Source organism: Cupriavidus sp. CuC1 (genome assembly GCF_044627735.1).
GTDB classification, from domain to species: domain Bacteria; phylum Pseudomonadota; class Gammaproteobacteria; order Burkholderiales; family Burkholderiaceae; genus Cupriavidus; species Cupriavidus ulmosensis.
This window is the reverse complement of sequence record NZ_JBIUHC010000089.1, coordinates 1-41,927: the sequence shown is the minus strand read 5'-3', so window position 1 is coordinate 41,927 and position 41,927 is coordinate 1. Positions and strand designations below refer to the sequence as shown.

Sequence of the window (41,927 nt, the reverse complement as noted above, 5' to 3'; positions counted from 1 at the left end):
GTAAGCGTAGCGAACAAATCGGACAGGGGCATGAGAGCCAAGCGAGGATCGAAAAATGATCCTCTATTGGCCGCCGCCCTGCTTGCGCAAAAAACTGCGCAAGCAGGGCGGCGGCCGCTCAATTCTCCTCACGTGTCAAGACCTTGCGTTGATCAATCGCGGCCTTCTTTGCGCTGCTTAACTTGGGTGGATTGATACGTCCCCGGGGGGACGTCTTCAAAATCGCAGCGCGCCCGATTATTCTGAATTCTGATTGACATGATATTCCTTGCTGAATGCAGATAGTCTTTCGGGAACCCGATCGGCGATTCAAAAAGAGTGCAGGCAACCATTCCATTGCTGTTTCTAATGTTAAGAATCGTAACGTGAATGCCGGGATGTGTTGATTGAGAAAAGGTGACATCCGAATAGCTAAAAATTACCGTTATGACCAGCAACGCCGTAAAGGCGACAGTGAGGAATTTACCCGGAGCATGGGCTGCCGATGGATACGCCCCAGTCCAATCAGTTTGAGCGTTCATGATCTTCTCTTGGTTGCCTCGTTCGTGTAGCGGGTTCCCCCAATTCAATCCAAGCTCATCTCCAGGCGTTCGAAATTTTTCAGATGACTGGGTTATAAGAAATCGCATCATCTTCTTGTGAACGGATACTGAGCTAACTCTAGTTTCAGCGCCAGCTTGGCGTCAACGAACAAAGCATAGGGCGCGGATCTATGGCCTGCTGTCCAAGCAGGATCAGCCAGTTCGTCGCGAGCCCCACCATCCGTTCGCTGAGGACTATTTCATAGCCGCCACAGGCATCGAATCCCGGACGCTTTGCAGCTATCATTGCGCCAGATCAAGGTCATCCCCTGGAATCTGCTAAAACTCTATGTCCAGCGCAGATGTGGCAAGAAGTCGCCGTGCTCGTCAATGCCGACACCGCCCAGCTCGTATAGCAGCGTCTTGATCGTTTCCTTCTCGGAGGATTTGCATCCGACGATCATGATGATTTCGTCCTGCGACAAGAGTGCAGCTGCCCGCGCCAGCCGCTGTCGCGGCAACATTGAGCCGAACAACGCACCAAGGAGCCAGCCACAGACGCCGAAGGCCACGAAGCCAAGGCCATAGGTGGTAAGGCCGCTCAGCGGGGCGGAATGGTCGCCGTAATACGCTGCCAGCGCTAGGCCAAGTATTGCAAAGATGGCATAGCCGGCGATCGAGCCTTCATGCCGGAAGGTGGTGTGCGTGGCGTCCGCGCCCGGAAAGCTTTCGACCGGCCGCAGGCTCCGGCCCACGAACCAGGGGCCGGTCACATGGGCGGGCGCGCGCACGAGGGGCAGCAGTTTTGCCCAGCCGTTCCGCGCGGAATCGGCATTCTTGAAGCGAAGACAGAGCAGGGTACGCATGATGGTGTCTCGAGTGCCCGGGCGTTCAGGTGCCCCGGAGGGTGGATCCGCGCCGTCGTCAGCGTGTAGCGTCTCCGGAAGGATGCCCCCCCCCCCGGCCCCCACTCAGCGCAGGTGTCCGCCAAACAGTCCGAGCAGGCCGATGACAATGAGGTAAATGGCGACGATATAGTTAAGCAGCCGCGGAATGACAAGAATCAGGATGCCGGCAAGCAACGAGATTAGAGGGCCGGCGCTGGTGATGAAGTTCATGATGGTCCTGTGTGATTGGCGTTGATCTGGCGGCGGCGCTCCTGTCGGCGGCTGTCGGTGGTTACATGGCAGCCAGCTTGGTGACCTTGGTGCCTTCGAGGCTGATGCCTGCCATCAGTCCGTTGTTGGTGAGCACGAAGGCCTCGACCGGTGCGCTGGCGGTGTTGGTGTCGATGTTGCCGTTGGCGCCGACTTTAAGCACGGCTACCGTGGCATCGCCGCCAACGGCCCAGCCTTCGCTGTTGCGGAAGCGGTCGAGCGCATCGCGGGTCATGAACAGGAAGATGATGGCTTTGGACTGCGCACCGAATTGAAACCCGATGGAGCCGGTGGTGGTGCTGTAGTAGCCCACGGTTGAACCCCGCACGCGCAGGGAGCCTTTGCCATATTCGCCGCCAAGCCAGAAACCTGCCGCGATGACTGAAGGGAAGACTAGAACTCCCTGGGCCTTGCCGACCAGCTCATGCGAGCCATGGGCGGAGGAGTAGAGGCGGCCGAGCGTTGAATCCACCTCGGCGTCGATGGTGCGCCGGTCATCGGCCCGGCTGCCGGCGTTGTCGGAGGGGCCGGTGGTTGTGCAGGCGGGGAGAGTGGCGCCAGCGGCCACAATGGATCCGGCTGAGATCAATATGAATCGTCGACGTTGCATGATTCTCTCCAATGCTCGAGGTATGAATTCAGCCTACGGCAAGCCGGGTATGGTTGTTCCATAGGTCCCGAGCTTTCGGCTGCAAAGGTCTGGTCGCCTGCCTATGTCGAAACAATGTTCTCCCTATGGACGCAAGAAGTCGGTCCGCTGGCGTACGCGGGCGCAAAGGTGGCGGAGAGAAGTAAATCTCAGCTGAACACGAGCGATCTCAGGTCGTCCTCGATATGGACGGTCCATTGCGCAGTCTGGTTTCCGTCGTACTGGCAGATTTCCCTGCCGAAGCATACTGAGACGCTGCGTCCGCCCGCCGGCACGGCGCTTTCAACTGCTGTCACGGTAAATCCGTCGGGTGCTACTCCGTTACGCAGACAGGTCTCGCGGAAAGCTTCCTGCTCCAGGGGAGGAACTGATTCAGCATCGTGTCCAGCATGGGTGTCTCCTGACGCCGGCATGTAACGAGGGAAGGCCGAAGCGGACAACGGCGGCCAGTCGGCTGGCCACCGTTGCCATCCCGCCGGCGATGCATTGGCTCGGGTGCTCGCCCTCTCCATCTTCTGTTACTCCGCCTTCTTGATATCCGCCTTGACGTCGCCGTACGCCGCCTGTGTCTTTCCAATATCCTTCTTCAGGGCTCCCGCAACTTGCGTTTGCTGGTTTCCAGTCATCTTGCCGAAGGCTTCCTTGGCTTTCCCGGCGGCCTCTATGACGCGGCCCTTCACTTGGTCCTTGTTCATGATGTATCCCTCTTCATTGGTGTTGCGAGCCGGATGCTGATGCAACCCGGCCGCGGGATGATAGGTGGCAACCGAGTTGTCACCGAGCGCGTGCCCCGTTACGCGCGTTCCTCAGATTGGATCTCGGCGATTCAGGAAGTCTGCCATGAGCTTGCCTTGCAATGGCGGCAGGCGTCCGGGACGTTCCCGACGCTCGCCTCAGCTCTGCCTAGCAACAACACGACAGGGACCACAACCAAAAAGCACCCCGAGTGTGCCTGAAGGCTCGAGAGAGCCCCCCGTTGCTGCAGCGCCGCATTGTCACTCGGAATGCCGCTTGGTCGGCGACGCGCCGCGCGAGTTCTTCATCCAAAAGCGGCGAGCAATCCGTACTGGTGCGAAACTGGTGTCATTGGATGACGCTACTTGCTCGCACGTTCCGGGCGCGCAGAAGCTACTGACCGGAAGGGCTGTGGCATGGCCCGCTGGTTGCAACAGTTACTGTTTGTGACGAATTGAGGTCAACTGCGCGGCCGGCTATGCCGTTCTAGGAATATGCGGGTCACGGTGAACCGTGCAGCAGTGATTGTTCTTTCCAGGAGTTATCGCCATGAAAATGTTATTTGTTGCACTTGCCTCTGCTGCATTCATGACTACCGCTTTTGCGCAAATGGCCTCGCCAGCTCTGCGACAAATCCGCAAACCGAAGCCATGAAGAACCAGGCGAAGGCCAACAAGGAAAAGAGCGTTGCACGGGCGAAAGCCGACAAGAAAAAGACTGAAGCGCAGAATGATGCGGCCAAGGCTCAAGCGAGCGCCAACAAGGAAAAGGTAGAGGCACAGGGTGACGCCAACAGGGCTGCCGCTGACGCTCAGGTAGACAAGGCGAAGGCGATGTCTACCAATGGCACCAACGATAAGTCGACCAAGGCGCAAGTCCAAGCCAACAAGGACAAGCAAGTCGCGCAGGCTAAGGCTAACAAAAAGAATGTAGAGGCCAAGAACGAAGCTGCTAAGGCGCAGGCCACGGCGGACAAGACGAAGGTGGAAGCACAATCTGAGGCGGACAAGGCTGCTGCGGGTGCCAACGTCGATAAGGCTAAGAAGCAGTAATCCCGGGCTCGCCGTGGGTCATGGAGGATGACTCACGGAAAGTAAGGGGCTTCGCAATGGAACTCGGCACGAGTGAGTTCGATCGGGAGACCCGTTGCCGCAAATGGCAGCGATAACGCGAGTGAGCGACTGTGGATGTCCTCCAGTTGTGCCACCTAGTCTTGTGCGTATATCTTGAGGCACATGAGCATAGTAATCTCCGGCTAGCAAGAGAAGGATTCTAATGTGGCTTCGGTCGGCCGCTGCTTAGCCTACGCGCGGAAAGTCATGCGCCACACTCAGTCACTCATCGCACGGCAACGCTGCGACGTGCTTCGCGACGGCACCGTCTATCGCGGCGTCCTTGTAGCGAATGCTAGACGAGACACATAGAGGCACCTCCAATTCAGAAGTCAAGGAATCCTCCCGCGTTCGTTTAGTTTAGGTTTACGCCCGGTTGAAGTTGCCATGGCGGGTTTCTGTTGCTGGTGTTCTGGCCGTGACAAGCCCGGGCACTATTTCTTGACCCACTGCCCGTCAGGGGTTTTCACATAAGCCCCCGGCGCCGCCTTATCTATGGCTTTCTGCCCAGCCAGGACGGCTACTTGATCTATAGTGGCGCCATTCTTCTTGGCAATGGCCTCGTAGGCGGCGCGACGTTTGGCATTGATATCGGCGGCAAGCTGTACGGCGTCCGGGGTTGGGTTGACCACGCCTAGAAAGCCATTGGGCTGTTCGCCGACCAGCCCTTGTGACTTGGCGCTGTCCAGGTCAAGCGCCAAGGCCAGCGTACTGCAGGCCAGCAAGAACACCGCCATCAGTCGTGTTGTGGTCTTCATCAGCCGCTCCTAAAACAATTTGCTGTCTTCGGTAAGTTTATCAACATCCTTTTCCACCTTGAGGCGAATCTCATGATCGATCTTCACATTGAGATTGATGGTGATCGGATCTTTGGGTGCCTCAAGTGCGATCCGCGGCGTACAGGCTGCCACTGGCAGTAAAGCCCAAAGCCAAAAGATTTTCATGATGAGTCCTTCCATGATGTCAGCGAGAGCCTTCCGCCGGTTTGCGCTCCAATACCCGCCGGGATATTTCATCACCAATACGCAAACTGCGTAATAGTTCCAGCACATTTTCCTGGTGCGTGTAGTTTAGTACTACCGGCTGATTATCTTGCATTGGGTTCTGGCCCTTGATGGTCACGGCAGCATTCAACCAGCCATCCGGTTTCATATCTACGTTCGCCTGAAAATCATGGATTGCCAAGTTACTTAGCGTATCCAGCGCCAACTGGGCCGCGCGGCTGGATTGGCCCATGGCCCTGACGCCCGCGGATGGCGAAACCTTGAGCGATAAGGGGCCTTCATTGCGCATGATCCCCCCTTGCAAGGCCAGGGAATCCTTCATCAATTTCAGTGGCAAATCCCCGCCCACGCGGCCCACGAGTTGAACGGTCGGGTTCGGGTCGTTCTGCAGGGCGGCTACCTCGGCCAGGTCGATGCGGCTGACCGTCACGGTCTGAAACTGCGGGGAGGGCCATTGCAGGGCAGGGGCGCGCAGGTTGCCGCCCAGCACATCGGCGTACACGTCCGTCAGGCTCCAGGTGGCCAGGTCGGATTGCATCGTCATGCGCACATTGCGTACCAGGGTGCCCACATCTAACTCGGCCAGCATGACCGGCCCAATGCTTGCGAGAGTCAGCCCGTCTTGGCGCCAATCGATATGTACGGTCCCATCGCCGCCTGCCGCCAGAATGCCGCCCCAGTCCAACGCCAGCCCGGACGCGGTCATATCGCCTTGCAGCTGCCAGTGATCCTGCCACTGCCAGCTGCCTTGGCCTTTGAGTTGCCCTTTCTGGAAGGTGACGCCAAGGCTGCGGCTCATGGGAGTAGAGAGGGGTGTCGTTATCCGCACCGTGCCTTGCGCGCCTGTTTTCTTTCCATAGCTAGTCAGCAATGCGGTCAGAGCCAACTCGGATTGCCAGGCGGGCACCTGCAGCTTGGCGTTGCCCTGCCGGCCTTCGACAGCCAACTGTCCGTCGATGGCCGGCAATGTGCCGCGCGTTGTCACCGCTCCACCTGCCTTGATTTGCAATTCACCGAAAATCCCCTGCGGGCTAAGGCGTAATGGGGTCGTAGTGACAATCGCTATCGGCTTGATCAACGTGGTTCCAATCAGCCCCTCGGTTATCATGGCGCGGCTGCCAGTGCCTAGAAACCACTGGTTGTCTTTGCCATACCAAGGTGCAGTCAGCGTCAGGGCTCCGCCCTTCGCATATAACGGAGGCCGAGAGCTGCACTCGACCGCGCCGTTCCAGTTTCCCAGTGTATAGCTGGCGCTGAGCGTTCCCGTGATGGGTTGGTTGCCATAGTGGCCATTTAACTTCGCCTGCGTAGCCCAGTGCGGCGCGTGAAAGTCGGCTACTGGAAAGTGCAGCGCCACCAGCAGGCTTGGTCCCTTGACGGTTAGGCTGGCCGGTTCGCCGGTGAGGCCTGCGGCATCGATACGCCCCTGCCAAAACCCAGTCAGGTCATGCCCGGCCGCTTTGCCCGCCAGATCAAGCCGCCCCTGCCAGCCCCACTGGGCTTGTTGCCAGGACAACAAGCTGTCGACGGTTTTTACGCTGAGATCTCGATACCGAAGTTCGGCAGAGACGGTACTCTTGCCGACCAGTGCCAGCGGCAGCACCAGCGGGCGAGGCCAGCTCAGGCGCAGTTCCTCTGGGAGCCGTATTGCGGCAGGCAACAACGCCAGTTCCTGCCGATTCCAGCGTAGTGGCACCGTGCCGGCCAACTTAGGTCCGTCCAGCGTCAACATGCCCTGACCGCGCGCCACGCCGGCGCCCTCGGTATTCACCTTTAGCTGCACGGTGCCTTGCGGGCCTGTCGCCCGCAGATCCAGGCGCAAGGCATTCACCCCGCCCAGGTCCCCACTGGCCTGTAGCGCTTGCCGGGCGTCCAGGCTCCAGCCGCCCCCGAACGCAACCGGTGCCCCCAGCACGGCGTTCAACTGCCATTGTTTGGCAGCGAGGCTGGCCTCAAGCGTCGTATCGGTCCGCTGCGACTGCCCCCTATAACCCAGTTGTCGCCCGTGCGCCTGCAAGGTGCCGTCCAGTCGATGTGGCTGCCACAATCCCTTGCCCGTGAAGGTCAGCCCGCCCAGGAACTCGGGGGCAATGTCGGCCGCCTGAATTTGCCCTTGCGCGGTCCAACGCCCGGAAGGGCGGTCGTAGACAGCGATCGCTGTGCTGCGCTGATACCTTGCCTGCGCTTGCCAGCGCTGCTCGCGCTGGCGGATGACCACCGCGAGGGGTGGCAACCCAGGAATGGAGAGGGCGTCGATTGAGAGATCGAAGGGAGGCGTCCAGGGGGGCGGCGTCAGCTCTTCCGCGCCTGTTTTGCATTTGGGCAGGTTCATGCTGGTCATGGTGATCGTCACCGGGCGCCAGCCGGTAACCCGCAATCGTTCGCCAAGGGCGCTGACGCAGCGGTTTTGTAGTCTTTGCCACTGCGCCAGTTCCAGTCCGCCCTGCCAGTTGAGGCCCTGGACACGCATACCGTACGCATAAGCTACGACCACTATCGCGAGTAGTACCCCTAGTGGCAGCAGTGCAAGCAGGATCAGCCAACGATAGTAGCGACGCACAGATGCAGGACGAGAGCTCATGCTCATTTACCGCTCATCAGATTTATGGTTCGCAAGGGGGGCTAGCCTCCAGTCGGGAGTATGCCGCATCCCGCTTGTCATCCGATTTCGGCCCGGTACTTGAGGATATACGTGTGCCAGGAGTTTGCTGTGCGATGTTGAATCGCCTTAGGCATCCTAGGATGCCTCGGAAAGCAGACGCTCGCATAACTGTACATGTCGCCGTCTTTCCCGCACTTCGCGACCGTCCGCAACGGCCAGCCGTTGCGGACAATTCGTATCGTCCAAAGGCAGGCGCTCACTGATGAGACCCGGCTGAAATTCGGTGCGTGTCCGCTGCCATGCCGGCCCGCACTCACGAGCGACTTGTAGGACGAATCCGGCATGAAATCAGTGCGCGCCAGATGGCATTTGCCTGTGGGGCAAACGATACTGAAGAGAGCCTTTGGTCGGACAAACTGATGCTGCCCTTCGTTCTGGTTACCTCGCGGCAATCGCGGTGATCGGCATTGCGATTTACCTGATGAACTAGTGGCTACGCTCCGATCCAGCAGCGGGTAGGTGAGCATCGCACCCACGGCCGGCGTTGCCGGTCCACCTACTACAGCGGGGAACACATTCGCCCTCCGTTCGCTGCCGGTGATCGTTGCGGGCTCGCCAAAGCGGAGCCGAGCCCGCAACGAGGTAATCTGTCCAGCCATTCGTTAAGAAGCGAAGCGGTTCTGGCGAAGCGCGCAGCCGCAGGCAATCTAGGAGATCCTATGGCTTTCAAATACACCTTCATTGATGTATCCAACGCCACGCCGACCGGCGCCCCTGTTCTCGTGGCTGACCTGACCGCAGATGCGCCCATCCCTCACCTCGCTGTAGGTGTGGTCATTCGCCTGCCGGACGCCGCTGGCAAGCCTTGGCTGGTAAAGGAGCTTAGCCTGAGTCCGACGATCCAGACCAACGTGGTCGGCGCGGACCTAGTGGTCTTGGTCTACGTGACCGGCAAGTAACCCGAACGGTCTTGGGCTTTTGGGCCTCCACAAAGGGAGTTGCGTGGCTGTCACGCGGCTCCGAGCGTGCGCCGCTGAGCGCTCAAGCTACCGCCGGTGCTGCACAAGATATTCCGCCGGCGCAGGTGCTCGGTGGGCAAGAGCAGGGAGCAGGTGGCTTTTGGAGCATGTATGAGAGGCGTCTCGAGCTTTGACGCCGCATTGCACAATTTTTGGTAACACATAAACGTGCTTTCTGCGGAAGCTTTTTCGCTGCAGTGGTATTAGGTGGAGGGCCACGCGCAGAGGTTGTTTTATGCAGATCGGGCCGACGCCGGCGACATCGACTTCGACCAAAGAAATATCTCGTTCCTATCGGTAAAGGGTGGGAGCTAATATCTACGCCGGGAGCGTAAACGCGCTATTAAGCCCTGGCGCACCGGGCAAACTGGAGCGCCTGAAACCACCAGAACCAGAATCCCCTCGTGAACAGCTACTGCTGTCGCGTCGAGCCTTTCCGTTTCGAGTTGCGATCGCGGAGCGCTCATTCTCAAGATCGGCGGTGCGCCGTGCGCCGATTGATAAGGACTATAGCCTACGTGTCCCGGCCAGCCTGGCTCGTGATGGTGCAGCATCCGCTATCGACGCGTACTCGAACGCTGCGCGGCGACGGCAGGTCATGTTAAGAAGGGCATTGAAAAGCTCTACAATCTGCTATTCTGGAAAATCAGTGTCAGGTGCATCGTGCTGCGGGGCTCGGTTTGCGTCTGAATGACGGGTAGATGCCGCTAATTGAGTCAACCTGTCCGCAATCCATTTCTCACATGAGGAGACGATCATGCTCATTTCACGTTTTCTGTATGGCTGTCTTCTCATTGCCTTGATGGGACTAGGCGGTTGCGCTATGCCGGACAGGTCGACACCGGCCACGCCTTCCGATATGTCGAAGCCGGCCAAGCCTTCTTTGTATGAACGGCTCGGAGGCAAGCCGGCGATTACAGCGGTGGTCGACGATTTCGTTGGGAATGTTGCAGCGGATGCGCGCATCAATGCGAAGTTCGCCAATGCCAATATTCCGCGTCTGAAGATGCGGCTGGTTGACCAGATCTGCGCCGGTACGGGTGGACAGTGCATTTACACTGGTCGTGACATGAGGACAACGCATGCCGGCATGGGCATAACCAACTCCGAGTTCGATGCGCTGGTGGAAGACCTGGTGAAGTCGCTCAATAAGTTCAAGGTGCCGCAGCAGGAACAGAACGAGCTGCTTGGCATTCTGGGGCCGATGAGGAAAGATATCGTCACGCGATGACCGTGCATACCCTGGATGAATTTTTCGATACCGCATCCTGTCGAGTCCGTAACGATTCCTCTGTTCTCCGGAGGCCAATATGGCTGGCGACGCTCCCCAGGTGCTTCAACTGGAGTGCAATGGGCAGGCAGCGGGAAAGACGCGTGATATCTGCCTTGCATTCATGCGATGGGGAGAGGAGCGAATATGAGCATCGGAACCTCCGCTGATCATTTTGATTTTGGTGCTGCTCGGTGCATTGCCAACATGGCCCCATAGTCGCAGTTGGGGTTACTACCCTAGTGGACTGCTGGGAGTGGTAGTGGTGGTGGTGCTGATTTTGTTATTGATGGGCCGGCTTTAAACCGCCACGACCTCAATGAGAACGGTGCTTCCCGCTAGGCGACGCATCGTTCTGAATCCCTTGGGAGAGGCACCACGCCGGCTACGGTGGTGAAAGTTGTCCGCGTCGTAAATGGTGGTTGGAAGTACGTCAAGCGCGTTACGCACGTCAAATAATTGACGAACAAGACAGGTGCCACGCAAGGTCGACCGGCGCCCCGGTACCAAACTGGGTTCACTTGGTCCGCTCTTTCCCCATGTGCTTTGTTTTTGCCTTTTCTCCCGACGGTTTCTGCCCCATTCATGGATGACTTCCGGCGCTGACCGCGCCTCGCGAAAGCCCCTTTTGGAAGCAAGCGCATGTTGTCGGACTGAGTTCCGGCGAACAGGTGTGCCGGATTTATGCAGGTGGGGTTGTCGCAGCGATGGAGTACCTTCATGCCGGGCGGCAGCACACCTACGCCGAGCATAAATGCCAAGCGATGCGCGTAGACCATCCGGCCGGCAACGAGGAGCTAGCCGTAGCCGTCGTCGTTGGTGGTCCGCTGCCACTCCCAACATTGACCGTCAGTGGCATGGTCCAGCCCGTTGGCCAAGCGCTTTGCCGGGTGCTCGAGTGCGTCCGGAGCTACGCCCTGCGGTGCGTAAAGCTTGCTACGCTGGGCCCTGCCGGCCAGCAGGGCTCGCATCATGGCGCCGCTGACGAGGATGGGGCGTTCTTGGGTCATGTTAGGATTCCTCGGGATATGAGGAGCTTTCATGGAAAATGCTGATAACTACATAAAGACCTTTGAGTTCGATTACAACGGCCATTGGATTGAGGTGACCGTCCGTCATCCGGACGGATCGCCTGATCTCTTCATCGCTGACATCAGGATCAGTGGGCAAAGTCCACAGGCCCCGGCGCGACATTGGGCCAGCTTTGATGGGGGAGACAAACCGGCGTTTGCTGACCCGGAAACCGCGTCGGAAGATGCTTCGAACGCTGCTAAAGCCTACGTTGACAGGTCCGTCGGCAAGGCCGAATAGTTGGGCGCCGCGCGGCCAGAAGGGAGAACCAGCCAGCAAAGTCGAAGTCATGCCGCGCTCTCCGGATAGCCGTCGTGCTGCACGCCGTCGAGCAGGCGGCCGGCGGCTGTCTTTCCGACGCGGTCCCATCGTCGCAATGGGGTAGGGCCGGGTCGCGCTGTAGTGGACGAAGGTGTAGCCGCGCTCGGCCGCCTCGATCTCTGGCATCGTGCGGTTGCCGAGATGCGCCGAACGCTCAACGGCCTGACGCCCGGCGCAATGCAGGTACTCCACCGCCTTGGGGATGTTGCCGCTGTGACTGTAGTGATGGGCCAGTTCGCTGCAGTGGTCTTTCAACTGCTGATGGAAGAGGGCCTCGATGGCCCGCCCCGTGCGTTCATGCAATGCGCCGCGCTGTTCCGAGAGCATGGAGTTGCCCGCGACCTCCTGAGTCAGCGCGTGCCTGAACGCATACTCTACCTCCGGAAAGGCGGGTTGCCCGTAGGCATCGGCTCCAGGGGGAATTGCTTCTCCATCGCCCGGGCGGGTCCGCCGACCCCGAAGCGGCCGAAGCGTGTTTTCATCGGGCCATCGCGATCGCCCGGCAGCAAGGCGGGAAGTCGCTTGAGCTGCGCACGGCGCTGAGCCTCGCCCGGCTATGGGAAAACCAGGACAAGGCGGAAGCCGCGCTGCAGACGCTGGGCTGGCTTCACGCGTCCTTCACCGAGGGGTTCGACACCGCCGACTGGCAGCAGGCCAAGGCGCTGTTGGATGCCGCGCGACCCTCCGGCCAGCAAGATTGAGGAGCACACTGGCTTAGGTCGTCAAAAGAGGGATGCCCCCTTGTCGAAGTTGCCGGCCAGCAGACCGCCGAATCCTGTCGGTCGATCGGTCACGCCGAGCGTGCGCAAGCAGTGCCAGAGCAGCGCCTGGTTGCTGGTGATGACGGGCTTGCCCCCACGCTCGATGTCTTCGATGATGCGGCTCACCTGTATGCCGCCCGGTTCCACCCGCTCAGGACGCGTGCCCGAAATTGTCTCTGACAAACCGCAGGTCCACCTGCTGATCGGTCATGTGGGACCCCGCGGTATGGCGCAGCCAGTGCGCCGAAGCGCTAGCCAGCACCGCGGCCCGGCTTGCCCATTCGGGCCCGCGCGCGCAACCGCTGGGCGGCTAGCGCAAAAAGCACCAGGCGCAGCGCGCCGAGCGACAAGGGGTTTTTCCTTGCCAATGATCGGCAGCGCAATCGGGCGATCCTCACCTGGCGCCGGCTTCGCCGTCGAGGGTCGGGGTGGTCAGGTGCTTCATGTTACGATCTCCCGTCCCAACCGGAGGTCGTCATGACAATCGAGAGCTACCAGGGCTATACCGTCCGCGGCTTTGCGAAGCAGCTTGGCGATGGATCCTTCGAGGCATCCGGTGCAGTTGAAATGGGTGGTCGCCTCGTGGAAGGCTCGGACCCATTGGGGTACTACCCCTCGTTTGATCGTGCTGCGGCAGCTGGGATCGCTTGGGCGAAAACGTGGGTTGATGATCACGGCTGAACCCTCCGAAACTCCAACACCCATACCCACGGATTGGTCTGCCATGCGCCCGCGCCGTTGATCGCATCCCAGAGGTGCTGATATCGCTTCACGTGCGTGTCGCACTCGCTGCAGTCAGTGTCGGGCATCGCCCCGCCTTTGCCGCCGAACGCGGTGTAGAGGCCGGTCCCGCCGCAGCGAGGGCAAACGCTCCAATCCGGATCGTCCCGCTCGGCATCCAGGGGTTCGACGCCTTCGGCCACTGCGTCCGACTCGGTGCATTCGTTCAGCCGCTCGACGCGCACACCAGTCACCTCCAGCAGGATCCGCGACAGCGAGTGCGGCATGTGGATGCTGGGCCTCCAGGTGATGCCCTTGGCCGGGGGCAGGTTCTCGTACTTGCCAAGCACATTGTCCGGATAGTCGGCGCGGTAGAACGTCGAGCCCGGTTCAAGCGTGGTCGGCTGCGCCCAGGTCTCGCGCACCATGGCGCCGCTAAAGAGGGTGGGACGTTCTTTGGTCATGCTAGGACCAATTCCTTTCTTGGGAGACGGCCATGGCGAAGTGCAATGCTTGCAGTTCTATCGTCATGGATAGGCGAGGGGAACGAAGGCACGATGCCCTTGTGGAAACCGGAAGTGAGAAATTCAGTCCCATCGGGAAGGCGGCCGTCACCAAGACGTCGTTCATTTGCTCGACCTGCGGGACGAAATGGACGTACGAGAACGATAAGAACAACAGCTTCGCCGGCTGGCATGAGGCTTAGAACTGATTTCATGCCGCGCTCTCTAGCACCAGGTACGGCGGGCTGGTGACGATGCACTGCACGCGCACGCCGGCGGCGATCAGGTCGCGCATCACGGTGCGGCAGTCGCCTTGGTAGCTGGGTCGAGCGTCATGCTAGGATCCTTATCAGCCTCCGGGAATAGCCATGAATCGCATTACCGAATACCGTGGATTCGAAATCCATGTTTACTTGGTGACCACTTCGGAAGACATGTTCGATGTCTGGTTCCAGATCGAAGACCCGATAAAGCCTCCAGGCGTTGCCGCAATCGGCAAGCGAATCAAAATCCACGGCGGTCCGTTCTCGCGCCGCTGGGCACATCTCGTCGCCGAAGTAGCAGGCAGGGCCGCGGTGGACGTAATTCTGGGCGTCTAGGAATAGGTACATACCGCGATCCACATCCGGCTTTCTACTCACCCGGTCCCCATCATTCGCTAGAATTCTGCGAAACCAACTAGGGAGACGGCCTTGGGCGAACGCACGGCATGGGTATCCGAGGAATATCGTGGGATGTACATCCATGTCATGACCTTCTGGATTGTTGGCATCCCAGGCGCCAGGCCGCCGCCTGGCCAGAAATGGGGGTATGTAGTCGAAATCCGATACACAGCCGAGCCCGATGACGACGCCATCTACGGCCCTGCGTCGGACCATAGCGATTACTTCACTGAGGCAGCTGCCGAGCAGGCCGCATTGCACTATGGCGAGCGAGCGATCGACGTGCTTCTTGCGCTTGGTTGATCTCACCCCGCTATCCCCATCCGTCTCGCTTCCTTCGCGTGCTGCGATCCTTCGGAACGACAGGGGGCAAGCCATGGCGAACTTCGAAACCGATGCCGAAATTCTCGAGTGGATTGCTAAACACAGCGAGGACGAATTCCGGCAGCACGTAGAGCACCACACGTTCGGCGACAGGCGCTTAGAGAACGCTCGTGCCTATCTCGATAGGATCGACAGCCAGCGAGCGGAGATACGCGAGGAACGAGCGCTTCTGGCTACGGAGCAGGCAGCGGGGGCGGCGCAGAACCAAGCCGAAACTGCGCGACAAGCGCTTCGCATTTCGAAATGGGCTCTCGGTATAGCTATCGTTTCCGCATTTGTGGCCGTGGCCGGTTTGGTCGGGAAATAGGCCACTACAACACCTCCGCAGGCTGCTCCACCGATACTACGGCCACCGGCCGCACCCACACCGGAGTGGCCGACAGCATGAACGTCTCGCCGGATTCGGCCAGCAGCAGGGTGGTGCCCATTACCTCGGCGATCGCGCACGCGGCGTCCGGCGGCACGGCGTTGCTCATTCGTTCACGCCAGGCCTGATCGCTCAGGCGGTCCAACTCCAGGTATTCCTCCGGCTCAACGAGGGACTGCAGGCAGGCTAGTTCAAACGTGGTGAAAGGGCGGTGCCAGGTGCCGTCGAGCGCGCGGATGATCGCGATCAGCTTGTCGTTCGTTGTGGGCAGGCGCGGGTCGGCGACCGACCAGCGGCCGTTGTCATGGCCCGCAGCTGCCGATACTGCGCCGCTCGGTTGGTCCCAACCAATAACACCATAGTGGCAGCCGGTCAGATAGTTGCCTCCGCGCGCGCGCCGCATGCCCTGGGCGCGGGTCGGCCACAGCATAGGCGCCTTGACCGGTGTCGCTGCGCGCGATGACGGTACCGGCCGGCTCGTCGAAGCCGGGAAGGCGGTACTTGCCCGCGCCCTCGAAGCCGGTCGATGCGCGCGGGTCCTGCACGCACTGGCCTGTGCCGTGGGCGCTGGTGACCGCGCCGGCGGCCTGGTCCCACGGCACGATGTGGAACTCGTTGTTATGCTTGGCCGGCCCCGGGTGGCGCGGGTCGGCCACGCTGAAGGTGCCCTGGCCGGGCGACTTGACGCCGATGATGGCGCCGGACGTCTCGCCCCAACGCAGCACGCCATACTGTTGGTACTGGGCAGCGTTGGCCGGGCCGCGCGGTCGCGATCGAGAACGTGCCATTGCTGGGCAGCGACTCGCCCGCGACCGTGCCGGCATGCTCGTTCCAGTCCAGCACGCCCAGCGTGCCGTTGCGCCGCTCCGGCATGATCAGGTAGTCCCGCAGGTGCCCGTTCTCCACTGCCAGCTTGTTCAGGCTGCGCCAGTCACTGCCGGCCTCGACGAACGCCAGGCGCACCCAAGTCTTCCACTGCAACGACGGCACACGGTGCATCGGGCCGCCGGCGGGATCGCCCTGCCGCGGCATGCGGCCCAGCACGGTGCCGACGCCCTGCAGACGGTGAATCTTGGGCTCGCACAGGAAGGCCGGGACCTGCTCCATGTGCCGAGCCACCATGAGGAAGCGCTTGCGGCTCTGCGCCAGCTTGCCGATCTGGCCGCAATCGTGCGTGGTCTCGTTCACGGCATAGCCGTAGTGGCGCAGGATCTGGTTGATCTGGTCCAGCAGGTGCGGCCCGCGCGTGGCCAGACGCGGCACGTTCTCGAAGACGATCAGCTTGACGGGCTTGTCCTTCCAGGCCTTGCATATCAGCCACACGCAGCGCAGGGTCAGCTCGTTGAGCGCCTGGTACTTCGGCGTGCGGCTCAGAGCCTCGGACAGCAGCCCGGACGCGCCCTTGCATGGCGACGAGATGAACACGCAATCGGGCGTCTCGTTGCCGGCGGCGCGCCGGATGTCGACGGCCGTGGCCTCGCACCAGCCCGCCGGCGGCTCTTTGCCCCAGAAGGCCTAGTACATCTCGCGGGTGAACAGTTCCATGACCGTGCACGTCACGCCCACGAGCTGCTCGAAGTCGCGAGCGGCGGCCGGGGCGACGTCGATGCCGCCGATGCAGCGCCAGGTCGCGATCGTGTTGCCCACCTGGGACGCGGCCTTCTTGAAGCCCTTGGCGCCGCCGCCCAGGCCAAAGCAGAAGCCGAACGTCTTGTATTCGCGGCGGATCATAGCGTCACCCCTTGAGAAGCGCCCATCACACGGCCACAGAGCCCAGCGTCCGGTGTCCTAGACTCCAAGCAGTGGCTCCGGCGGTCGGAGCGTTCGACGAGGAGGGTGCCGTGAAACGGACTCGGAATGTGCTTCTGGTCTTGGTCATAGCTGCCTTGGGCGGCTGCGTATGGGTGCCCGATGGCGGCCGGGAAGGCGGTCGGTACGGGGAGGGCGGCTACAGGGGCGACGAGCGTCGCGAGCACCATCGGGATCGTGAAGAGCGTCGCGAGCGAGGAGATGAGGAAGGGCGCGGGGGCTACTACCCGCGCGGCTACTGAGTGATGCATCGTCCAGTCAGCGGCTAGGCGCGCGTTGGCATGCTGGTGCTTGGTCACGCGGCGGGTGGTCATGCGCGCTCATTGCCGGCCAGGGGCGATGCCACGCCGGCGCACGGCGCCGAGTCGAAATTCAGGGCTGCCCGGTTGGCGCGCATGGCGACGCACGTCGACGATGAATCAGATATCTGCGAACGATCGGGCGCTTCGCCGGTACGAGAGGTCGTATTGACTCCGCCGCTGATCGATCCTGGCCGAATCCTGCTTGCCGTGCCACGATCAACCGAGGTCAAAAGCGGGGTCACCGATACTGATTTCTACGAAATCGATATGAACTGCTCGTGCAGGAATCGAATTAACTTTTCCTTTCCGTGTTTGTAATTATTAGCCCGACAGTGAAATGGGTCGGAAGGACGTGGCACATATTAAATTAAAATTGTTTCATCCAATTTCTTGTATTTTTAATATGTTATTTCAGATATGGTCAATGCCGCAGGTTAGCAATCCAACTTGGAGGCTGGCTGCACTGAGGTGGTAAAAGTCGCCGCGTTGAAGTACGCGAGAGAGTGGCTCTGGGGGCGGGCTCTTGGGGCACGGCTTGCCGCCACCAGCAGGCCGCCCCTCATAGCGTTTTCGCTCATCAGGACCAGGGGGAGGGTCACGAGTTGGCAACAGACGGTTGGCTCAGGCTTAACGACGCCAGGCTAGCGCATCCATGACGCGCTCAGCACCGATTGTTACAGCGCAGCCGCGCTTGTAGATCATCCATTTCTTCCTGTAGGTTGGCCACCAGAGCGGCCAGTTCCGGTATGGCGTCAAAGTCATGCTCCAACTGACGCAGCTCCGCGCCCGTAACAGGCTGGCGCTGGAAAACCGGCAGCCGCCAGCGACACTTACGGCATGGGGGAACAAGCCCTCATCTACATGCCGCATGAGCCACTCTGGTTCCACCATGCAGGCTGCCGCCACTTGCTCCAGAGTCAGCCAAGCATCTTCCATCAGGCAGCCGATCAGAACGTCGTCATCAGGCATGGGTCAGGCTCTCCTGTCCGGGCGCGGGTTAAAGGCCAATTCCCGTGCCATGGTTTCATACAGCCCCCGTGCTATAGGGGTGTTTGCCGGCGGCAACACCACCTGGATGTCCAGCAGCAGATCGCCTGGTGGATTCGCGGGGATGCCCTTGCCGCGCACGCGTAGCTCGCTGCCGCTCTGGGCGCCGGGGGGAATGCGCACCTTCAGTTCGCCCCCAGGTAAATGGATGGGCACTACCGCCCCCAGCGCCGCCTCCCATGGCGCCACCGGCAGGGTGAGGTGTAGATTGCGTCCCTTCACTTTCAGTTGGTCGTGCGGTTTGACATGCACTTCCAGAAAAAGATCCCCCGCCGGCGCACCGCCGGTCCCCGGCGCACCCTGCCCACCCAGACGGATGAGCTGACCTTCGCGCACGCCTTTGGGAATTTTCACGCTGAGGGTCCGGCTCCTGAGCTGTACCCCGCCGCGGGCGTCCATGCTTGGTACCTGCAGCGAAAGCTGACGGGTGGCGCCGGTAAAGGTGTCGTCCAGGTCCAGCAGCACCTTGGCGTGGTGATCCACACCGCGTGACTGAAAGTTGCCACCGTGTGTATGGAAACCGCGGTTTCCGCCCCCTACGTGGCCAAACAGCTCGGCGAAGAAGTCGCTGAAATCGGCCTCTTTCCGGGGCGAGTAGCCCCGATTGGAGAACTCGAAGCCGGTGTTCCAGTCCGGCGGCGGACGGAACTCCTGGCCGGGCTGATGGCCTCGTCCCAATTGGTCGTACGCGGCGCGCTTTTCCGGGTCGGAGAGTACGGCATAGGCCTCGTTGAGCTCCTTCATGCGCAGTTCGGCATCCGACTGCTTGGAAACATCGGGATGGAACTTGCGCGCGAGCTTGCGGAACGCCTTCTTGATGTCCTCCGCGGCGGCATCGCGCGTCACTCCCAGCGTTCTGTAGTAGTCCTGGAATTCCATGCGTGTTCCTCTTTTCAGGTCTCTAGCGCTGCCCTTCCCCTCGGAAGCATGATGGCGAATATCAGTCAAATCAAGAACTTGATATCCTCGGGGGAAGCCTTACCATTGCAACCGGGGACGCCAGAATATGGCGCCCGCGCCAGAGTGAATGGAGGCAAACATGATGTATCGGTCCCTGTTTCCCCGTGACGTATTCTCAGAACTGGACCGCCTGCAGCGCGAGATGCAACAGGCATTCGAGCTGTCTCCCAGCATTCGCGGTCGGGTCAGTTTTCCGGCCATCAATGTCGGCGGCACACCTCACTCGGTGGAAATCTACGCTTTCGCCCCCGGCATCGATCCGGCCAGCATCGACGTGCAACTGGTGAAGGGTGTACTGACCATTGTCGGCGAGCGCAAGCCCGATCTCTCTGACAAGGACGAGCAAACCTCCCTGCATATCAATGAACGCTTTGCCGGCCGCTTCCGCCGTGTAGTGAGCCTACCGGACGACGTAAATCCCAATGCGGTGGAAGCCAAGTACCGCGACGGCGTGCTGCACATCAGCATCCAGCGCCTCGAAGCCGCGCAGCGGCGCCAAATCAGCATCCAGTGATGCGAGGGGGATCTGGCCATGAGCGAAAATACTGCTGTCACCAAACAAGCCGAAACTGGCAGCACTGAAGCGGCCCTGATGCCGCCAGTGAATGTGTACGAGGACGCCGCAGGCATCACCCTGTACGCCGATCTGCCGGGTGTGCCCAAGGACAAGCTGGTCGTGCTGGTGGAAGGCGATATCCTTACCATCAAGGGCGAAGTCGTCCTGGCTCAGCCGGACGACATGGAAGCCAGTTACACGGAGGTTTCCCTGCCGCGTTACCAGCGCGTGTTCACGCTCTCCAAGGAACTAGATGCTGAGAAGGTCGTCGCCGAGCTCAACCACGGCGTGCTCAAGCTGCGCATTCCGAAAGCCGAACACGCACAACCAAGCCGCATTGAGGTCAAGGTGGCGTGATGTAAGCCGAGCGGGCCGTGGGCATCGCCCATGGCTGCCCACACGTAGGCGGGCTGACATGAAACTGGAATCGTTGAAAGAGAGTTTCGGTTTTCGCCCCGTTGAACAGGTGAGGGACCGACGATGCGACTGATCGCTATCGACACAAGTTGCAAGGGAGTACCCCATCGGCTATGAAACCGATTGGGTTCAGCATTTCAGGAAAGATCTCGAAGCCGGCATCTTCGATAAGTCGGAATGAGATCCTGCATGCTATTGGGGCGACGGGTGAAAGATGACCAACTGCCCAATTGGATACTCGCCTGGAAGCAGGCATATCCAGACCATGCGCATGTACCTGGAAGAACAGCGTCTCCTGCCACATTGCCTCCAGTTTTCCGAACTGGATGAAAAACGGGACTTTCTTGCGGCCTTGCGGCGTAATGGTCTGGCAGAAGGTGATTTCGAACTCCTGGAAACGGATACAACTGACCCAAAAGGCGACGAGAACTTCGGTTTACAGGGCTACGTCACGGTAACCAGACTCCTTTGGCCGAAATCCCTGCGGTGGGGTTCAAACGGGTGCTGCCAGTGCCGTTCAGATGCCTTCTTTGTTGCGGTGAAGGACGGCGTAGCTGGGATAAGATTCACCCTTCTGTGTCACTCTGTTGCAAAGCGGCGGAAGAACCATTGTTTCATTCCCTCCACCGCCAACAGATAGAAGAGCAGCATGGCAGCGAGGATGAGGAAGAAGAATGCCGGCGGCGCGACGAAACCGAGATGCACGCCAGCAGGGGTGAACGGCAGCAGCACGGCCACTGCCACCACCGCCAAAGAACAGGCGATGAGCCACGGATTCGGGTAGCTCCGGAAAGGATTCCTGCGGGTGCGGATGATGAAGATAACCAGCACCTGCGTGGCCATGGACTCAATGAACCAGCCAGTATGGAAGAGCGTCTCGCCGGCATGAAAGACCGTCAGCATGATGTAGAAGGTGAGGAAGTCGAAGATCGAGCTGACTGGGCCGATAATCAACATGAAATTGCGAATGAAATTCATGTCCCAGTGGCGGGGATGGGTCAAGTAATCATCATCTACCCGGTCCAGCGGAATGGGAAGTTCGGATACGTCGTAGAGGAGATTGTTGAGCAGGATCTGCACTGGCAGCATGGGGAGGAAGGGGAGAACAAGCGAGGCGCCGGCCATGCTGAACATGTTGCCGAAATTGGAGCTGGTTCCCATCATGATGTATTTCATGATATTGCCGAAGGTGCGCCGTCCTTCCTGGACGCCGGCATGGAGGACTAACAGGTCATGTTCCAGCAGGATCATGTCTGCCGCCGCTTTCGCCACGTCCACGGCGCTGTCCACGGAAATGCCCACATCGGCGGAATGAAGCGAAGGCGCGTCATTGATCCCGTCGCCGAGATACCCGACCACATGACCGCGCCGCTTCAGCGCCAGGATGACCCGGTTTTTCTGGGCAGGCGCCACGCGGCAGAAGAGGTTCACTTGCTCCGCCCGCGCTGCGAGTGCCGGGTCATCCATTTGCTGGATCTGCGCGCCGGTAAGTACCCCCACTACCGGGAGCCCGAGTTGGGCGAAGACATGCTGTGTGACCAGTTCATTATCACCGGTGATGATCTTGACAGCGACCCCATCGGCGGCAAGCGCTGCCAGGGCCACCTTGGCGCTCTCCTTGGGGGGATCGAGGAAGGCCGCGAAGCCAGCAAAGACCAGTTCCGCTTCATCGCCCACCACGGCATGGGCGTGGTCCATCCCCACCTGCCGAGAGGCGATTCCCAGTACCCGGAAGCCCTCGTCACTGAGACTCTCAAATTGCCCGTTGATCCCTTTGAGCGCCGCTTCATTCAGGGGCCGCAGACCCGCCTCTCCATTCAACCCATAGCTGACCGACAGTCGCAGGATGTCTTCGGGTGCTCCCTTGACCACGAGCTGTCGGGTCGTCCCGTTGTCAAGGAGTACCGATACCCGGCGGCGCTCGAAGTCGAACGGCACTTCATCGATCTTGCGCCAGCCGCTCACGTCGATTTCTGTGTGCTCCAGGATGGCGACATCCAGGGGGCTTCTTAGTCCTGTTTCAAAAAAGCTGTTGAAGTAGGCCAGCTCCAGGACGCGCTGACTTTCGCGGCCCAGGGGGTCCAGGTGGCGCTCCAGGTGGATGCGGGCCTCCGTCAGGGTGCCGGTCTTGTCGCTACAGAATACGTCCATGCTGCCCAGATCGTGGATCGAGGCGAGCCGCTTGACGATCACCTTGCTGGCGGCCATGCGCAGTGCGCCTCGCGACAGCGTCACGGAGACCACCATGGGGAGGAGTTCAGGCGTCAGCCCGACTGCCAGGGCCACAGCAAACAGGAACGATTCGAGCCACGGGCGGTGAAAGAAGGCGTTGACGAGAAGGACGAACAGGACGAGGAGGATCGTCATGCGCATGATGAGGTTCCCGAAGCGGTGGGTCCCCTGCTCGAAGGCGGTGGGCGGGGCCGAGGCCAGCAAGCTGTCGGCAATCTCGCCAAGCGCCGTTTTCTGCCCGGTGCGGCACATCAGCACTCTGGCCGTGCCGCTGATCACTGATGTCCCCAACAGCACGGTATTACTGGCCGAGAGGATCTCAGTCTCTCCCGGCAATTCACCGGGGGTCTTTTCCACCGGATATGGTTCGCCGGTAAGGAGGGCCTGGTTGACGAAGAAGTCTTTTGCCTCCAGCACCCTGCCGTCGCAGGGAATCAGGTCGCCTGCGGTAAGGAGCGCCACATCGCCAGGCACCAACTCCGCAAGCGGTATTTCAAGGGGCTTGCCGTCCCGTAGCACCTGCGCGCGTACTGCCACCGACTGGCGCAGTCGGTCCGCCGCCTGACCAGCCCGGTATTCCTGGACGAAATCGAGGGACACGCTGATGATGACAATGGTACCGATAATGAAAAAGCTGGCGGTGTCGCCGGTGAAAGCGGAAATGGCACTGGCAGTGAGAAGAATAATGACCAAGGGGTTGCGGAACTTGGCCAAAAATTGAAGGGGCAGCGCTCTTTTTCGCTCCCCATGGATCAGGTTTGGGCCGAACTGTGCCAGGCGCGCCGCGGCCACAGCACTGCTCAATCCGTCAAGGCTTGTGGCCACCTGTTCCAGGAGCACTGTGACAGGGAGCTGCCAGAATGCGGAATCCGGTGTGACCGCAGGTGTAGGCATGATGGATTCCTCCGGCGAACTCACGCATAGCGGTATCCAGTCTAGCGGGCTTGTCCATGTCAATGAATTTGCGCCGCAGCCAGTACTTGGTCGTGCCCTGTCACGGCGAAGCGTCAAAGACATGCGCGGGGCAGGACAGGCATTCGCTCAGAAAGCAGCAGACGGATTTTGGGTAAGTTTGGTGAAGCGATGCCACGTCGCGAGTTGCGACGCTTGGCAAAGCCTGTATCACTTTACCGTCGGCGGCGCCACGGTCGATCAGCGCCTGTCGGTATTTGCACCGTATCAGGTTCAGCCTTGACACGAAAGTGCCACGCTCCGATTCATGGGAATAATGCACCCGACGCGAAGCAGGTCAGTCAATCTCGCTGAAAGCAGTCGTTCAGTATTTGAGCTCAGCGGCCACATACGCTGCCTACGGGAACGATGGGCTAGATGCAGTTGCGGCATGCCAACGCTCCATGATGAAGATCACGAGTGTGTGTGAAGCGTTGACAACTAAGCGGGCTTCAGAGACCTGGATTGTTGGAGGTAGAAGTCCACGTCCATGGGCACGCTATCCCCGGAAGACTCTTAGCAGTCGGAGAACCCATCTTGATAGAGCTACGAGCGTTTTTCCGTCATCTATCCTGGCTGGCACCCACATTTGCGTAATTAGAGGTCGCCATTAGCGGAAATAGATCTGCAACACGCTGCCATCCATGACGGCATTACAGAATGAGAAAGGCTGCCCCATGACGAGGTAATCATGGGGCAGCCGATCTGTCCGGCACGGCTGCCGGCGCCCCATCCTATGTCACCCTGCCCCGCGTCTCGCTGAGCGCGGCCGTCAGGCCGTACTTGCGGATCTTCTGGTAGAGGGTGCTCTTCGCTATCCCAAGGTGCAAGGCAGTCCTGGTCAGGTTGCCCGCGCTATACGCGAGGGCCTTTCGGATCGATTCCGCCTCGGTCACCTCCAGCGAGCAGACGGCATCGGGCAGTCCGCCGTCGGTACCTCGTGAGTTGCCACCACCGTCCGACGTGCCTGCCGAACCGATCTCAAGCGGCAGCTTGTCGACCGTAATTACGCCGCCATCGGCCATCAGCAACGAGCCTTCAAGCGCATTGCGCAATTCGCGGACATTGCCCGGCCAGTCGTAGGCGAGCAGGCATCGGTAGGCATGGTCGTCGAACGTCGCCATCGGCACGCCGTAGCGCTCGCACAATTGGGTCAGCCAGTGCGAAACCAGCGCGGAGATATCGTCCTTGCGCTCGCGCAGCGGCGGGATGACGATATTGGTGACCGCGATGCGGTAGAACAGGTCCATGCAGAATTTGCCCGCGGCCACATCGTCCCGCAGGTTCCGGTGGGTTGCGGCAACCAGGCGGAAACTGACCTTGCGCGGCGCGTTCTCGCCCGGGCGGTAAATTTCCCCTTCCTCCAGCATGCGCAGCAGATGCGGCTGGATGTCGAGCGGCATCTCCCCGATCTCGTCAAGGAACAGGGTGCCCCGGTTGGCAGCCTCGATCTTGCCGGCGGAGCCCGATTCCGCGTAGCCAAATAGTTCGCTGGCGAGCAGGTCCCGCGACAGCCCGCCGCAGTTCAGTGCCACGAACGGTCCGTCCGAACAGCCGCTGGCCTGGTGAATGCCCTGCGCGAACAGTTCCTTGCCCACGCCCGTTTCTCCCAGCAGCAATATTGGCGCTCGCGACGGCGCAAGGTGCTGCGCCTTTTCCACAGCCGAGCGCAGCGCCGTGCCATTGCCCACGATACGGGAAAAAGCCGGCGCCAGACCCGGGCGCGAGGCCGGCATGCTTGCCGTCCCGGCAGCAAGGCAATGCGGGGCGGCCGGAATCACCACCAGGAAACCCAGTATCTCGCCAGCATCGCGGACCACCTCGACCCGGGCCAGGCGCAGCCATTCCGGAGTGGGCCGGGCGGCGCCCGTCGTACGCGTGTTGAGGCCGGGGACGGAGAAGCCGCTGTTCAATGCCGTGTTTACGCCCAGCCTTGTGAGTGTTGAAGGTGCTTGCGGATTCGCCTTGACCAGCCTGCCGCATTCGTCGAGGACCAGAACGCCGTCGCTGCGCGCCGAGCCGAATTGGCCGGCGCAGCGGTCCAGCAGCCGCAGGCGGCGGTCCATCGCCAGCGTGGCCAGGCGGCTCTCGATGCGGCCGGCCAGCGATACCGTCAGAGCTAGGCTGTGCCGGCTATAGGTCTGCGCGAGGCCAGAGACGTCGATCACGCCAAGCCCGCTGCAGTCCAGCGGGTCCCGGATCACGGTGGCCGAGCAGGTCCAGCGCTTGATGCCCGCGCAGAAATGCTCGGCGCCATGGATCTGCACCGGCTGCTGCAAGGCCAGCGCGGTGCCGATGGCATTGGTACCGCAGTTCAGCTCCGTCCAGTCGCAGCCGGGAATCAGGCCGACTTCCTCGGCGGGCTCGACGATGCGCATATCGCCTTCCTGCTGGAGGATCATGCCGTCCGGGTCGGCCAGCAGCATGATGGTGCCGGTCTGCGACAGGAACTCGCGCGTCTGCTGGATCAGCGGCAGGCTGGCGCTAACCAGCCGCTCGTTCTTCTCGCGCCGCGCACGCAGGCTACTTTCGTCGAGCGGCGGCGGCGCGGCCCCCGCGCCGGGATCGACTTGTCCCACCAGACAGCGCCGCCAGGAGTCGTCCACCACGCAGCGCAACTCGCTGGCATTCGCCTCGCCGCCGTCAATCAGGTGTTCCCAGGCAGACATAATGCTAGCGTCATGGTCGGGATGGGAAAACCAGTCGATCGGTGTGTCGGCTTCTTGCATGCTATGTCTCCTTGCCGGTCCGCTCGAGGCGGATCACGAATGGCCGGTGTGTCGGCTCGCTCTCTGGCTTTGTTCTTTGTCTTTTATCGCGGGACTGGCGCCCGCTACTGTGCATCCTGCTACTCCCGACGGCACCGCCAGTGCCAGCCGGGACTTGGCGCGGCCCGGATCCGGACCGGATCGTTTGGTAACCGCCGCTGGTAGATAACCCGGTCAGCTTCATCGCTCGCCACAACCACACTGTTGTTCGAGTGCAGGTCGATTCCACTAAACTTGCTCATGCCGGCCTCCTGTGCGTCACGTCGGAGATCGCACCTCGACTCGACGCCAGCCGTTCGACCCGAACGGAGGGGAGACCGGCTATATGATTATCAGAACCCTTACAGCGGACCGGGTATATAGCTGGCATTGGCGCTTCCCGCTATCTACGCGAGCTTCCAGCGCCAGGTCTTGGCATTCGCCTGTTCACCACGTTGGGCCAATAAGTCGCGTAGTGCCGTCTTGAGTACTTTGCCGTTGCTGTTCTTCGGCAACTCTTCGACGAACAGATAGGCTTTCGGCCGCTTGAATTTGGCGATGCGGTGCAGGCACCACTGATCCAGTTCAGAGCTGCTCATCCGCATCCCGGCTTTCAGCACGACGGCGGCTACCACTTCCTCTCCCCAGTCGGGATGGCTGCGGCCGAGCACGGAAACTTCGGCGACAGCGGCATGGGCGAGCAGAGCGTCCTCCACCTCGCGCGGGTAGATGTTGGAGCCACCGCTGATAATCGTCTCCTTGCTGCGGTCCTTGAGGGTGAGCTGACCGTGCTCGTCCCGGCACCCGACATCGCCGGTATGTAGCCAGCAGTTGCGCAGCGTCGCCGCACTGGCCTCCGGGTTGTTCCAATAGCCTTGCATCACGGCGGGTCCTCGCACCAGCACTTCACCAATTTCCCCCACCGGAAGCGCGCGGTCCTCCGCATCGGCGATCCGAATCTCCACGCCGGGCAAGGTACGCCCGACCGAAGCCAGCGCTTTGAGGTCGCCGGCGGCATGGGCGCGGGCGATCTCGTGGGGCGACTGGGCAGTGATGGTCATTGGACTTTCGCCCTGGCCGTAAATCTGGGCGATCCGGGGGCCCAGGCACTCGAGTGCGGCGACCTCGTCCTCCACATAGAGCGGTGCACCACCACAGATTACGGCCTTGAGACTGGAGAGGTCAGCCCGGGTCCGGCGCGCATATTCGACCAGGCGGTTGAGCATGGTCGGCGCGGCAAAGAAGCTCGGGCGCTGGTGTGCGGCGACCAGGCCGACCAGCTCGGCGACATTGAAGCCGCCGGAAGGTGGAATCACTTGACTCGCGCCTTCGGCAATGTGGGGGACTACGTAGAGTCCCGAGCCGTGGGACATTGGCGCAGCATGAATCAGACTGTCGCCCGGAGCGACGCGTGTGACAGCGCTGGCATAGGCCCGCGACATGGCGGTCAGATTGCGGTGGGAGAGCATGACCCCTTTGGGCTTGCCGGTCGTGCCGCTCGTGTAGAACAGCCAAGCGAGGGCGTCTTCGGCGACATCGGTGACCGGCATGCCCGGTCCCGCGAAGAGGGCATGGTAGTCGGTGGAGCCGACGACGATGGTCCGTGTGCCAAGCTCTGCTTCGACGTCGGTGACGACGCAGAGGCAGGCGCCAGTGTCCTGCAGGATGCCATTGATTTCACGCGGATGCAGCTTGGCGTTGATCGGTACGGCACACAGGCCCGCGTGCCAGATGCCGTACAAAAGCTCGACATACTGCGGGCAGTTCTTCATGATCAGCGCCACCCGTTCACCGCCACGTAGTCCGAGCCAGTCTCGCAAGCCGCAGGCGCAGCGCGCGACGCGGTCGGTAAGCTGCTCGAAGGTACATAGCGGCTCGGTGCCGAGAAAGAGCGCTGCCTGATCAGGATAGGCTCGGGCCGTGCGGACAAGCATTTGAGCAAGGTTGGGGTTCATGTATCCTCCATCAGGCCACACCGGATCCCTTCCGCGCAGCCAGTCAGGCTGGGCGCGGCCATGAAGCCGTAAATCATCATCGCTCCTGCCCAGGCAAGCGCTGACGTGGCGCTTGCTTGGCTCTTTCCGATATTTCCTGTTGCTTGGGCTGTGGGGAACAGGCAGTGCCTGCCCCCGCTCTTCACCCGCCGATCAGTCCGGAGCGCGCTCCGGGACCGGTAGCTGCACCCATTCCTTATAGAAGGCCTCGATGTCCGGCTCGAAGTCGTGGATCACGGGATACCATGGGGTGGGCGCCTCGACGTCGTGCATGGTGCCGCACGCCGGGCAATAGTACTCGCGATATACCTGCCACTGGGTATCTGGGGCCATCAGCTTGGGATAGACCTCGGTCATCGCCTCCTCGGTGTCGCGCACATAGATCGAAGCATGCAGCTTCCAGTTCTCGCGGTAGTCGCAGAACTCGTGGCCGCAATCGCACTTGACCATCCACTTCTTGGTGGCGGCCGATTGCACAACATGCATGTGCGGGCCGAGCGGAAGCACGATGCGGTCCGGGAAGCTCACCTTGGCCTGCAGGGCGGCCAGGTACTGCTCGAAGCGGCTGTCATCCTTGGGCATCGAGAGCATGCGGAAGGTGGTTTCCCAGTCCAGGGAGCCTTCGACGAGGTGGGCAACCTGTTCATTGGTGTAGGCAGACATTTTTCAGCTCCTTGATTCGGTGATTACTCTTCGACCTGGACGACGGTGGTGACGTCGGGCAGCAGGGAGAGGTCCATCCGGTGCTTGGCGCCGTAAGAGGGCACTCCCAGCTCCTCCTCCAGTACCTGCCAGTCCGCGGGGAGATTCCAGAACTCCTTGAACTCCCGTGTGAACTTCTCGGACAGGGCGAAGCTGGTGGCGAACATATGCTGCACTTGGACGGAGGCGTGCTTGTTGAGGATGCGCTCGCGCTCCTCCTTCATCCATTCGCGGGTCGGCAGAGCTCGGGCCAGGCGCTCCTTGCGGATCTCGGCACGGCGGGCCCGGGTCTTGTCCGCATCCACCGTGAACACGCCCTTCGCGTCCTGGGTGAAGATGGCGCCATAGACCTTCTGCGCGTATTCCGGCAGCAGGAACTTCTGGTTGAGGTCTGCCTCGACGGCCTTCGGATCCCGGTCGATTGGGTCGCCAAAGCCCGGACCACCGCGCAGGTAGTTGAGGTAGAGGTCGTGGTTGGCGTAGCAGTCCTCGGTGGTGATGCACTGCTTGTCACGCTTGACCACGGCAGTGGCATCGATGTGGCGCTCGTAGTCCGGGTTGCCCGGATCGATGTCGCCGCCCAGAGGCAAAGAGTCGCCGATAGCGATACGCTTGTCCAAGCCTGTCTTGTGTGCCTCGAAGCGGTAGCCGGTGGCCGAAGGATAGCCGCCCATCATGCCCCAGTCGCTGTTCATGAAGCCGTTACCCATGAAGAACATGGTCCAGTCCTGGGCGTTCCACACCATGCGCAGCGTCTCGAAGCCGCAACCGCCGCGGTACTTGCCGTAGCCGCCGGAATTGGCTTTGACGTTCCGGCCAAGGTAGAGCAGCGGCTCGGCCATCTCCCAGATCTCGATGTCGCCCATGTCGCCTTCCGGGTTCCAGATGGCGGCGGCGTGGTTGAGGCCATCCTTGACGGCGCAGGCGCCAGTGCCGCAGGAACTGGCCTCGAAGCTATTGACCGCGTGGATCTCGCCGTCCTGATTGATGCCGCCGCCTTGCAGCCAGTTGGAGGTGTTGGCGTTACCGGCGTTGACCTCCTCCAGATAGCCACGGCTGAAGTAGGACTGCGACAAGCCGCGCCACAGGGCCGCCCAGCCGGAGACTAGGAAGTGCCAGGCGTAAGCGTGGCCGGTGCGGCGGTCATCCGGATTGCACCAGGTACCCTTGGGCAGGCGGAACTCGGTGGCGAAGTAGGCACCGTCGTTGATGCGCTGAGTGGGCACCAGGGTCTGGCACATCATCACCCAGATCCCGGAAGTAAATGCCACCTGATGGGCGTTGAAGGTGTGCCAGCCCCAGCGGCTCGCGCCCTCGAAGTCGAGGCGCCACTTGCCGTCCGGCTTGATGGTCATCTCCACCGGCGAATGCATGATGGAGTCGAGCTTGGCGAAGGCGTTGGAGACCTGCACGTCGTCATGCTTGTAAGGCACGTCGACAAACGAGACCTTGCGGTACTTGCCCGGCAGGGTCATAGCCTTGATCCGGCTCTGCAGTCCGCGGCGGCCCTCTTCGATGACCTCGAAGGCAAACTTCTCGTAGGCTTCGATGCCGTCGGCGCGGATCACTTCCTCCACCAGGTCGCGGATCATGTGGCAGCCGGCGATGCGGGTCTTTTCGTCGAGGATCCAGTACTTCGGCGTGCGCACTGAGCGCTGGGACTCGTGCAGCCAGTCGCGCAGCGGCTCGTCGTTCACCCCGGTCTTGCGGCAGGTGATCATGTAGCCGTCGCCGAAGCGCTGGGTCTGGCCGGTGGACATTGAGCCCGGCGTCACCGAGCCGGTGTCGATGACGTGGGTGACGCCGCCAACCCAGCCGATCAGCCGGCCTTCCCAGAAGATCGGGACGATGGTGGCGATGTCGCAGGGGTGGACGTTGCCGATCGCGCAGTCATTGGTCGTGAACATGTCCCGGGGGTTGATGCGGGGGTTGGCTTCCCAGTTGTTCTCGATCATGTACTTGATCGCCGCGCCCATGGTGCCGACGTGGATGATGATCCCGGTCGAGGTCAGGACGCAGTCGCCGGCGGCGTTGTAGAGGGTGAAGCAGAGTTCGCCTTCCTGCTCGACGATGGGGCTGGCGGCGATCTTCTTGGCGGTTTCGCGGGCATGCACCAGGCCGCCGCGCAGCTTGGAGAACAGCTTCTCGTAGCCGATCGGGTCGCTGTCACGGAATTCCAGCTTCTCGAGGCCGTTGTAGTGGCCGGTGGCCTTGGTGCGCTCGATGATGCGGTCGCGGTACTGCTTGAGCGTCTGGCCGTTCTGCAGCAGGTCGGCGAAGCCGACTTCTTTATTGCTCATCATGTTCATGGCGGGTCTCCTTACTTCACTTCCTTGAGATGGAACAGGCGGTGCTTGTCGATCGTGGTTTCGAAGCCGTCGGGAACGACGAAGGTCGTGGCGTCGGATTCGATGATGGCGGGACCCACGATGTGGTTGCCGGCCTTGAGGGCTTCCATCTTCCAGAGCGCGGCATCCACCCACTTCTTGTGGCGGTAGAAGGGACGGGTGCCAAGATATGCTTCCCTGGGCGGCGTCGGGCCGGCATCCGGGTCTTCCGGCAGCACCGGCTTTTGGGTCACGACGGTGCCGCGCAGGATGGCGCCGGTGATCGAGAAGCCCAGTTCCGGCGAGCGGGCGGAGCTCGCGTAGACGCGACCGTAGGTGTTCTCGAAGGCCTCGACGATCTGGTCCCAGTCGCCGGCGCTGGCGGCGCTGGTCACCGGCGAGACGATCTCGAGGTCATTCAACTGGCCCATGTACTGCATCTTGTAGCCGGGGATCAGCAGCACGTCCTCGAGCTTGTAGCCGTTGAGGACGAATTCGTCGATGACCTTGACTGCCAGTTCAGACCAGGCTTCCTGCAGGCTCTTGCAGGCGGCTTCCTTGTCGGCGTCGGGGGCGTGCTGGGCAACACCAAGGTCCACTGACTTGTCGTAGCGGTACTCGAAGTCGGCGCAGGCGCAGCCGAAAGCCGAGAAGCCGGCCGCCCAGGCCGGCACGACGACGTCCTTGAAGCCGACGCCCCCGGTGTAGCCGTAGGTGTGCACCGGGCCGGCGCCGCCGTAGGAGAAACAGGTGAATTCCGCCGGGTTGTAGCCCTTGGCACTGATGTTGGCACGCAGGTACTCGGAGAGGGTGAGATCGAGCAGCTCGATGACGCCGGCGGCGGCATCCTCGACCGACAGGCCGAGTGGGTCGGCGATCTGCGCCTGGATGTGGTCGCGAGCGCGCTGCACGTCGAGCTTGATGGCACCGCCCAGGAAGTTCTCCGGATTCAGGTAGCCGAGCACGACGTGGCAGTCGGAAACGGACACCGTGTCGAGGCCACTTTCCGGCCAGCAGGTGCCTACGCGGTAGCCGGCGCTGTCTGGGCCCAGCTTGATCGACTTGCTGTAGGGGTCGAGGCGCACGAAGCTGCCGGCGCCGGCGCCGACTGAGTCCATCGCCACAAGGGGCAGGGAGAGCACCAGGCGGGCCATGTCGGGATCGGACTTGATGGCGAAATTTCCCTTGGTGATCAGGGCCACGTCGAAGCTGGTACCGCCGATGTCGGAACAAGCGATGTTTTCGTCGCCGAGGTACTCGCCCAGTAGCTTGGAGCCGATGACGCCGCCGATGGGGCCGGAGACGATGGTGCGTGCGAGTTCCTTGGCCTTCCAGCTGATGGTGCCGCCGTGCGTGGCCATCACCCGCAGGTCGAACCTGGCGCCATGCTTCTTGAACCGGTCGCTCACCTTCTTCAAGGTCTGGCGCGAAGGCTCGGCGCCGTAAGCCTCAAGGATGGTGGTATTCATCCTGTGGCTCTCCTTGCGCGACGGGTAGTAGTCCACCGAGGCGAAGACCGGGATATCGGCTTTCAGCTTCTTCAACTCCTCGCGCACGACGTCACGCGCGCATTGCTCGCTGGATTCATTCTTGTGGGATTGCAGCAGGCAGATGACGATTGCTTGCGAGCCGGCCTCTACCAGTTCCCGGGTAGCCCGGCGGACCTCGTCTTCACGCAGCGGGATGACCACCTTCCCCTGCACGTCGGTGCGCTCGGTGACGCCGCGCGTGCGCGAGACGGGCACCAGGGGCTCGTCGTAGCGGTGGGTGTTCAGGTGAATGCGGTCCTCCAGGGCATAACCCAAGTAGCTCTGCAGTGCGCGGCCCATCGAATGGATCTGCTCGAAGCCGCGGTTGCAGATGAGGCCAACGTCGAGGCCCTTGCGCATGAGGATGCGGTTGAGCATGGCCGTGCCGGAATAGACACAAGTCACCAGTTGCGGATAGACGTCGTCCACTGTCCGGTTCCAGTGGGCGAGGGCATCTTCGGAAGAGTTGTAGATGGCAAGGGATTCGTCGCCGGGATTGCTCTGCGCCTTGCCGACCACGAAGCGGCCATCGGAGCGAACGAAGAAAGTGTCGGTCATCGTGCCACCAGCATCGATGCCCATCACCTGTACGGTGGACTGCGGTTGCATACTGCCTCCTGTCATTGGTGTAGTCATGGTGGGAGTTCCCACGACTCATCAATGGCAAAGCCTGTGCCAGGCCTGGCCGGCACCAGGGAGCAGCTCCGCAAGGTCATTGAAATCAATGAGTTAGCATTCCTTGGCCACATCCCTGGTCGCGGGGGGCCTGCAGTCGCTGTCCGGATTCCCGACGCCCTGGGCAGCGGTGTCCGGGAATCGGACGCTTTTTGGCCAGCGATCGATGCGACTGTCCTTCGATACTGAGATATCGGCCTTCGACATACCGATCTTGCCAAGCAGTTCGACCTCGGCCATGCCGAGTGCATAAGCGACGGTGATCGAATCCTTATGGACGTCTAAACCGACATACAAAGTGCTATCGTGTTCCCGCGCTATGCGCCGGTCTCACGCGAAGGGCAGCGAAACGTGGTGAAGCCCATGAAGAATTCAATGAGGTCAAGGCGCCTGATTGTCGAAGCGGTTGCCGACACGGACCTGGCGATTGGAACCCATCTCGTCACCGATCGGCTTTGGTACACGCATCATGGCGCCTACGCGGGGGCCGGCAAGGTCGTGCATTACGTGTCGCGGTCACTGCGTCGCGGCCCGGTGCATAAGGTCACGCTCGCAGAATTCGCGCATGGGCATCCGGTCTGGGTCCGGCAAAGCCCCAGCGCCAGGTTCGCTGGTATGGAAGCCGTCCAACGCGCCTACTCCCGCATCGGCGAGGATCGCTATCGTCTGATTTCCAATAACTGTGAGCACTTCTGTATGTGGCGCTTATATGGCGAGAGCAGTAGTGATCAGATCGACGTATGGAAGTTCTGGGCAAGCGATGCGCTGGTTGCCGGGTTCAAAGCTCTCAGGTGGCTCACGGTCACAAGCTCGCGAAGTGTGTCCGTGCTGCGAGCGGTTTCCCGATTTGGATTCGAGGGCGGGACCTCCGCGAATTCAACGCAATCCAGTTCCTGAACCCGCGCTCTGGCGCATCGGGAGAGACCAATGGCTAGGCGGCATGCATGGCTTCCGCTACATCGGCCACCGTTTGCATATGGGCGGGCGGCCGTTCGTGGCGGCTGCGGCTACCGCACTTGTCGGGGGCGCTTGTTGTCGCTGTCCGGTTTCCGGACACCTAAAGGTGCGATGACCGGAAACCGGACACCCTCCGGTTGGTTTGCTGCAAAGCACAAATTGTTGATTTTAAAAGAGATTTGTTGACTCGGTGATGGCACGCGGATACCGTTATTCTAGTCAATTGAGAGTGATCGTCCCATGCAGTTTTCTGGTTGCGGCACCCTGATCCCCCGCATCGGCGACGAACCCGTCGTGGCCTCCGCCTGGGAGCGTTTTATGCGGGACCAGCCCCTGGAAGTGGCAGGTGTGCGCAGCGTCGTCCTGGCGTCGTGGCAGCGGTGTCGTTCTGAGGCCGTTGACCCTGCCAGGCACTCCGCACCGGGGGCCGCAGCCGAACGTGTCCGCCAGTTGCAGCGGCAGAACCGCGATCTCTGTGATGCTGCGCGTCCGGCGCTCGAGGGCCTGCGCGATATCCTGCGGGAATGTGGTACCCTCATCATGCTCTGCGATCCGGGCGGCACCGTGCTCCACCTCAATGGCGAGACCAGGGCCCGCAGCGTTGGCGAGGGGATCAACCTGGCCACCGGTGGCTGCTGGAATGAGGATGTCATTGGCACCAATGCCATCGGCACCGCGATCGCCACCGCCGCTCCGGTTCAGATCCATGCCGACGAGCATTTCTGCTTGGACGTCAAGCGCTGGACCTGCGCGGCGGCTCCCATTCTTGACCCCTTTAGTCGCACCCTGCTGGGAATCGTGGATGTTTCTGGCATCAAGGAAACCTTCCATGGCCACACCTTGGGCTTGGTGGTGACTGCCGCCAGGCAGATCGAAAGCGAACTGGCCCGCTGCGACGTTGCTCTCCACGAGCGGCTGCTGACCCGAGCCATCGATCATTTCATCCGTTACGCCAGCGACTACGTTGTGCTCGTCGACAGCCGTGGGCGCATTGTCCGTACTAACGGAAATGCGCAGGCAGTGCGGGAGAGCTATGACGTGCGGCTGCCCCTGGAAGTTGGCGGCCAGGTGCCAGGACTCGATCTTGCACTGTCCGAGATCGATCGGTGCTGCCAACGCCCGGAGTGGCTGCGCCCCGAATGGCTGCACCCGGTAAAGGACCATGACGGTATGGTGGGTACGATACTGGTGATTCCGCTCGGGGTGCGCCAGAATCGAACCGCTGTATCGCGGCCCACGGCCACGATGGCAGGAAACAACGATGCTTTTGGCGAGATCATTGGGGGAAGCGAGGTGCTGGAGGCGACCAAGGCACGCGCGCGCCGTATCGCCCCTCTCGATCTGCCGGTACTGCTCCTTGGCGAGACCGGCGCAGGGAAGGAACTCTTTGCCCGAGCGCTGCATCGGGCAGGTAACCGTCCCGACGGTCCGTTCATTGCCGTCAATTGCGGCGCTTTTACCCGTGAGCTCCTGGCCAGTGAACTCTTTGGCTATACCGACGGAGCCTTTACAGGCGCCCGTCGTGGTGGCCTTCCGGGGAAGTTTGAGCAAGCCGACGGCGGCACGCTCTTCCTCGACGAGGTCGGCGAGATGCCACTTGACATGCAGCCTCATCTGTTGCGCGTGCTGCAGGATGGCGTTGTGGTCCGCCTGGGCGATACCCGCGAGCGGCGCGTTTCAGTGCGCGTTGTCGCAGCCACTAACCGTGATCTGCAGAAGGAGATCGCCGCAGGGCGCTTCCGCGAAGACCTGTACCACCGCCTCTGCGTGGTCAGCCTGCTACTACCGCCGCTGCGCGATCGGCTTGGCGATATCGAGGCCATCTTCGAGCATCTCAACAGCAAACTCGCACGCAAGTATGGATGTGCGCCCAAGCAGCTTGAACTCGCCGTGCGCCAGGCGCTTCTGAGCTATCGCTGGCCGGGCAACATACGTGAACTGCAGAATGTCTTCGAGGTGATGTTCGCGCTCAGCGAAGGCAACATCATCGATACTTCTCTGTTACCCCCGAGCATCGCACAGACGGCAAAGGACTCACTTTCCAAATCCACCTCGACGTCAATCCCTGTCTCATTCGGCCGTCTTGAGGAATTGGAGAGACAAGCGATACTTGATGCGATCGCGAATGCCCACGGAAATATGTCTATGGCCGCCCGGACTCTGGGTATTTCGAGGAGCACGCTGTACGTCAAACTGGCCGCGATTCGGGCTGAGCCTGGTAGTTCAGGCGCCGGTCATGTAGCGGCTTGATTGGCCCGCGGAGTGACCGTGACATACGAGACGATCCGATGCTGGTGTGAGGCTTTGCCCGCCGGGTGAAAGCCGCGGGCCAAAAGCCGCGCAGTACATGCCATGTTGACGAGATGTTTGTCATGCTCCGCGGCGAACCCTACCTGTTGTGGCGTACAGTAATCAGATCGTTTGGCGGCCGTGTGAGGCTGTGTTCGCGCCAGCAAACTGCCGCTGCAGAAATCGTTCTCGGCCATATGTCTGACGGTTTCGGACAAGGGCGGCATTTCCGCTTTTCGCTGGTCCGAGCAGCTTGACGTGTCATCGATCGCGGCACACACTATGCTGCGTATGGCCCGGTGATGAGTGAACGGGATAAGTAATACCGTTTGCACGGGTTGGTGGAAGCGGACGGCGCCTTGATCGATGGGCCGCGACTAGCAAAGCGTGGGCGCGCTGCCAACAATATTCTTGCTCTTATTCAGGTAGGCAAACATGCCCAGTCCCCCGGAAAAATTGCCTTCTTTAGCAGACGAAATTGATGAGGGCGAACGGCGCTTCAGGTCGCTTGCAGATGCGATGCCCCAAATAGTGTGGACAGCCATGCCGGATGGTTGGATCGACTACAGCAATCAACGGTGGATCACCTATACGGGACTTACTTTTGAGCAACTCCAAGGGTGGGGCTGGACTCAAGCACTCCACCCGAATGATTTGCAACCCACCATCGATCGCTGGACGAGCTCATTAGAGAGCGGTGAAGATTATGAAACTGAATACCGCTGGAAGAGAGCCTCCGATGACATTTACCGATGGCATCTGGCCCGCGGATTACCGCTTAAAGACTTGAATGGACATATCGTCAAATGGGTTGGGACCAGCACTGACATTGAGGACCAAAAGCAGCTGCAGGCCGCGGCGGAAAGAGCCAACCGCGCGAAATCTGATTTCCTTGCCAGCATGAGCCATGAGCTGCGCACGCCGCTGAACGGTATTCTTGGCTACGCGCAGATACTGCTGCGGGACACCACGCTGGGCGAGCGGCAGGTCGCGGGGCTGCGCGTGATCCAGCAAAGCGGCGAGCAACTGCTGACGCTCATCAACGATGTACTCGATTTCGCCAAGATCGAAGCCGGCAAGCAGGAGCTCAGCCTCACCGACATCCCGCTGGCCAAGTTCCTGCGCATCATTGCCGAGATCATCAGCGTCAAGGCGGAGCAGAAGGGGCTGGCCTTTATCTGCGACTCCGCGCCGGACTTGCCCGGCGGCATACGCGCCGACGTGAAGCGGCTGCGCCAGGCGCTGCTCAACCTGCTGGCCAATGCGGTCAAGTTCACCGACCGCGGTCAGGTCAGCCTGCGGGTGCGTTTTTTTCCTCCCGCCCGGCTGCGCTTCGAAGTGCAAGACACCGGCATCGGCATCCGCGAGGAGCAATTGGAATCCATCTTCCAGCCTTTCGAGCAAGGCGGCGACGCGCAGCGCCGGCTCGGGGGCAGCGGCCTGGGCCTGGCCATCAGCCAGCGCTTTGTGCGCCTGATGGGGGGCGAGATCCGGGTCGAGAGCCGGATCGGCCAGGGCAGCACCTTCTGGTTCGAGCTGGAACTGCCGGTGGTCGAGCTCGAGATCGCGCCGCCGTCTGCCGCAGGGGTCGTGACCGGCTATCAGGGGCCGCGCAAGAAGGTGTTGGTCGTCGATGATGTGGCCGAGAATCGGGCCGTAGTGGTCGACATGCTGGGCCAGATCGGCTTTGAGATGGTCGAGGCGGAAAACGGCTGCGAGGGACTGGAAAAAGCCCAAACCTTGCGGCCGGACTTGATCTTGATGGACATCGTCATGCCGGAGATGGGCGGGCTGGAAGCCACGCGCCGCCTGCGCCAGCTGCCGGCCCAGAAGGATGTGCCGATCATCGCGATTTCCGCCAGCGCTTCCGGTGGCGACAAAGAGAGCAGCCTGGCAGCCGGAATGAGCGCGTTCCAGCCCAAACCGATCGACTTCGGCATGCTCCTGGCACAGATCGCCAGCCTGCTGAAGCTCAGCTGGACTTACACAGCGACGCCAGCGAGCTCCGCTCCCGAACATCAGGCGCCCGGGCCGCTGCTGGTGCCACCGGCGCAGGAGATGGAAATCCTGCATCGTCTGGCGCGGGAGGGAAACATGCGCGACATAGTGCAGCGCGCCGCTCACTTAGCCGAGCTCGATGAGCGCTATCGTCCGTTCGCCGACCAACTGCGCCTGTTGGCTAAGGGGTACCAGTCCAGAGCCATTCTAAGCCTTGTGGAGCGGCACCTGGAAAGGAGGCCAGCGCCATGACGGCGACCTCGGCACAGGAAACGGGCACCCACACGATCCTGATTGTGGATGACACGCCAGCCAACCTGGACGTGATCGTGGAAAGTCTTGAGGACCACGGCTTTCGGATCGTCGTCGCGCAGGACGGCGAAGAGGGGCTGCAACGCGCCGACTTTGTACAGCCGGACCTGATCCTGCTCGACGTGATGATGCCGGGACTGGACGGCTTTGAAGTCTGCCGCCGCTTGAAGGCGCTGGCAGGCACCCGAAAGATCCCAGTGATTTTCATGACCTCGCTGACCGAGACCGAGCACAAGATCACAGCGTTCAAGGCGGGCGGGGTCGACTATGTCACCAAACCGCTGCAGATCGACGAAGTGATGGCGCGGGTCGGCACGCACTTGAACCTGCATGCGATGCAACAGCGGCTGGAGGCGCAAAACGCGCAGCTGCAACAGGAGATCGTCGAGCGCCGGCAAGCCGAACAGGCGCTGGAGACCAGCCGCGAGCTGATCCGCCATCAGAGGGACGAGCTCAAGGAGCTGTACGACAAGATCGTCGCGGAGCAGCAAGTGTCGGAGCGGTTGCTGCTCAACGTGCTGCCCTACCCGATTGCCGAGCGCCTGAAGGCGCACCCCGGAGTGATTGCCGACAGTTTTCAGGAGGCCACTGTATTGTTCGCCGACATCGTTGAATTCACTCGCTTTTCTGCCGGCATGAACCCCGAGCGACTGGTGGCGGTGCTCGATGAGATCTTCACCGACTTCGACAGCATTGCCGACCATCGCGGCCTCGAGAAGATCAAGACCATCGGCGATGCCTACATGGCTGCCGCAGGGCTGCCGGTCGCGGCGCCCGATCACGCAGCACGGGCGGCGCACATGGCGCTGGACATGATCGACGCGCTGGCCGGCTTCAATGCGCGCAACGGCTACAGCTTGCAGCTGCGCATCGGCATCAACAGCGGCGCGGTGGTGGCCGGCGTCATTGGCAAGCGCAAGTTCATCTACGACTTGTGGGGCGACGCCGTCAACAGCGCCAGCCGGATGGAATCGCACGGCGTGGCCGGTCGCGTGCAGGTGACGGATGCGACGCGGCGGCGGCTGGGTGAGCTGTTCCAGGTCGAGGAGCGTGGCACCATCGACGCCAAGGGCATAGGGGCGCTGCATACCTGGTTCTTGACCGGCAGGTGCAGTGCGTCGTCCGGGTGATCGCCGGGCGCTGCAGCGTAATCGAAGATTGTCATTGGGGCGTGGCCGGACCCGACACTGAGGTTACGAACAACACAAAACGGCGGAGCGCGCAGAAGCCGATCGCGCTCGCCTGGGGCGTCGGCCGTGAGGGTCGATAGGAAGTACTTCAATGGGTCAGCGTCCCCAGCAGGCCACTCGATTAGCAGCCACCGCCGCTGGTGCTACCTCCACATCGCAGAAGGCACACGCAAACCATTCAAACTTTGTGCCGTTGCGCAAGTATTCATCTTTGAGATCAAAGGCGCTCCATTCGTCGCCATGGTTGTTCTTTGCTAGTTCACTCATTTTTTGTCATCAACTTGGGATGCCGCATCGTACAAACCAGCGGAACAGGAAGACTAACGACGCCGGTGGAAAATTCTTTAGGCGCTCGCGCGAAGAATCCGCTCGTATGCTGCAGCAGTGCTGCCCGATCCATCGCAGGCGTTCTGCAAAATGCTGTACTTGTGGCCAACGGCTATTGCCGGCGGGCGCTCAACATGTTGCGCACGCTGCCGTTGCCCTTGCTGCGAGAGGATGCCATCTCCGGACAGCGCGAGGCGCTGCTGTCCGACGCCCTTTGCGTGGCCGTCGGCATGGCCAAGGCGGCCCGGAAGCCGCTGGTGGCGGAAGACCTGCACTTCAGTGCGAAGAAAAAGGCCTTGACGCAGGCCAGGCCTCGCGGCGCCCGTATGCTCTCGGGCTTGCTCTATGCCAAATACCGACAGCAGCTGGAGGCGAAGTGCTTCCGGACTGGTGTCGAACTCATCAAAATCAACCCAGCCTATACGTCGACCATTGGCGCGGTGAAGTATGCCGCGCGACGCGGCTGGTCAGTGCATGCTGCCGCGGCGGGCGTCATTGCCCGCCGCGGACGGAAGTTGTCTGAGCGCTTGCCGCGCGCCGGCACGGAAGTCCGTGTTCCTGTGCGGGGGCGCCATGAAGTCCTACGGTTACCTGCAAGGAAAGACCGCGGACCGCTGCATGGTGCCTGGCGCGAGGCTCATACAGCGTACAGGAGTCGGGTGCGCGAGCGATGGCTCGCCGCCCGTCGCGTAACACCGCGACGAGGCGCCAGCACCCTTGGCCGTGACGACCTCGGCGCGCCCTCCAGCAAGGACTACCATTGTAAGCGGCCGGCGAACCCGTCTTGACGGTGATGATCGCAGCGGCTAGGTGGCGCTGGTAGCCGGCTTCCAGCGATGTGGTAGCAATTCGGCAATGTTACTGGCGCGATGGGTTGGTAGCCGTGTGATCACGTCTCTCAGATAGGCGTACGGATCGTGACCATTGAGCTGCGCTGACCGAATCAAACTCATGATTGCCGCCGCACGCTGTCCGGCACGCAAGGAGCCGGCGAACAACCAGTTGGCCCGGCCAACGGCCCAGGGGCGGATCTGATTCTCGACCCAGTTGTTGTCCACGGGCACGTCCCCGTCCTCAAGATAACGCGTTAGTGCTTCCCAGCGTTTGAGGCTGTAGTCGAGCGCCTTCGCAATCGCGGAGCCTTCCGGAACGAGCTTGCGTTGGCCGGTCATCCACGTGTGCAGCGCCTCGGCCACCGGTTTGGCGCGCAACTGACGAAGCGCGCGTCGTTTGTCGGGCTTCAGATCAACTGCCTCTCGCTCGACGTCGTAAAGCGCGGCGAAGAACTTCAAGGCCTGCTCGGCAATCTGGCTTTTGTTGCTGGCATGCAGGTCGAAGAACTTTCGTCGCGCGTGCGCTGCACATCCGATTTCGATGATGCCTTGCTGGAATCCGGCCTTGTACCCGCCGTAGTCATCGCACACAAGCTTGCCCTGCCAGTCACCCAGGAAGGTGCGGGCATGCTCGCCGGCGCGGCTGTCGGCGAAGTCATAGACTACGGCCCGCAAGTCTGCGAATTGCGTTGCGGTATACGCCCACAGGTAGGCACGATGTGTTTTTCCCTTACCGGGACTGAGCATCTGCACCGGCGTCTCATCGGCATGCAGCACGCCCTGCTGCAATATCTCCTGATGCAGCGCGTCGACCAGCGGCTGCAACCGCACACCACACACGCCTACCCAGGCTCCAAGCGTCGACCGCGGAATCGCCAGACCGGCGCGCGCAAAGATACGCTCCTGCCGGTACAG

41 protein-coding genes and 8 pseudogenes are annotated in these 41,927 nt (G+C 61.3%); 21 read left to right on the top strand and 28 right to left on the bottom strand.

Features of this window, described 5'->3' with window-relative positions:
* Positions 1-152: 152 nt before the first annotated feature.
* The 6 genes from ACGLHR_RS31550 to ACGLHR_RS31525 all read right to left on the bottom strand — a co-directional run bounded on the left by ACGLHR_RS31550 (position 153) and on the right by ACGLHR_RS31525 (position 3,022).
* A complete protein-coding gene (locus ACGLHR_RS31550; protein WP_400098624.1) occupies positions 153-521 on the bottom strand; it encodes a DUF2141 domain-containing protein in 369 nt (122 codons plus the stop codon).
* Positions 522-868: 347 nt separating this feature from the next.
* Positions 869-1,387 (bottom strand): hypothetical protein, encoded by a 519-nt coding sequence (locus tag ACGLHR_RS31545; RefSeq protein WP_400098622.1) that lies wholly within the window; start codon positions 1,385-1,387, stop codon positions 869-871.
* A 105-nt stretch (positions 1,388-1,492) separates the two neighbouring features.
* Positions 1,493-1,639 carry a DUF3096 domain-containing protein gene (locus ACGLHR_RS31540; protein ID WP_400098621.1) on the bottom strand — a complete coding sequence of 49 codons (147 nt, stop codon included), beginning with the start codon at positions 1,637-1,639 and terminating at the stop codon, positions 1,493-1,495.
* 61 nt (positions 1,640-1,700) lie between these two features.
* The gene (locus ACGLHR_RS31535) at positions 1,701-2,288 is read right to left on the bottom strand and encodes a YSC84-related protein (protein ID WP_400098619.1); all 588 of its coding nucleotides are present in this window, start codon (positions 2,286-2,288) and stop codon (positions 1,701-1,703) included.
* A gap of 188 nt (positions 2,289-2,476) precedes the next feature.
* A complete protein-coding gene (locus tag ACGLHR_RS31530) occupies positions 2,477-2,623 on the bottom strand; it encodes a hypothetical protein (RefSeq protein ID WP_400098617.1) in 147 nt (48 codons plus the stop codon).
* Between the two features lie 222 nt (positions 2,624-2,845).
* Positions 2,846-3,022, bottom strand: a complete 177-nt coding sequence (locus tag ACGLHR_RS31525) for a CsbD family protein (RefSeq protein ID WP_400098615.1) — start codon at positions 3,020-3,022, stop codon at positions 2,846-2,848.
* Between the two features lie 690 nt (positions 3,023-3,712).
* Here ACGLHR_RS31525 and ACGLHR_RS31520 point away from each other — a divergent pair.
* A complete protein-coding gene (locus ACGLHR_RS31520; RefSeq protein WP_400098613.1) occupies positions 3,713-4,114 on the top strand; it encodes a hypothetical protein in 402 nt (133 codons plus the stop codon).
* A 494-nt stretch (positions 4,115-4,608) separates the two neighbouring features.
* On the opposite strand, the gene ACGLHR_RS31515 is transcribed toward ACGLHR_RS31520, so the two are convergent.
* From ACGLHR_RS31515 to ACGLHR_RS31505, 3 genes are read right to left on the bottom strand one after another with little or no spacing between them, the layout of a single operon-like run.
* Complete coding sequence (locus tag ACGLHR_RS31515; protein ID WP_400098612.1) at positions 4,609-4,932, bottom strand: YdbL family protein; 324 nt, start codon at positions 4,930-4,932, stop codon at positions 4,609-4,611.
* A gap of 9 nt (positions 4,933-4,941) precedes the next feature.
* Entirely contained in the window at positions 4,942-5,133 is a 192-nt protein-coding gene (locus tag ACGLHR_RS31510; RefSeq protein WP_400098610.1) for a YnbE family lipoprotein, read from the bottom strand.
* 4 nt (positions 5,134-5,137) lie between these two features.
* Positions 5,138-7,765 (bottom strand): YdbH domain-containing protein, encoded by a 2,628-nt coding sequence (locus ACGLHR_RS31505; protein ID WP_400098608.1) that lies wholly within the window; start codon positions 7,763-7,765, stop codon positions 5,138-5,140.
* Between the two features lie 734 nt (positions 7,766-8,499).
* Here ACGLHR_RS31505 and ACGLHR_RS31500 point away from each other — a divergent pair.
* From ACGLHR_RS31500 to ACGLHR_RS31490, 3 genes are all read left to right on the top strand, one after another.
* Positions 8,500-8,739 carry a hypothetical protein gene (locus tag ACGLHR_RS31500; RefSeq protein ID WP_400098606.1) on the top strand — a complete coding sequence of 80 codons (240 nt, stop codon included), beginning with the start codon at positions 8,500-8,502 and terminating at the stop codon, positions 8,737-8,739.
* Between the two features lie 817 nt (positions 8,740-9,556).
* Positions 9,557-10,030, top strand: a complete 474-nt coding sequence (locus ACGLHR_RS31495; RefSeq protein ID WP_400098604.1) for a group 1 truncated hemoglobin — start codon at positions 9,557-9,559, stop codon at positions 10,028-10,030.
* Positions 10,031-10,235: 205 nt separating this feature from the next.
* Positions 10,236-10,373 carry a DUF3309 family protein gene (locus tag ACGLHR_RS31490; RefSeq protein WP_400098626.1) on the top strand — a complete coding sequence of 46 codons (138 nt, stop codon included), beginning with the start codon at positions 10,236-10,238 and terminating at the stop codon, positions 10,371-10,373.
* Between the two features lie 34 nt (positions 10,374-10,407).
* On the opposite strand, the gene ACGLHR_RS31485 is transcribed toward ACGLHR_RS31490, so the two are convergent.
* From ACGLHR_RS31485 to ACGLHR_RS31475, 3 genes and pseudogenes are all read right to left on the bottom strand, one after another.
* A complete protein-coding gene (locus tag ACGLHR_RS31485; RefSeq protein ID WP_400098602.1) occupies positions 10,408-10,848 on the bottom strand; it encodes an HNH endonuclease signature motif containing protein in 441 nt (146 codons plus the stop codon).
* Between the two features lie 18 nt (positions 10,849-10,866).
* Positions 10,867-11,079 (bottom strand): hypothetical protein, encoded by a 213-nt coding sequence (locus ACGLHR_RS31480; RefSeq protein WP_400098600.1) that lies wholly within the window; start codon positions 11,077-11,079, stop codon positions 10,867-10,869.
* A 523-nt stretch (positions 11,080-11,602) separates the two neighbouring features.
* Positions 11,603-11,863, bottom strand: a pseudogene (locus ACGLHR_RS31475) (hypothetical protein); the annotation flags it as partial.
* Between the two features lie 20 nt (positions 11,864-11,883).
* Here ACGLHR_RS31475 and ACGLHR_RS31470 point away from each other — a divergent pair.
* The gene (locus tag ACGLHR_RS31470; RefSeq protein WP_400098599.1) at positions 11,884-12,162 is read left to right on the top strand and encodes a hypothetical protein; all 279 of its coding nucleotides are present in this window, start codon (positions 11,884-11,886) and stop codon (positions 12,160-12,162) included.
* A 21-nt stretch (positions 12,163-12,183) separates the two neighbouring features.
* Here ACGLHR_RS31470 and ACGLHR_RS31465 read toward each other — a convergent pair whose 3' ends face one another.
* A complete protein-coding gene (locus ACGLHR_RS31465) occupies positions 12,184-12,348 on the bottom strand; it encodes a hypothetical protein (RefSeq protein ID WP_400098597.1) in 165 nt (54 codons plus the stop codon).
* 28 nt (positions 12,349-12,376) lie between these two features.
* Positions 12,377-12,630 (bottom strand): annotated as a pseudogene (locus ACGLHR_RS31460) (tyrosine-type recombinase/integrase); the annotation flags it as partial.
* 69 nt (positions 12,631-12,699) lie between these two features.
* On the opposite strand from ACGLHR_RS31460, the gene ACGLHR_RS31455 reads away from it, so the two are divergent.
* Positions 12,700-12,903, top strand: a complete 204-nt coding sequence (locus tag ACGLHR_RS31455; RefSeq protein ID WP_400098595.1) for a hypothetical protein — start codon at positions 12,700-12,702, stop codon at positions 12,901-12,903.
* On the opposite strand, the gene ACGLHR_RS31450 is transcribed toward ACGLHR_RS31455, so the two are convergent.
* On the bottom strand, positions 12,894-13,406 hold the full coding sequence (locus tag ACGLHR_RS31450) for a hypothetical protein (protein WP_400098594.1): 513 nt from the start codon (positions 13,404-13,406) through the stop codon (positions 12,894-12,896). The two genes, ACGLHR_RS31455 and ACGLHR_RS31450, sit on opposite strands and share 10 nt — an antisense overlap.
* Before the next feature lie 407 nt (positions 13,407-13,813).
* On the opposite strand from ACGLHR_RS31450, the gene ACGLHR_RS31445 reads away from it, so the two are divergent.
* The 3 genes from ACGLHR_RS31445 (at position 13,814) to ACGLHR_RS31435 (ending at position 14,798) form a co-directional block, all read left to right on the top strand.
* On the top strand, positions 13,814-14,044 hold the full coding sequence (locus tag ACGLHR_RS31445) for a hypothetical protein (protein ID WP_400098592.1): 231 nt from the start codon (positions 13,814-13,816) through the stop codon (positions 14,042-14,044).
* Positions 14,045-14,137: 93 nt separating this feature from the next.
* Complete coding sequence (locus ACGLHR_RS31440; RefSeq protein WP_400098590.1) at positions 14,138-14,410, top strand: hypothetical protein; 273 nt, start codon at positions 14,138-14,140, stop codon at positions 14,408-14,410.
* A 73-nt stretch (positions 14,411-14,483) separates the two neighbouring features.
* The gene (locus ACGLHR_RS31435) at positions 14,484-14,798 is read left to right on the top strand and encodes a hypothetical protein (RefSeq protein WP_400098588.1); all 315 of its coding nucleotides are present in this window, start codon (positions 14,484-14,486) and stop codon (positions 14,796-14,798) included.
* Between the two features lie 4 nt (positions 14,799-14,802).
* On the opposite strand, the pseudogene ACGLHR_RS31430 reads toward ACGLHR_RS31435, so the two are convergent.
* Positions 14,803-16,589 (bottom strand): annotated as a pseudogene (locus ACGLHR_RS31430) (DNA cytosine methyltransferase).
* Between the two features lie 359 nt (positions 16,590-16,948).
* On the opposite strand from ACGLHR_RS31430, the gene ACGLHR_RS31425 reads away from it, so the two are divergent.
* A complete protein-coding gene (locus ACGLHR_RS31425; RefSeq protein WP_400098586.1) occupies positions 16,949-17,287 on the top strand; it encodes a hypothetical protein in 339 nt (112 codons plus the stop codon).
* Between the two features lie 309 nt (positions 17,288-17,596).
* Here the strand turns inward: ACGLHR_RS31425 and ACGLHR_RS31420 are convergent, their stop codons facing one another.
* The gene (locus tag ACGLHR_RS31420; RefSeq protein WP_400098584.1) at positions 17,597-17,938 is read right to left on the bottom strand and encodes a hypothetical protein; all 342 of its coding nucleotides are present in this window, start codon (positions 17,936-17,938) and stop codon (positions 17,597-17,599) included.
* Positions 17,939-17,941: 3 nt separating this feature from the next.
* Positions 17,942-18,895, bottom strand: a complete 954-nt coding sequence (locus tag ACGLHR_RS31415; RefSeq protein ID WP_400098582.1) for a DnaJ C-terminal domain-containing protein — start codon at positions 18,893-18,895, stop codon at positions 17,942-17,944.
* 160 nt (positions 18,896-19,055) lie between these two features.
* Between ACGLHR_RS31415 and ACGLHR_RS31410 the strand changes: the two genes are divergently transcribed.
* The 4 genes and pseudogenes from ACGLHR_RS31410 to ACGLHR_RS31395 form a co-directional block, all read left to right on the top strand.
* On the top strand, positions 19,056-19,490 hold the full coding sequence (locus tag ACGLHR_RS31410) for an Hsp20/alpha crystallin family protein (RefSeq protein ID WP_400098580.1): 435 nt from the start codon (positions 19,056-19,058) through the stop codon (positions 19,488-19,490).
* Between the two features lie 18 nt (positions 19,491-19,508).
* A complete protein-coding gene (locus ACGLHR_RS31405; RefSeq protein WP_400098578.1) occupies positions 19,509-19,889 on the top strand; it encodes an Hsp20/alpha crystallin family protein in 381 nt (126 codons plus the stop codon).
* A gap of 139 nt (positions 19,890-20,028) precedes the next feature.
* Positions 20,029-20,130, top strand: a pseudogene (locus ACGLHR_RS31400) (transcriptional regulator); the annotation flags it as partial.
* A gap of 90 nt (positions 20,131-20,220) precedes the next feature.
* Positions 20,221-20,415 (top strand): annotated as a pseudogene (locus ACGLHR_RS31395) (hypothetical protein); the annotation flags it as partial.
* A gap of 113 nt (positions 20,416-20,528) precedes the next feature.
* Here the strand turns inward: ACGLHR_RS31395 and mgtA are convergent.
* Positions 20,529-23,075, bottom strand: coding sequence for a magnesium-translocating P-type ATPase (mgtA, locus tag ACGLHR_RS31390; RefSeq protein WP_400098576.1), 2,547 nt, complete (start codon positions 23,073-23,075; stop codon positions 20,529-20,531).
* Between mgtA and ACGLHR_RS31385 the strand changes: the two genes are divergently transcribed.
* On the top strand, positions 23,074-23,376 hold the full coding sequence (locus ACGLHR_RS31385; RefSeq protein WP_400098574.1) for a hypothetical protein: 303 nt from the start codon (positions 23,074-23,076) through the stop codon (positions 23,374-23,376). The two genes, mgtA and ACGLHR_RS31385, sit on opposite strands and share 2 nt — an antisense overlap.
* A gap of 114 nt (positions 23,377-23,490) precedes the next feature.
* On the opposite strand, the pseudogene ACGLHR_RS31380 reads toward ACGLHR_RS31385, so the two are convergent.
* The 7 genes and pseudogenes from ACGLHR_RS31380 to ACGLHR_RS31350 all read right to left on the bottom strand — a co-directional run.
* Positions 23,491-23,616 (bottom strand): annotated as a pseudogene (locus tag ACGLHR_RS31380) (hypothetical protein); the annotation flags it as partial.
* 250 nt (positions 23,617-23,866) lie between these two features.
* On the bottom strand, positions 23,867-25,861 hold the full coding sequence (locus ACGLHR_RS31375) for a sigma-54-dependent Fis family transcriptional regulator (RefSeq protein WP_400098572.1): 1,995 nt from the start codon (positions 25,859-25,861) through the stop codon (positions 23,867-23,869).
* A 425-nt stretch (positions 25,862-26,286) separates the two neighbouring features.
* A complete protein-coding gene (locus ACGLHR_RS31370; protein WP_400098570.1) occupies positions 26,287-27,834 on the bottom strand; it encodes a class I adenylate-forming enzyme family protein in 1,548 nt (515 codons plus the stop codon).
* Between the two features lie 192 nt (positions 27,835-28,026).
* Positions 28,027-28,536: an acetone carboxylase subunit gamma gene (locus ACGLHR_RS31365; RefSeq protein WP_400098568.1), complete on the bottom strand. Its 510-nt coding sequence runs from the start codon at positions 28,534-28,536 to the stop codon at positions 28,027-28,029.
* A gap of 23 nt (positions 28,537-28,559) precedes the next feature.
* Positions 28,560-30,884, bottom strand: coding sequence for a hydantoinase B/oxoprolinase family protein (locus ACGLHR_RS31360; RefSeq protein WP_400098566.1), 2,325 nt, complete (start codon positions 30,882-30,884; stop codon positions 28,560-28,562).
* A gap of 11 nt (positions 30,885-30,895) precedes the next feature.
* Complete coding sequence (locus ACGLHR_RS31355) at positions 30,896-33,040, bottom strand: hydantoinase/oxoprolinase family protein (RefSeq protein WP_400098565.1); 2,145 nt, start codon at positions 33,038-33,040, stop codon at positions 30,896-30,898.
* Between the two features lie 255 nt (positions 33,041-33,295).
* Positions 33,296-33,427, bottom strand: a pseudogene (locus ACGLHR_RS31350) (IS110 family transposase); the annotation flags it as partial.
* Between the two features lie 42 nt (positions 33,428-33,469).
* On the opposite strand from ACGLHR_RS31350, the gene ACGLHR_RS31345 reads away from it, so the two are divergent.
* The 5 genes and pseudogenes from ACGLHR_RS31345 (at position 33,470) to ACGLHR_RS31325 (ending at position 39,792) form a co-directional block, all read left to right on the top strand.
* A complete protein-coding gene (locus ACGLHR_RS31345) occupies positions 33,470-34,003 on the top strand; it encodes a lecithin retinol acyltransferase family protein (protein WP_400098563.1) in 534 nt (177 codons plus the stop codon).
* Positions 34,004-34,303: 300 nt separating this feature from the next.
* A complete protein-coding gene (locus tag ACGLHR_RS31340; RefSeq protein ID WP_400098561.1) occupies positions 34,304-36,313 on the top strand; it encodes a sigma-54-dependent Fis family transcriptional regulator in 2,010 nt (669 codons plus the stop codon).
* A 6-nt stretch (positions 36,314-36,319) separates the two neighbouring features.
* Positions 36,320-36,474: pseudogene (locus tag ACGLHR_RS31335) on the top strand (IS6 family transposase); the annotation flags it as partial.
* A 313-nt stretch (positions 36,475-36,787) separates the two neighbouring features.
* A complete protein-coding gene (locus ACGLHR_RS31330; protein ID WP_400098560.1) occupies positions 36,788-38,602 on the top strand; it encodes an ATP-binding protein in 1,815 nt (604 codons plus the stop codon).
* Positions 38,599-39,792, top strand: a complete 1,194-nt coding sequence (locus ACGLHR_RS31325) for an adenylate/guanylate cyclase domain-containing protein (RefSeq protein ID WP_400098558.1) — start codon at positions 38,599-38,601, stop codon at positions 39,790-39,792. Before ACGLHR_RS31330 ends, ACGLHR_RS31325 begins: the two co-directional genes overlap by 4 nt.
* 156 nt (positions 39,793-39,948) lie before the next feature.
* Here the strand turns inward: ACGLHR_RS31325 and ACGLHR_RS31320 are convergent, their stop codons facing one another.
* Positions 39,949-40,119, bottom strand: a complete 171-nt coding sequence (locus tag ACGLHR_RS31320) for a hypothetical protein (RefSeq protein ID WP_400098556.1) — start codon at positions 40,117-40,119, stop codon at positions 39,949-39,951.
* Between the two features lie 194 nt (positions 40,120-40,313).
* Here ACGLHR_RS31320 and ACGLHR_RS31315 point away from each other — a divergent pair, with 194 nt between their 5' ends.
* Positions 40,314-40,967, top strand: coding sequence for a hypothetical protein (locus ACGLHR_RS31315; RefSeq protein WP_400098554.1), 654 nt, complete (start codon positions 40,314-40,316; stop codon positions 40,965-40,967).
* A gap of 18 nt (positions 40,968-40,985) precedes the next feature.
* Here ACGLHR_RS31315 and tnpC read toward each other — a convergent pair.
* Positions 40,986-41,927: IS66 family transposase (tnpC, locus tag ACGLHR_RS31310; RefSeq protein WP_400098552.1), on the bottom strand; the 942-nt coding region annotated here is incomplete at its 5' end.

What these genes read in the sequence shown, in the direction of transcription:
- ACGLHR_RS31480 (WP_400098600.1), bottom strand. Translation starts at nt 11,079, where the DNA reads ATGACCCAAGAACGCCCCATCCTCGTCAGCGGCGCCATGATGCGAGCC.
- ACGLHR_RS31485 (WP_400098602.1), bottom strand. Translation starts at nt 10,848, where the DNA reads ATGGTCTACGCGCATCGCTTGGCATTTATGCTCGGCGTAGGTGTGCTG.
- ACGLHR_RS31420 (WP_400098584.1), bottom strand. Translation starts at nt 17,938, where the DNA reads ATGCCTGATGACGACGTTCTGATCGGCTGCCTGATGGAAGATGCTTGG.
- ACGLHR_RS31510 (WP_400098610.1), bottom strand. Translation starts at nt 5,133, where the DNA reads ATGGAAGGACTCATCATGAAAATCTTTTGGCTTTGGGCTTTACTGCCA.
- ACGLHR_RS31320 (WP_400098556.1), bottom strand. Translation starts at nt 40,119, where the DNA reads ATGAGTGAACTAGCAAAGAACAACCATGGCGACGAATGGAGCGCCTTT.
- ACGLHR_RS31355 (WP_400098565.1), bottom strand. Translation starts at nt 33,040, where the DNA reads ATGCAACCGCAGTCCACCGTACAGGTGATGGGCATCGATGCTGGTGGC.
- ACGLHR_RS31445 (WP_400098592.1), top strand. Translation starts at nt 13,814, where the DNA reads ATGAATCGCATTACCGAATACCGTGGATTCGAAATCCATGTTTACTTG.
- ACGLHR_RS31545 (WP_400098622.1), bottom strand. Translation starts at nt 1,387, where the DNA reads ATGCGTACCCTGCTCTGTCTTCGCTTCAAGAATGCCGATTCCGCGCGG.
- ACGLHR_RS31505 (WP_400098608.1), bottom strand. Translation starts at nt 7,765, where the DNA reads ATGAGCATGAGCTCTCGTCCTGCATCTGTGCGTCGCTACTATCGTTGG.
- ACGLHR_RS31345 (WP_400098563.1), top strand. Translation starts at nt 33,470, where the DNA reads ATGAAGAATTCAATGAGGTCAAGGCGCCTGATTGTCGAAGCGGTTGCC.
- ACGLHR_RS31315 (WP_400098554.1), top strand. Translation starts at nt 40,314, where the DNA reads ATGTTGCGCACGCTGCCGTTGCCCTTGCTGCGAGAGGATGCCATCTCC.
- ACGLHR_RS31365 (WP_400098568.1), bottom strand. Translation starts at nt 28,536, where the DNA reads ATGTCTGCCTACACCAATGAACAGGTTGCCCACCTCGTCGAAGGCTCC.
- ACGLHR_RS31330 (WP_400098560.1), top strand. Translation starts at nt 36,788, where the DNA reads ATGCCCAGTCCCCCGGAAAAATTGCCTTCTTTAGCAGACGAAATTGAT.
- ACGLHR_RS31325 (WP_400098558.1), top strand. Translation starts at nt 38,599, where the DNA reads ATGACGGCGACCTCGGCACAGGAAACGGGCACCCACACGATCCTGATT.
- ACGLHR_RS31450 (WP_400098594.1), bottom strand. Translation starts at nt 13,406, where the DNA reads ATGACCAAAGAACGTCCCACCCTCTTTAGCGGCGCCATGGTGCGCGAG.
- ACGLHR_RS31525 (WP_400098615.1), bottom strand. Translation starts at nt 3,022, where the DNA reads ATGAACAAGGACCAAGTGAAGGGCCGCGTCATAGAGGCCGCCGGGAAA.
- ACGLHR_RS31375 (WP_400098572.1), bottom strand. Translation starts at nt 25,861, where the DNA reads ATGCAAGAAGCCGACACACCGATCGACTGGTTTTCCCATCCCGACCAT.
- ACGLHR_RS31520 (WP_400098613.1), top strand. Translation starts at nt 3,713, where the DNA reads ATGAAGAACCAGGCGAAGGCCAACAAGGAAAAGAGCGTTGCACGGGCG.
- ACGLHR_RS31455 (WP_400098595.1), top strand. Translation starts at nt 12,700, where the DNA reads ATGACAATCGAGAGCTACCAGGGCTATACCGTCCGCGGCTTTGCGAAG.
- mgtA (WP_400098576.1), bottom strand. Translation starts at nt 23,075, where the DNA reads ATGCCTACACCTGCGGTCACACCGGATTCCGCATTCTGGCAGCTCCCT.
- ACGLHR_RS31495 (WP_400098604.1), top strand. Translation starts at nt 9,557, where the DNA reads ATGCTCATTTCACGTTTTCTGTATGGCTGTCTTCTCATTGCCTTGATG.
- ACGLHR_RS31340 (WP_400098561.1), top strand. Translation starts at nt 34,304, where the DNA reads ATGCAGTTTTCTGGTTGCGGCACCCTGATCCCCCGCATCGGCGACGAA.
- ACGLHR_RS31540 (WP_400098621.1), bottom strand. Translation starts at nt 1,639, where the DNA reads ATGAACTTCATCACCAGCGCCGGCCCTCTAATCTCGTTGCTTGCCGGC.
- ACGLHR_RS31425 (WP_400098586.1), top strand. Translation starts at nt 16,949, where the DNA reads ATGCTGGTGCTTGGTCACGCGGCGGGTGGTCATGCGCGCTCATTGCCG.
- ACGLHR_RS31435 (WP_400098588.1), top strand. Translation starts at nt 14,484, where the DNA reads ATGGCGAACTTCGAAACCGATGCCGAAATTCTCGAGTGGATTGCTAAA.
- ACGLHR_RS31500 (WP_400098606.1), top strand. Translation starts at nt 8,500, where the DNA reads ATGGCTTTCAAATACACCTTCATTGATGTATCCAACGCCACGCCGACC.
- ACGLHR_RS31410 (WP_400098580.1), top strand. Translation starts at nt 19,056, where the DNA reads ATGATGTATCGGTCCCTGTTTCCCCGTGACGTATTCTCAGAACTGGAC.
- ACGLHR_RS31515 (WP_400098612.1), bottom strand. Translation starts at nt 4,932, where the DNA reads ATGAAGACCACAACACGACTGATGGCGGTGTTCTTGCTGGCCTGCAGT.
- ACGLHR_RS31385 (WP_400098574.1), top strand. Translation starts at nt 23,074, where the DNA reads ATGATGGATTCCTCCGGCGAACTCACGCATAGCGGTATCCAGTCTAGC.
- ACGLHR_RS31415 (WP_400098582.1), bottom strand. Translation starts at nt 18,895, where the DNA reads ATGGAATTCCAGGACTACTACAGAACGCTGGGAGTGACGCGCGATGCC.
- ACGLHR_RS31535 (WP_400098619.1), bottom strand. Translation starts at nt 2,288, where the DNA reads ATGCAACGTCGACGATTCATATTGATCTCAGCCGGATCCATTGTGGCC.
- ACGLHR_RS31360 (WP_400098566.1), bottom strand. Translation starts at nt 30,884, where the DNA reads ATGAACATGATGAGCAATAAAGAAGTCGGCTTCGCCGACCTGCTGCAG.
- ACGLHR_RS31550 (WP_400098624.1), bottom strand. Translation starts at nt 521, where the DNA reads ATGAACGCTCAAACTGATTGGACTGGGGCGTATCCATCGGCAGCCCAT.
- ACGLHR_RS31370 (WP_400098570.1), bottom strand. Translation starts at nt 27,834, where the DNA reads ATGAACCCCAACCTTGCTCAAATGCTTGTCCGCACGGCCCGAGCCTAT.
- ACGLHR_RS31405 (WP_400098578.1), top strand. Translation starts at nt 19,509, where the DNA reads ATGAGCGAAAATACTGCTGTCACCAAACAAGCCGAAACTGGCAGCACT.